We start from the raw sequence: 57671 nt of genomic DNA, 5'->3' as shown, positions 1-57671 counted from the left end.
AACGAAATATATTGTTGTCATTTTTCAACCTCCTTTCTTATTTTCCATCTATATTCAATAATAAGATTGGAAAATCCTGTATTACAAAAGAGCACTTTTCATAAGTGCCCCTTTGTTTACATAATAAAATTATTTCATTATAATTTATTTCTGAATTCCTCACTTATGACAATATCTCGAATAAAGTAATCCATATTACTTAGAAGTTTTTCAAATGCTTTTTCACTCAAATTGTTCATCATAAAGACAATCTCAATCTTATTCCCTTTTTTATCAGTACCATAGAAACTATTTGTTAATACAAATGCCGTAGAACCACCTTTCTGTCCAGCAAATTCGAATATACCCTCTCCTACGGTTCCTTTAAATATATTCTCAACCTCACCTTGCATTTGTGGTTTAAAATAATTTCTGCTATTTATCTTCTCCAATAAACTCATGTAATCCTTCGCATTTGCACCTATAAACCGATCTGACCAAATACGCTGAAAATCCATATCGGCTTTTAACGATATCTCGCGTTTTGTCCATTCTTTCTCGTCTTTCATCCATTCATGTATTTGCCATACATGCTTAACATATTCATCATTAGACATATTACGTAGCTTGTCCAATGCTTTATTTTGAGGAATATGCAGTTCTTTTTCAACATAGCCCCTCATATATAATGCCCCTGTATACGTTGGATAAAATTCATCGTGACTATTTAAGCCTAACTCTTTCAAACTTTCATTTATCCGCGCTGCTCCAAGCTTGTCCAATAAATATGATGCATTCGCATTCGAACTATAATGGATCATTCCTTTCACTACTTCTTCTAAAGAAGTTTGACCACCCTTCACTAACTCTTTACCTTTTACATCATCTAGCCATGCAGGGTGTGCACCACCATCAGTATTTTTCACATAGTATTTTTCTAATTCTTTCAATGAAATTTTCTCGTCTTTTCTTATTTTCCCTTCAGCTACTTGCTTAGCATATTCAATTGCTATAACGATTTTCGACATACTTGCTAGCGGTAATTTTTCTTTTTCATTTATTGATGTCAATGTTTCACCATTTCTTTTAACAATTAAAGAAGTTGTTTTATCATCCTTATGTTCTTTTATGTAATTTAGCACATAATTAGAGTCTTCTTTGGAATTGACATATTCCTTCACTGAAAAGAAAGCTATACAGCCTACTATAGTAATTCCAGCTATAATTCCAACAACTTTTAATCCCCTCATGATACTCCCCCTAAAATAAACATATTATATATTATACTAAATAAATTTCCCTTTTTAAGTAATAATTAGATTATTTATACAAAAACACTTCTTTTCTTAAACAACAAAAAAACATGCCTTCATTAGGAAAGCACGTTTTGTGATATTCTTCACATTGTTTAGTTAAAAAATAAATGTTTACTTACCATGATGTAACATTAAATCACTAAGTTCTTCTTCAATGTGATTTAATTTCGCAACGCCTTCTTTCCATTTATGAATATAACGTGAAACCCCAACGAAAAACAAAACAATAATTGTGGAAAGCATAATACCATATACGATTGCTACAGTACTCATAGTTACACTTCCTTATAATTAGTAATGTGGTTATTAGTTATATTTTTATTATAAACCTTTTTCTTTTAAAATACTTCGATTTCAACTTTTTGTAACAAAATTGATTTTTCTAACATTTCGTTCGTGAAAATGGCATATTTTTCACAAATTATACAAAACTTCACCATATGTACTATTACCATATGAGTTATATTATTAAATAGAATAAAGGGGATGATATACTATGACGACTTGGTTTATTGTAATGTTAGTTGTATTTGGAGCATTTAAAATTATCGTTTCTAGCCTTCCTAACACTGTTATTGAATCCATTATTAGCAAGTACGAAACACATCCACAACTTGAAGAAGAGAATGTGACTATTACAATTCACGGAAATAACGTAGAAGGCGAACAGAAATCAAAAATTATTCATGATTTTAACGAAGGTTTATTTTTGGATCGCTATTATGCACCACCACACAATGAGGGTACGCCTTTAATTATCAATGCAAAACGGGGTAAAAAAGATTTCACATTTTATATTTACAGTCATGAAGAGCATGTTGATGTTGTAAAACAATATAAAAAGAAGGTAGTTGCTTATAGTTTACGCTCTAAAAACCTTCAAAATAGTGATATGTTCGTGTCAGCTGACTTAGCTTAATACTCATATATTAGAAAAAGGAATCCAAGAAATATGGATTCCTTTTTTTCTCATTTACTGAAAAATAAGCTCTGTCTTCAAACTATCTTTCGGTAACAACCAGCCTTTTTTCTCTAAACTCGCCATTAATAATTCCCTTTGTTTTGTCGCAATACTTTCTTCATTTGTTTTAAATGACACTTCTATTACGAAGTCATCTTCTAATTTTCCGGTATTACTTAATGGCCAAATTTCAATATTTGCTTTTATGTTTTCAAACTCTCCTGTATATCGTTTCATTAATACAGGACCGTAAATACGGGAATTCTTTAACATTTCCTCTCCCCAATTTGTATACAACCATTTGTTCATTTTCCCTGGTAATTTTTCTATTAACATGTTTTGAGCAGCTTGTTCATTTGGTAAATCAAGTATCCCATATCCTTTAGCGCTGTAACTTTTCTTATTTGAAATGCTTAATGTTTTCTTCTCAAATCCCCAATCTATTTCCGCCTCATAACTATCCGTATTACTATCGAATCCTTCTTTTTTAGCTACTTCTAGTGCATCTTGAATTACACCATTTGGAATAGGATATCTTTTTTTATATGTTAATTCAAAATCTTTACTAAATTCTTTCTTTCGAATTCTAGCAAACCAACCTTCCTCGCTTAAACTTTTATTCGCAGTATCTAAAAATTGCACTTGTATTCTTTCATATTTTGTACCAGCCTGGAAATGTTCTAGCACCTCTTTCTTCATCTCTTTGTTATCACCTAATACTTGTTCTGGCTTCAATAATAACTTTACTTCAAAACTAGGTTTCATTGGACTAGCTGCAAACCCTTCCTTAACGTTATAAAGGAAACAACAAAAGAAAATGCTTACGAATACAAATACTTTTTTCATATACCTATCCCCTTTACATTTCAAATGACTTCTATACGTTCCATTGCAAGTGAATATACATTTTCATATCCTGCTGTACTTAGCTTTTGTTGTAATCGATCCGTATCCTCTTTCAAAGCGTGCACTAGCACCGTATGTTCTGGTAATAATGTATTTAACATCTCTTTAACGTCTCTTATACTTTGGTGAACTTTATACGGAACTCGCTTCACCCTACATGTACTCCTTACATGTTCTTTCATAACTCTTTCTGCAAAACTCCCTTTCGCAATATGCCCAGTAAAAATAATGGCATTCCGTTTTTCATTCCGAAGCTGTTCATAGTATAACTGTGCTCGTTTCGTTTGCATATTCGCATCGCTCATTACAACTATTCCGTAACTATTTTGCATACTAATGTCATTATCCATCACTATTATGCTTCTTTTTAAACTCTCCATAATCCGTTTAAGTTCTTCATTATTTTTTATCCAATCTTTATATATGAACATCTCTTCAAATCCAGCCAAAATTTCTTTATCTACTATAAGCGGAAATTCTTTATATCGTTCATATAAATACAATACTATATCTTGCGCCCTACCAAGTTGTGGCAGCGGTAATAATGCTATTCCTTTATTTTGCATAACTCGTTCAATTTCTGCACATAGATCGTCTAATCTTTCATTTTGCGAAACATCATCTGTGTGATAAGCGGCATCTACAATTGCAACTTTTATATTGTGGCCCAATTTCTCAGGTAAATTAGCTCGTAGTATATTAGACTCTGCTGAATAGTCGCCTGAATAAAATACGTATGTATTACACATATCAACTAAAAACCAAACAGCTCCTAATACATGCCCACTATACCCCCACTGAAACCGCAATGTAGGAGTAATTTGTATCCATTCATTTGGATTACTAATCTCATCAATACATACATAATTTAAATCTTTTATATGTTGGTCGCTATAAGGTAACTTCCACCCTTGCATCACATTATAGTTTCTCCATTTTTCATAATATAACGGCAGTTGCTCCTTCGTATAACGAGTCGTCCAAATTTTTTTCTTATATCCATACTTCGCCAATAAAGGTAAACCCATCGTATGATCTTCATGAATATGTGATAAAAATACCGCATCTAAAAATGGAACAACTTCTCCCTCTATTTTTGGATAACTATTCTCATATGATCGATTAATACCACAATCAAATAATATTTTCGTCTCTTTATTTTTTACAAAATAGCAGGAGCGACCGTACTCCCCTGCTCCTCCCCATACTTCCATTCTCATCATGCTACCCCTTTTCGTTTTTGCTCCATATGTTGCAGCAATAATAAGCACATTGTTGTAAGTCCAACAGAAACAACGGCCATCGCCATTCCTATAGATACTTCACCCTGTTCAAATTGAGCAAAAATAAACGTTGCTGACGTTTCTACTGATGGAGGTAATACGAGAAGTGATGCTACTAACTCTCTTATTGAAATTGTAAATGTCATCGCCCATCCGGCAAGAATGCCTGGGATAATAAGAGGCAATATTATTTTTCTAAAAATATAAATATAATTTCCCGAAAAAATACTTCCTGCCTGTACGAGAGAATCATCAATTTGTCCGAGTGATGATTTTACATATTGCACCGTGTAAGGTAAAAACAGAACAACATACGTTATGATAACCATAATTGGTGTATTATAAATTGACATAGGCATATATGGTGAATTCCAAAATAGAATAAGACCTACAACCATAACGATTCCTGGTACCATATTCGGTAACATACCGCACATATCAAGCCATTTTTCAGAGTTTTTTTTCCCCTTTCGAATCATAAGTGCCAAAAAGACTCCAATAATTACCGCAATAATCGCTGTTACGAGTGAAAAAAGAAAACTATTCCATAAAGCCTCTAATCCCGGAGATCCCATTGTAAACAATGCCTCATAATGGCTTGTTGTAAAGTTATTTACATGTAAACCGCCGCCTCTTAATTTTGACAAAGAAGCAATAAGTATAGAAAAGTATGGAATTCCAATTGATACGATTAATAAACCAATTACATACATCCATGCTACAACGCGCGTAAATATAGACAAAGTATATCTTTTAGATTTCACACCTTTTCCACTAACCATTGCATATGAATACTTTCGATTCAATACATTTTGCATATACCAAATGAGCATACAAGCACTAAGTAATAAAGAAGATAATGCTGTTGCACTACTAAAATCAATTGGCCAACTCGAAATAAATTTATGAATTTCTGATGTTAACACGTGGAATCCTATTCTACGTCCGAATGTAGCCGGTGTTCCAAATTCCGCAATCGTCTTTACGAAAATGAGTAAAGCACCCATTACATAACTTGATACTAATAACGGCAATATTATTTTTCTTAAGCGATAGAAAAAACTTCCGCCATGAACTGCTGCAGCTTCTTCTTTACTACTCCCAATCTGAAGTAACGTGTTTTTCAGCATGAAATAAAGGAATGGGAATAAATGCAGACTCATAATTAAGACCATACCTCCTAAACTAAAAAACGATGATGAAACTGTCTTTAGCATAGGAAAAAATTGTTCAAAATAGCCGTTAGGTTGCATGAACAAAATCCAGCCCATCGATCCAATATAAGGCGGTGTCATAAATGGAATCATAAAAACAATATCTAACTTACTATACTTTCCTACATCTGTTTTGCTCATAATAAATGCCAATGGAAATGCAAATATTGTAGCTCCTATTACAACGAGTACACCTAGAAGCATCGAATTTAGAAAAATCCCAGCTAATCCACCACTCTGCATCACTTCAAAAGGCTTTAAAAAATTCCAACTGCTATTTTCATATACACTAGAAAATAAAATAAGAAAAAGTGGAATGACGATTAACATCGCCACAAGTAATAACGCTACCGTCATTCCAACTTGTCTTACTGATACGAATCGATTTACCATGGAATCACCATCTTATTGAAATACTTTCTTAAATTGTTTTCCTATTTCATCTTGCTCTTTCTCAACTGTTTTCCAATCAATATTTAATACTGGAATCTCTTCTATATTTGGTCTATTTTCAGCTTTTATATCTGTTCTACCAGGCAATAAATACGCTTTAGAAACTTGTTTTTGTACATCATCGGATAATAAATAATCAATAAACTCTTTTGCACCTTCAACATTTTTACTATCCTTCATAATCCCCGCTGCACGCGGACTAATAACTGTTCCGCTTTTTGGATATACAATATCAACAGGTTCACCCTTTGCTTTTGCGCTATACGTCATATAATCAACACCCGCAATGACCATATCTTTCGCACCTGTTACAACTGGGTCTAACGCTTCCTGGTTTGCTCCTGCTACTGTAACTTCATTTTTCTTAAGCTGCTCAAATAAATTCCATCCATCTTGTCCATTCTTTTTCACGTATCCTGTTACAAAGTCTAAAGCTGAACCTGAAAGTGCTGGATCTGGAAGATTCACTTTCCCTTTCCATTCTCCTTTCGTTATATCGCTCCAATCTTCAGGCGCCGTCTTCACATTTTTTGTATTGTACACAATCCCTAATGCTGAAACACTATACCCGAAATAATGGCCTTTATCATCTGACCATTCAGAACGCAGCTTATCAGCTTGTTTCGCCTCTTTATAAGCTAACGTTTGACCCTCTTTCTTTAATCCTTCCATCGCTGGTAAGGAAGCGAGTACGACAACGTCAACGACTGGATTTTTCTTTTCAGCTTCCATTCTCGCTAAAATTTTACCAGTTGTCCCTTGAAACATTTCCACCTTTATACCAGTTTTCTTTTCAAAGTCTTTTTGAATTTTTTCTGCTAACCCTTTTGGCCCTGCACTATATACAACAATTTTCTTTTCATTCGTATTTTTACTTTTTGCATCTGCATTACCTGTCTTTGAACTACAACCTGTTACTACAGTAGAAAATAGTAAAGTACATACAAATAAAGACTTAAGCGAACTGAATTTCTTCATACGATTCTCCCCCTATATGATGAATACATTTTTTTGGTACATATAACGATACTGGTTTCCCGATGCTTAGCTTACTATTGTGATAGGCTGTCCAGATGCCTAAAGTCCCCATATTTACTTTCACTTCATAACGCTCTCCTACGTATGTAACGTGCTGAATTTCACCTGTATACATTTCGCACACATCATTTTTTGTCCAACTCACATGCTCTGGACGAATCATTTTTTCACCCTCTACAAGCCAATTCGCCTTACCAACAAATTTGGCAACAAATTCATGAGACGGTTTCACATAAATATCTTCCGGTGTTCCTTTTTGTAATACTTCTCCTTGTTTCATGACAATAATTTGGTCTGACATTGACATTGCTTCTGTTTGATCGTGAGTAACATACAGTGCAGTTAAACCAATGGAATGAACGATATCCATAAGCTCTATTCTCATTTCTTCTCGCAAAATTGCATCGAGTGCACTTAGCGGTTCATCAAACAAAATAAAATGAGGTTTTGTTACAATTGCTCTAGCGAATGCGACACGTTGTTGCTGTCCACCAGAAAGTTCGTGTGGATACCTTTTCTCCATACCTTGCAGGCGAACTCGCTTTATCGCATCCTCTACTTTTTCTCTTAAATGATTCGTTTGCTTTGTAGCCCTTAAACCAAATGCAACATTTTCAAAAACAGTCATGTGCGGCCATAAAGCAAAATCTTGAAATACCATACCGATATTCCGTTCATGAGGAGATGTCTTTATCTTTTTTGTAGCAGAATATATGCACTGGTCTCCAAAATATATTTCTCCCTTATCCGGTTCTTCAAGTCCTGCTATCATTCTAAGTAAAGTCGTTTTCCCACATCCCGAAGGTCCTAAAAGTGTAGTGAATTCCCCTTGTTTCATTACAATCTGCAACGGCTTTAACGCTTGTGTTTTTCCAAATGTTTTTTCTAATCCATTAATTTTAATATCCATCGTCTCACCTCTCTCCCCTCATTCTTAACCTGCTTTCATTCTATATGGAAGATTTATACTGAATGTTAATGTACTGTAAAGATTAAATTAAAAAACTTCTAATAAACTATTTATTTCTATAGATTTTTTCTATAGTTAAAATAAAAAAGGCGGCATCATAATGAATCTCTTAAAATTAGAAATTGTAGTACTTATTAAGAAATACAAAAAGCTTACAATCGTTGCAGAAAAACTTGGCGTTAAACAACCAACTATTACTTTTCATATAAAAAGCTTAGAAGAAGAACTCGGTGTGTCTTTATTCGAATTACGTTCTGGAAGGTATTTCTTAACAGAGGCTGGTGAGGCTTTGCACCATTATGCTTGTAAAATAGATGCACTTATGAAAGAAGCTAGACGTGTCACGCAAGAGTTTAAAGATTTTCATAAAGGTGCTATAACAATCGGTGCTAGTTATGTACCAGCGACTTATCTTTTGCCAGCAGTCGTTCATCAATTTCAATGTGAATTTCCCAATATAAAAATAACGCTACTAGTTAAAACAGCCCCTGAAATTCGAATGATGCTACAAAATCACGAAATCGATCTTGGGATAATTTCCGCTGCTCCATTTGATGAACCACTTTTAAAACAAACGAATATAATGCCCGATACACTTGTTCTTGCCTTTTCCAAAGAACATCATTTTTCAAAGAAAGACAATGTATCGTTACAAAATATAGAAAAGGAACGCATACTATTGCATCGTAACCCATCTACAACAAGAGATTTACTTACACAATGGACGTTAGCGCATAACATTACATTCCAATCAGAAATTGAATTAGACTCATTAGAAACGATGAAACAAATTTTAAAATATGGTAATGGAATTGCCTTGATTTCTAAACTTGCTATCGAACAAGAAATACAACGAAATGAGCTATGCTATATACCAATCCCTGAATTTGAATTTCAGCGTAATATTTATACGATTCATCATGAGGACAGATGGAATTCTAAAATCATTTCTTTTTTACTACAGAGCATCACTTCATTTGCAACAAAAAATTAAAAGGCTGTCGTTATGCACGACAGCCTTTTAAACTATAAATCTATTTATTTTTCTTTGCCTCAATTTTTGCTTGCGCCTCTTCAGCCTTATCTAATGCTTCTGATACTTTCTTCTCTTTTTCTTTCACTTCATCTATACTATCGACAGCTTTAATAATTTTATCAATTCCTTCTTCTTCTACCTTTCTACGCTTTGCCACTCTTTCATTTACTTTCTCTTCCACATCTTTTGCTTTTTGAAGCATATTCTCTGCATTTGATGTTACAGCTTTTTCAAGTGCATCGTCTTTTTTCATTTGTAACACTTCATTTGCAATGTCTTTCGCTTCTAAATACTTACCGTCTTTTAATGCTGTTGCTCCGTGATCCATTTTCTCAGCAACTTCTTTATATGATTTCGCTTCATTTCCTGATTTCTCTTTTTCTGCTTTTTCGAACCACATTGTTGCATCACTATACTTTTCATCTTTCAATGATTGCATACCTGTTTCAATATATGTATCATAATTGCTACATCCAGCCATTACGACTAATAGAAAAAGCATAACAAAACTTAATTTTTTCATGCTGTTGTCTCCTTTTCTTTGCAAGCTCACTTTACTTTAACATACATGAAAAAGAGTTTCAAAAACTAAAATACTAATTTAGTCATTTTTATAATGATAAGTCAAATTTTTATTATTTTCTTATTTTTAAGCGGACACATCTAGTTGTTTTTTCGCCATATGTTGCTTTACTCCAACTAATACAACTAACAATAAACCTCCGCCTATTGTCATCATAACAATGCTAGTTGGCAACATATCTAATAGTAGTCCATATACAATCATACCAAGTGGTGCGATTGCAGTCGCAATTGTTTCAAGTAGGCCAAACACACGCCCTAGGTAGCTCGGATCTGTCGTTTTTTGCATATGTACTTGCATTGGAATGTTTACAATCATAATTGCTATACCAGTTAACATCATAAAAGCAATATAGTAAATAAAACTTGCTACTTTTGGAATAATAACTAACAACGGAAAGACTGTACATAAACTTAAACCTGCAAACAAAAACAGTCCAGTATAAATTGAACGAAACGGATTATTCACTTCTTTACGCACCGATAAAGCAATCGCACCAATTAACATCCCGACTGCTAACATTCCCTCTACAGTACCAAGTTGCTTTGAAGATAAATGCAATGTATGTACGATAATGTATGGAAGTGCAACGGTTAGACCACACGCAAAAAAGTTTACCCACAATGCTATTTTCATTAAACCATATATTTCATGTTTTCGTTTTATATATGAAAAACCTTCTTTTATACTCGTCAAGAAATGCTCTTTACTCTCAGCCACTTCTTTTTTATATAAATCAAATACAATAAATAATTGCAAAATAACCGCTAAAAAGAATGTAATGCTATTCAACAAAAAGAACGACTGAATTGAAAAGAAACCAAATACAACTCCGCCAATAATCGGCCCTAAAATATTTGATAAAGAAGCCGCCGTTTGATTTAAAGCACTCGCTTTTTGAATACGTCCTTCATCTACTAAACTCGGAATAGACGAAGTTAATGCAACGGAATAAAAACTTGCACAAATTGATAATAATGCTGCTGAAATATAAATAAAAAGAAGTGATGGTCCAAATATAGTAGCAAGAATAAACATACTAAGCATCGTTAAACTACTTAATAAATCAGTACCAATGACAAGCCATTTTCGATTGACGCGATCTGCTACAGCACCAGCAATTGGACCACAGATCATCCTTGGAAGTGATCCGCAAACGAGCGTAGTTGCAAACCCCATCCCTGAACCAGTAGTCTTTAATACGTATAACCCCATTGCGAACGTATAAATACCTGCGCCTAATAAAGACGTCATTTTTCCAATCATCATTAAAATGATGTTTCTCGTTGCAATCTTCATTCTTGAATCATGTTGTCCTATACTTATATCTCCCATTTTTGACTCTCTCCCCTTAAAAGTTAAATTGTGTTAAACTTATTATATAATCAACTTTCCGATTTTCACAACATAAAGTTAAATATAAAGGAGCAATAATATGGCAACTCTCGGCGAAAAAATTAAAGCATTAAGAAAAGAAAAAAAGCTTACACAAACAGAGCTGGCAGGTTTGGAACTGACAAAAAGTATGCTTAGTCAAATTGAAAATGGAAAAGCTACACCTTCTATGAAAACATTACAATATATTGCGGAAAAACTTGAATGTGAAATGAGCTTTTTATTAGAAGAAGATGAAGGAGAAATTGTGGAACTCATTCAAAAAATGGAGCCATTAATAAAAGCAAATAAATGCGATGAAGTATACAAGACTTTACTACCTATCGTTCAAACAGAGCTACCTTCTACTTTAAATACAGCTCGCTTATACAAACAATTTGTAACTGCTGCGACGATTATGAAAGATTACAACATTGAATCTTACGTAGAAAAAGCTGTTTCTATTTTTGAAAAATATAAGTTATATCGCGACAGTACAGAAACAAAATTAAAATTATCTTTTGCGATATTCACGCGTAAAAAGTATGCTGAATGTTTACAACTTATATATTATATTAGAAATGATTATGAGGAAAAACATTTAGAAATGGATCTCATTATACATATCGAGTTATGTTTATATGAAGCCATCATCTTACTAGCATGTGGCGATTATGAAAAATGTGAAGAAACGATATTAGAAGCACTCGCATTTTCAAAAAAGCATCAAGTGTATTATAAAACAGATGAATTTTACCGGATTTTATCTTACCAAAAAGTCATTACAGCTGATAAAGAACAATATTTATATTACATAAAAAAATCTGAGCAATTTGCCATTTTTACAGAAGATATTCTATCCATCGCAATTATTGATATTTTAAAAGCTTACTATTACAACACAATTACTAATGAATATACAATCGCATTAAAACATCTAGAACAATTTCGAGAAAAACTAAAAGATGAGCCAATTTTTCAAGACGATGGACTGTACTATCTTGAAAAAGGAAAGGCTTTGTACGGATTAAAACGTTACGAAGAAGCTTTACAAGCATTGCAACGTGGTATTATACCGGATTATATGAACCATCCACTGGATCAAGCGTGGCTTACAACAGCAGGTGCATATCGTGCACTTTGTTACGTCAAACTAAATGATAAAACAAGAGCTCTTGAAGAAGCAACAAAAGCAAATGAAATGATACAATCTTATCCAGATTCTATTTTCTCTGCATTTATTAAAGAAACATTACAAATAATACAAAAACTTTAAGAATGTCTCTAAATGGTATATTATTCCTCTTTTTTAGCAAAGATAATAATGATGGGAGGAATATAAATGAATATACAACGTGCAATAGAGCTTTCTATGTCAGCAAAACAAGCCAATGTCAATTTTCAAGGCATGCCTGTTATGATTCAACACGTCGATGAAAGCAATGAAACCGCCCGCATATATGAAGTAAAAAACCCAGGACGCGAATTAACTGTTCCAGTTAATAGCTTAGAGGAAATATAAGAAATGCCACTTCTCTTTTGAAGTGGCATTTTTCTTCTTTCAGATTACTTATTATAAATTTCTTCTATCCTTTATTTTACATGAGCTGAAAAAATAAGAATTTTCTACTTCTTTTCTTTTTGTGACCTGCTAAAATACAAACTATGGATTAATTATTCGTACTATACATTAAGGGGGAAAAATAATGGCATCTAATTTAGAAAAAAACAAGCCTTATTATGCAGTTATATTCACTTCTAATTTATCAAATGATACAACTGACTATAATACCGTTGCCGAAGAAATAGAAAAACTCGCAAAGCAACAACCTGGATTTTTAGGTGTAGAAAGTGCACGAGGTAATTCTGGGCTCGGAATAACAATTTCTTATTGGGAATCACTTGATGCAATTGAAAATTGGAAAAAGAACACCTTACATAAAGAAGCGAAAAAAAGAGGTCGTGAGCACTGGTATGAAAACTTCCACCTGCGTATTTGCCTTGTTGAGAAAGAATTTAAGTTTCATAGAGGCGATTTATAACTATGAAGAAAAAAGTAGCTCTCGTTATTGTTCATGAAATATATGGTGTGAACGACCATATGCATCACGCTACCCAGCACTTTACTTCATCTCATATAGACGTATTCTGTCCTAATCTTCTACAATTACAACATGCATTTCATTATAGTGATGAAGAAAAAGCATATGAACATTTTGTAAATCATATTGGATTTGATTATGGAAAAAAGCAAATTGAAGAATTCATTTCTCATCTTTCTAGTAGTTATACACATATTGGACTTATCGGCTTTAGTGTTGGAGCTACCATCTCCTGGCTATGTAGTAACAATCCGAAAATTGATTTTATTATCGGATGTTACGGTTCTCGTATACGTGACTATATTCATATAAAACCAACATGTGCTACCTTACTTATTTTCCCTGAAAAAGAATCTAGTTTTTCAGTATCCTCTTTAATTCACACATTGCAGCAACAAAAGAATCCTTTATTAGAAATAAAACAACTACACGGTGAACATGGATTTCTAAATCAGTACACTGAAAAATATAACGAGCACTCTACAAAAGAAGCATACAATTTAATAGATTCATTTCTTGTAAAGTGAAACTTCAATCAGTGGGGTGGGTTAATACTCCACTGATTATTCCCCCTCACCAATCGGGCTGTTAATGCGTGATAAAAACAATCTTATAAAGGAGATTTTTCAACCGCCTCTACTTACAATCTATTATCGTTTGCATTTTATTTTTTACTAATTGGATCTTATATGTAACAACTTTTTATTCGCTACTCCCCGCGAAAGTTAGTGAGTTCCTATTCCTACCCATTTGGTTTTTCCTTTGTATTTTAGGTTTTATAACTTTCTGGCGCGAATGGGGAATAATCGTGTATTCTCAATATGTATCGGTTTTCTTTCCTTGACTAGTTTTTTATTTGGGTTATTGTTGTTAGTTCTTTCGGGGATGTAATAGAAGAAGGAAGAAAAGCCAACTTTCAACTTTTCTTCCTTCTATGTTTACCTTTAGTTTTCACTGTCACTGATTCACAAGGTGTATAATATATTTGAGGTGTCGCCTTATCAACAAACATCATAAACGTAATAAAGCCGATAATAAAGAAAATAAATAACGTTAACAAAATTGCTCCTATCGTTAAAAGTATCATAACACCACCCCTATATTTTTCATGTTATTACACTTTTCGCTATGATATGAGCGTAATCCTTTTTAGAAAAGGAAACGTAACAAAATAATCACAATCACTCCCGTTAATACTGTACCTAATAAACTACGAGTATATATCGCTACAAGAAATGTTGGAATTGCTGCAATAAGATAATCCCACTGCATCGTTTCATGCATAAATAAAACTTGTGCTAAAAGCGCTGCTAATATCGCAATTGGTATGTAATTTAACCATTTTAAACCCCAGTCAGGAATTTGTAGTTTGCTAAATACAAGTAGAGGTAAAATACGTGGCACGAGTGTAACAGCTCCTGCTGCTAATAAAAGTAATAATACATCTAATCTCATTTCCATTTTTCAATCAACACTCCAATCGTCGCAGCTAGTAAGGTTGCGATAATAACCGCTATACTATTTGGCATAAATAGGTGTGAAACGTATGCGATAATAATCGCTACAATTGCAACACTTAAATGAATTGCTAGTTTCGGTTTACTACTTATGAGCTGAAGAACAAATAATCCGATAAACATCGCTGGTAATGCATAATCCATGCCGTATGTATGTGGATCTGGTATCCACTCACCAAATAGCCCGCCAATGATAGTAGCAAGAATCCAATTTAAATACGCTGTTACATTAAGCCCTATCATCCATCTTTCACCTAAATATCCTTTTTGCGCAGCATGCTGCACTGCAACGCCGAAAGTTTCATCTGTAATTTGCGAACCGATGATTAAGTTTTTAAATAGAGGAATTTTCGTAAAGTACGGTGCAAGTGCAGCACTCATAAGAAGGTGGCGCAAGTTAACAAAAAATACAGTAAAAATAATTGCGGAAGCAGGAGCACCCGCTGCATACATACCAGCTAATATAAATTGGGCAGAACCTGCATAAATTAAAGTGGACATAAACGCAATTTCAATGATGGAGAAACCAGCTGTTTTTGCAATTACACCAGCTGCTATACCGATGCTCAAGTAACCAAATACAGTTGGTAAACAATCTTTTACTCCTTGCTGAAATGTATCGTCACTCTGCAAAGCTACATGTGCCTGAGCTTTACTCATCTCTATCATCCTCCATTCCTTCTAAAGTTCGTTTTCCTGTTACGACATGAACTAAATCTATATTTTCACGCCATAACGTATCTAACTTATCAGCTCCAAATTCCTTTGTGATTTCTTCAACCATAATATCGTGCCGCACATACTCTGTAGCAACGAGAACTAGCGCTGGGTCATACGTTGTAACGGCCCATGAAGTGCTATCATTTGAGAAGTTCGCAATTAATACTTCCTCTCCATCACGAGCAATAACAGTTAAATGACCACCCATTCTCTTTTCAACAACGTGGGGCGTCATATAATTATGATGAAACGTCGCTCCTATTTTTGTTTCTGGAGCTCCAAATAAGATTGAAAATATATGTACGCCTTCCTCTTCCTTTTGATGAATGTATGGTTCAATTTCATGCACTTGTTCTTCCCATACAGAAACCCATAACTCTTCCTTAGCTCTACTAATTATATTGCATATTTCTTTCCAAACACGATCATTTGAACGAATATGCGAAATTACATCTATTTGTCGCTCTTGTTCTAAACAATTTAATTTCTCATCTAAAAATTCAAAGGACTTTTCAAAGTCTTTTCGCATTCGATTCATTAATTCGGTAGCTGGTACTGGTACATATTTAACTGGTTCAGAAGGTACAATATGCACTGCTCCTTTATCCATTAACTTACCGAGTACCTCGTAAATCATAGAACGAGGTACTCCTGTTTGTTTACTCACTTCATAGCCCGTTACTGGGGAATGTTTTAGTAGTCCAATATACGCTTTACATTCATACTGAGAAAATCCTAACTTTTGTAATTCCTTTATAATTTCATCCATCGGTAACCCCTCACAATCTAAATCGCCCTTACTTCAAAACGACGATTTTGCTTCCCTTTACTTTTTACTTTATCAATAACAAGTGTTCCTATTTCACTCGTATTTTTCACATGTGTGCCTCCACAAGCTTGTTCGTCTAAATTTTCAATTGTAACAATGCGGATTTCTTGGATAGTAGTTGGCAGGAGATTTATTGCTGTTTTAATCATTCCTACAGCATTTTCTGCTTCTTCGCGGCTCATATAACGAGTGGAAATTTCTTTATTTTGCTTAATAAGTTTATTCACTTCCTCAACAATTTCTTCTACTTCCACGCTCGATAACTCTTGTAACTCATTAAAATCGATACGTGCTTTATCAGGATAAATTTGATTTCCAGTGCATAGAGCTCCATACTTTTCATAAACAACAGCTCCGATAAGATGCAGTAAAGAGTGATGACGCATTAAATTATGACGCCTTTCCCAATTTATCTCTAATTTAACTGGACCTAACTTTACTTGTGCTTCATCTTTTATATAGTGAACTATTTCTCCTTGCTCCTTCTTTACTTTTTCAACTTCAAATACAGACCCATCTTGTACAATGACACCCGTATCACATTCCTGTCCTCCACCAGTTGGATAAAAAATTGTTTCTTTTACAAATACTTTATTCCCTTCTACTCTTATCACTTCTGTTTCGCAACTCGTTTTGTATGCATCTTCTAAATATAATGCCGTTGCCATACTCTCACCTCTTTAGTAGTTATAGTTATACCTACTAATATAAAAAAGACGCTTCATAAAGTCAATTGATAATTCTGAAATTTAAAATTAATAAAAGACTCCTTTATTAGGAGTCCACTATCTCAATATTTCATTCGCTTCTTTTTCATAAATTTTATCAAATGACGTCATAACACGCTGTGATGCTTGAATCATCTTTTGATCTGTCATAAGATCTGCCATCTCTTTCGTCATATCTACATTTGAATTTTCTAGCATATGATTTTTTACTATTCCTGTTCCGTTCGGTAAATTAGCAATGTTTCCTTCTGCTAGTGTAAAGCTTTTGTTTTCACGTTGCACGAGACGTGCATTCGTTTCTGCATCTACTGTTTTTGTTTGCAAACGAGCAATATTATTTTGTGTTACTTCATCATATAATGTACCGTCTGCTTGGACAGCAACCTTTGCTCCTTCCGGAATACGAATACGCTCATTATTCTCTCCCATTACGAAAGCACCTGAAGATGTTTGTAAATATCGATCACTATTTAATGTGAAACTACCATCTCTCGTTAAAAACGTTTCATCATTTTTAGAAGTAACAAAAAATGATGTTGTGCCGGCCGCGCCGTCATCTAAAAAGAAATCTGTAGCGCTATTTGTCATTTGTATATTTCCTTGTACTAAATTCACATGCGTTGCAGCTGGTACTACAGCATAATCGACCGAACCGATATTTGTTACCGCCCCATCTCCGCGGCGATATGTGTCTTGTACATCAAATACTTTAGACGTCATATTTTCTGCTTTAAATCCTGTCGTTTGAGCATTTGCAACGTTATTCGAATGAACATTAATACGCTGCATGTAATTCATCATGCCCATAGAACCTATATAAAGACCGTTCATATTCGTTTGAATAAGGCAAGCGCCTTATTCTTCACCTCTTTTCTACGATGTTTGTAACATTTGTTTTGCTAAATGTTCAGCTGTAGCGATATGTATATTTTTCTTTATGTCTTGTCCGTCTGTCATTAATACAATAGGAGCTGATGATACTGCTGGAATTTTCAACAATTCGCCACTACTTGCTGTTTCATCAAATTTCGTAAACACAATACCATCTATATGAATATCTTTAAAGTTTGTAATAATTTCAATCATATCTTTACTTTTCATCGAAGCTGATAACGTTAAACAAATATAATCTGGTTCTACCTGTCCCATCGTTTCAATCATTTCTTCCACTGTTTCTGACGTACGATAATTTTTTCCGGCTGTATCAATTAAAATATAATCGACACGCGCTTCTTCTTTAAAATACGTAAGCGCTCTTGTCATTGCAGCTTCATCACGCACAGCAATTACTTCAGATCCAATTGTCTTTACGTTATCTTGCAATTGCTGCACTGTCCCTATGCGCGAATGATCGGTCGTTATAAAACCAACTGTTTTGTTCTTACCGTGAAATTGCCATGCCATTTTCGCAAGTGTCGTCGTTTTACCAACGCCAGTTGGACCTATTAATGCAATTGTTTGTACTTCTTTTTCAAAGACGTTTTCCGTATTAAAATGAGATTTCATATCTTCCAATATGTACCTGATAACTTCTTCTTCCGTAATCATCGTTGCATTTTCAAACTTTATTTTTAACTTTTCAGCATATGCATGAATGAAATATTGTTCCACATCGTTTTGTTCTAGCATCCGAATTACTTTTTGAATAATAAACGGTACAGATTCTTGATTTTCTTTCTTTGGAGCTACTTCTTCTTTCTTTACTGGAACGACTTGTTTCACAACTTTTTTCTTTTTCGTTACTTTCGTTACTTCCGTTTCTTTCATCGGTTTTACAACGACGATTCCTTTTTCAAACAGCTTTAATAGTTTCTCTTTTTTTCTTGCCCATTCTTCACTATTTCCTGTTTGCATCGCCGCGTATGACATAGAAGTCGTTACGTTTTCTAAATTGTGCAGTACTGATTGAATTCCATTCGCCTTCACAATTTGTTCTGAAGGATCATTCACAACATCCATTAACTGTTCATGAAATTGAGCTGTACCTTCATTCACTTCTTCCTGTTTTTCTTCTGGAAAAGCAACTAACATTTCATAATCCTTTTTCCAAAAAAACGGTATATTTCGTTTTACACTTTCATCGACAACGTAATAATAATCTGTACCATATTGGTCAAATAACTTTCGATACAATTCATTTTTCGAAGCTGCTTTTATTCGCATTAACGCTTCTTTTTTTTCTGTACTTTCCATTACTTCACCCCCTACTATTCAATATAGGCAATTTGATCCACAACAATTTCTGGTGCTAATTCGCTAATACAAAGTACTTGTGCTTCCACTTGATAACGTTCTAGTAGTCTTACAATCGCAAATCTAAAATCTTTTCTACGTGTTAATAACACTGGTTCTCTTCCCATTAAACGTGCTTGCTTAAAGACGCGCTGCACTTGCTCAACGACACGTGTTTCTAAATCTAAATCCCAATTTAATAAGTAACCTTGATATGAATTATTCACAACATCCGCATCTAACTCGATTGAATCAGAGAAGAGCGCTGCATATATTTTTCCGTCCGGATTTTTCGCATTTTCACAAATAACTTTTGAAATACATTCACGAACAAATGATGTCACACCATCAACGTGGTTTTGATAAATTTCTTTGCCGTCAATAATACCTTCAATAATTGTTGGTAAATCACGAATAGAAATACCTTCTTTTAGAAGTTGTTTAATAACATTTTGAACGAGTGATAAATCAATTTCTTTCTTCTTAATCTCTTCTAATAGAACGCCATTATCATTTTCAAGCGAGTTAATTAAGTCTTTTACATGTTGGCGCTGAATTAATTCATGAAGATTACGTCTAACTACAACATCTAAATGTGTAATTAATATGCTAAGTGGCTCTAACACTTGATAGCCTTTCATTTGTGCATCTTGCACCATATGCTCTAAAATCCAATATCCATCTTCACCGAAAATTGGATCTTTCGCTGGCTCTGCATCTAAATCAGCCATTACGTTTGGTGTTTTCAGTGCTAATAAATAACCTGATTTTAAAACACCTTCAGCCGCCTTCGCACCTTTAATTCGAATAATGTAACGTCCGCGTGGTCTAAAACTCGTATTATCTTTAAAGTTAATTCCAGGAACGTTAATACCAAGGTCAGTAATAATTGACTTCCTCATAAGAACAACTTTATCACGCGCTGTTTCCCCGTTAATTTTCTGCTTTACAAGTGCTGCTAAATCTAAACCGAGTTCTACTATAATTGGATATTTATCCGTAAATACTCCAAATGAATCTTCCACTTGTTGCAGTTGCTCATCTTCGCCTTGAATCATTTCTATTTCTTTTTGAAGCTCGTCTTCTTTTTCTTTCTTTATTCGATTTTTATTACGAATTCCTAAGAAGATAATTGTTCCGCCAACGAGTGCGAATGGTAGAAATGGTAGCGGAGTAAAAATACCCATTGCGATAAATAAACCACCGAGCGCATATACAACGACTTCATGCGCTAATAACTCTTTAAAGATACCTTCTGTTACTGTATCCGGTGAACCGTCAAATACACGAGTTACGATAATACCAGTTGAAATCGCAAGCATAAGCGATCCAATTTGGTTTACGATTCCGTCACCGACAGTTAACTGTGTATAATGAAGAGCCGCATCTGCAAAGCTCATCCCTTGCTGCATCATTCCGACAATTAAACCGAAAATAATGTTTACGAATAAAATGACAATCCCGAAAATAACGTCCCCTTTAATGAACTTTCCGGCACCATCCATCGCCCCGTAAAACTCTGTTTCCATATTTAATTTTTTTCGTTTTGCTTGTGCATCTTTTTCTGAAATAATACGCTGGTTTAAATCAGCATCGATAGACATTTGTTTCCCTGGTAAAGAATCAAGTGTAAAACGAGCTGCTACTTCAGCTGTACGAGACGCACCATTTGCAACGATAAACTGGAATATGATTAATACTGTAAAAATAACGATACCAATTAATAAGTTTCCGCCAATTACGAACTGGCCGAACTCTTCAATAACATGACCTGCATTTCCATCTGTCAAAATCGCTCGCGTCGTCGAAACGTTAATCGATACGCGGAAAATCCCGATTAATAACAGCATCGTTGGAAATGACTTTAATTCATCCCACTCGTTAATACTTGTCGCTCGCATATAAATAAGCACTGACATACTTAGTAGAAAAACGATAATAATATCAAGTATAAATGGTGGAAGTGGAATTAGGAGCGCCACTACGAATGACGCTGCTAAAAAGATAGAAAAATAGGTTCTTGCAGAATCTATCTTAAACAAAGAGATCTCCTCCAAACGCGCTATTATACTTCAAGTTCATTCGTCTGAATTAAATAGCGCATAACTTCAATTACAGCTACGTATAAATCTTCTGGAATCGTCTCATCTTCCTCGACTTGATAATATAAAGAACGAGCAAGCGGACGGTTTTCCACCATTGGTATTTCTTGTTCACGGGCAAGCGTTCGTATATATAATGCGAGCTCATCTTCCCCTTTTGCAACGACAATTGGTGCTGCATCAACGTGTTTATTGTAACGAAGTACGACCGAAATATGAGTCGGGTTGTTTACAATAAATGTTGCGCCATCCATCTTCTTCGCAATTGTTCCTTGCAAGATTGCATGCATAAAGTTTTTTCGTTTCCCTTTTACTTGCGGGTCCCCTTCATTATCTTTATGCTCTTGTTTCACTTCTTCTTTTTTCATCTTAATATCTTGCTCGTACTCCCATTTTTGATAAATGAAATCAATAATAGAAAGAACGATTAAAATAATTAAAATTGCTAAGAAAATAAATTTAATTTCCCTAATAATTTCAGTAAGTGATGCAGTCCAGTTAAATCCAATCATACTGACAATTTTCTCTAAATTCTTTTTAAAGAGAACGTAAGCGACGTAACCGATTAATCCCATATAAAATAGTGATTTCAAAATATCTACTAAACTTTTACGACTAAACAGTCTCGTAAAATAGTTTTTCGGATTAATACGTGACGCTTTCGGTTTAATGACTTTAGAAGAAAATAGGAAGCCGACTTGAATCATATAATTGAATAAATGAAAAGCGTATACGAGTATTAATATCGGAGCCGATACTTTCAGTAATAAAATCCCCATTAAATAAAAATACTCGGTTGAATCTGTATTTTTTCCAATTTGATCAAACAGCACCGCTACGGAATTTGCAATCTCATACCCTAGCCAATCTCCGAAGAAATAAACGACAACTGCTAATACGAGAATGGAAAATAAATTATTTAAATCTTTACTCCGGGCAATATTCCCTTCTTCACGCGATTTTTTACGCTTCTGCGGGGTGGCCTTTTCTGTTTTATTATCCTTTGCCATGCGCGTCCCCCTACTTCGTTAAGAAAAAGTTAAATAGTTTCGTATACTCTTCAAGTAATACATCCGTCATATTTTTAAACACATAGCCGAGCATCGGTACACTCATCGCAATAAACAAAATACCGCACGTAATTTTAATTACGTATGCATTCATAAAAACGTTTAATTGCGGAGCGTTTTTTGCAATTAAAATTAGAACAAAGTTAATGATGAATAAACTTCCCATAAGCGGAAGAGCAATTTCAACCGCTGATGTGATCGCAAATAATAGCGTTGCGAGTAGACTATCTAAGAAACTAGTCGTCAACAATTTTGAAATCGCCTCTGTATATTGAAACGACTTTAAAATCGTGGCAACGAAATAATTAATGCCGCCAAGTGAAATAAAAATAATGAGAAAAAATATATCAAAAATGGTTGATAGTAAAGTAGACTGTGAGCCCGCATTTACATCAAACAAACTTGCTTGTGATAAACCGATATCAAAGTCTAAAATATGCCCGGCCATTTTCGGAATGTTCCACAGCATTTCTACAATTTTTGAAAGTGATAATCCAATTACAATTTGCGTTCCTGCATAAGCTGCAACGTCCCAAACTGTCTTGATGTGAGAGACATCCACTTGATCAGCCACTGTAATTGAAAGAGCAAGTCCAACTATAACCTTCGCCATTGCTGGAATGGATCGTCCTGAGAAAAACGGTAAAAAATATAAAAATGAAGTAATGCGGCAAAACGCAAAAAACGTTGCCGCCCATAATTCCATATTCATTTCAGTTCACCTATCTTAGTACGAACGCAATAGCGATGGGATTTTATCAAATAAATCTAAAATAAGTGTCGTTAACTCTTGGAACATCCACGGACCTAAAATGATAATAACGAGGACAATACTCGCCATTTTCGGTAAAAACGTCAGCGTTTGCTCTTGAATTTGCATCATCGCCATAATGACAGCGATGATAATAACGACAATCATACTTACGCCGGCAACCGGCATTAAAATCATAACCCCTTTATAAAAAAAGGTTTGAAAAATATCTATAATTGGTGACGTATTCATTTATATGACTCCTATCACATAGCATCAAACGCTTCAGGCGACCGTTTTAAACATAATGTCGACGATTTTTGTATATCCACCTAAATATACGAAAACGAGTATTTTAAACGGTAAACTTAAAATCATCGGCGGTACCATCATCATCCCGAGGTACATTAAAAGTGTACTAATAATCAAATCTATAAATACAAACGCTAAATAAATGAACATCCCTGTTAGTAAACCTTTTTGAATTTGCGTTAACGTAAAGGATGGTACGAGCGTAAATAGTGAAAGATCTTTCAAATCTTTCGGCAACTCTTCTCCGCGTACTTTCAGCATCATTTTCAAATCATGCTTATACGTATGCTTTGACATATATTCTTTCATAATAGGAGCTGTCGTTTCCGCAGCTTGGCTTACTGTTATTTTCTCTTTCGTCATCGGATCCCACACATCGCTCTTCAGTTGCCCGAGTACAGGCTGCATCGTAAAGAGTGATAAAAATAATGCAAGTCCAACAAGCACTTGGTTTGGTGGTAAATTCATTACCCCAAGTCCTTGACGTGTAATCCCTAGAACGATCATAAAATAAGTAAAATGTGTAAATAATAGAACGATAGAAGAAGATAATGATAAAAGGGTAACGAGCGCAAATAGTTGTACACTTGAATTACTCGTAAACTCTTTCCCATTTTCGAAATTAATAAAACCGTTCGGGGCTGCATACGCTGGATTTACAAAAATAATTGAAAAAACGATAGAAAATAAGAAAATAACGGCTAATAATGATAACTGTTTCTTTATTCTCATGATGGATCCTCTACTTTTTTCGTTTCACTCTTCACCGCGTCTTCTAGTGCTTGTTGAAACTGATTTCCTGTTCCGGTTAATTGCACAGACTGCACACCGTTATTACTAATAACAGTGAACACTTGCTTTCCGTCCACTTCAAATAAAAAGGCACTCGTTTGATGATTTAAATAAACGCCGTCTTTTACTTGTATATGGCCATTTTCACCCTGCTTAAAAAACTGCTGTTTGCGCGTCTTTTTCGTCATATAATATGCACCGTAGCCGAGCGCACCAAACAGTAAAACGACTTGAAATAAGGTCGTCATATACGACATATGACTCCTCCTCTACTCTTTATCTTGCATTTGACTTTGCGCTTTCATAAGCGCCGCTTGTTTTTTATCAGCTTCAATTTCAGAAATGATAATACCGAATTTCTCGTCCATTACGATTGCTTCACCGATGCCGACTTTCATATTACTTAAATACACATCTACTTTATGTCCTAAGTTTTTCTCTACTTCAAGAACATCGCCAACTTTTAACTGCTTTACATCACCAAGCGTAATAGATGACTTTCCAAGCTTTACACCAAGTTCAATCGAAATATCTGAAACAGTATCGATATGTGCTTTGCCTGCTTCATTTCGCTTTCCTGCAAAATCTTCTAATCCCATTAATGACACGGGAGATACTTCATGCTTCATATGGATCCTCCTACTCTACAAAACTTTTAAATAGGAGCGCCTTACGCGTTCCATCTTTTCCAATAAAACAATTAAATTTATGCTTTCCATCTACATAACCAAGTAATTCATCCGAAACTTTCGTATGAAGCGGAATAATATCGCCTTCTTCAATTTGTTCAATCTCACTCATTGTCATTTTCTGCTCACCAATTGCAACGTGAACAGGTTTGTACACTTGATTTACTTTCATTTCCACTTCAGACGTATACTTTTTACGCTTGTCTGAAGAATGTTCGACAATATTTTCAGACGTTAACTTATCCATAATTTCTTCAACAGATAAGAATGGAATTCCGATACGCACCGTCGTATTCCAAAAATCTGTTTTCATATTTACGTTAAGTAATGAAATGATATCGCTCGCTGTCGTAATCTTTAATGCATTCGGATCTGTTTCCGTCGTTACAAATTTCGGTTCAATCGCAACAACACTTTCAAATGATTGCTCTAAATTTTTACAAAGAAGCAAGAATATATTATCAAGCGTTAAAAACTCAAACGCTGTTAACGGTCTGCGCATCGTAAAGTTACGCTTACTATCTCCGCCAAGCCAACATTCATGAATATAAATAACGAATGCTAAATCAATCTCAATAACAATTTCTCCAAGCTCTGGTAAACCGAGATCAATTACGCAATATAAATAATAATCTTTCGGCATTTTCTCCACATATTCACTCGTAAATGGAACTTGCTCAACTGTTGAAGGTTCTAGTTCAATTGGAATACGCATACGCGCTGATAACGTCTGTGACGTCTGCTTTCCAAACGTAGAAGCAATCGCTTGCAAACTACGTAAATGCTCAACACCGAACTTCTCTGGTCTATTAAAATCATACTCTTGAAATTTCTCTTGCTTTCCTGCTTCTTGTGCGAAAGCTGGCATTTCCTCGCCTTCATTTACCGCCTTCAGCAGGGCATCAATTTGCTCTTGGCTTAATTTTTCGCCACTCATGACAATCCCCTTCCCTACCTTTTCAATTCAACGATTTCAACGTACATCTTTCCATTCTTCGTCAAAATCTTTCCGGTTCCAATCTCTTCATTCTCAAGCATAAGACGCACCGTATTTTTCGTTGAATTTTCAAGACGATACAATGTACCTTTCGTAATATGAAGCAGATCTTCAATTTTCTTTTTCGTATTTCCGATTTCAAAATAAATTGTTAACGGAATATCATCTTGTAATTTCAAATCTAGCCAACTCCCATATCATGTTCACGAAAATTTCATGTTCTCTCTATATATGAAACTTCTTATTTTGAAACGTCGATATTTAATATTTTTTTAATATATCCTTGCGTTTCTTTAAATGGCGGTACGCCTCCGTACTTTCTCACATTACCAGGACCAGCATTATAAGAAGCAAGCGCCAGTACTAAGTCGCCGTTATTTTTCTTTAAATAACCGCTTAACTCTTTCACGCCACCTTCAATACTTTCAGCTGGTGAAAAGGGATTCTTCACGCCCATCTCCTTCACATTCGCTGGCATAAGCTGCATAAGACCCATCGCACCGGCATGTGACACCGTTTTCGGATTAAAATTAGACTCTACTTCAATCATTTTTTGAATTAACGTTTTTGGAATTCCATATGTACGACTTACTCGATCAATAATATCCTCATACTTCCCTTCATTGGAAGAACGTATTTTTTGAATATTATACTTCTTCGTTAATTCCCACGTATCAGCGGCCTCATTTTTCGTTTCTGGGAAACGTCGTTCAAACTCTTTTTGCGCAACTTGCACTTCATCTGCTTTCTTCGTTTCAGCCTTTTCTTCAAGCTTACTCGCTTCCTCTACTTTATTAATAGTTTCTGCCGGTTTATTAACAACCGCTTCTATTTTCGTAGATTGTACCGGCTTACTCATATCCTCTACTTTTGCCGGCTGCGTAGTAGCCTTCGTCTCCTTCGCAGGTTCACTCTGCAACTTCTCTTGAAAACGACTACTAACAAATGCTTGTGGACTACTTAGCTTTTGCTGAATTTGCCCTTTCTTATATGCAAGCACTTCTTTTACTATATTTCCAACTATCATAATATCACCTTTTCGGTAAACAAAGATAATCTAATATTAGAGTTTTTTTTTAAAGTTTGCAATAATCCTTTTAATAATTATGTAATAAAAAAATGAATATATTGTTAAACTGTTATTTTTTTATATTTATTAATTCGAATTTTTAGTTGACACCCGTTGTGGCAAGGATTACAATAAATCTCGAAATTGATTTTTTCGCATATTACCGTTTTTCAATTTGCAGAAAAGTCAATATAAAAAAATGGGGGTTTCTTAACATGAGAATTAATACAAACATTAACAGCATGCGTACTCAAGAGTACATGCGCCAAAACCAAGCTAAAATGAGCAACGCTATGGACCGTTTATCAAGCGGTAAACGTATCAACAACGCTTCTGACGATGCAGCAGGTCTTGCAATCGCAACTCGTATGCGTGCACGTGAAAACGGTTTAGGAGTAGCTGCTAACAACACACAAGACGGTATGTCTTTAATTCGTACAGCTGACTCAGCTTTACAATCTGTATCTAATATCTTACTTCGTATGCGTGATCTTGCGAACCAATCTGCGAATGGTACAAACACTGATGAAAACAAAGCTGCAATGGAAAAAGAATTTGGTCAATTAAAAGATCAGATTAAATATATTACTGACAACACACAATTCAATGATAAAAACTTATTGGATGCAGCTTCTGGGACTACAAAATCTATTGCAATCCAAACACTTGATTCAGACCAAGCTTCAACACAAATCGAAATCAAAATTGCTGGAAGTAGTCTTGCAGCTCTAGGATTAGACAAAGTACAAATCGGTCAAGAAACAGTAGCTCAAAAAGATTTAGATGTACTAACAAAAGCGATGGGTAGACTTGCAGCACCAGATGCTGATGCAACTACTAGAGATTTAGATGTTCAAGTAGCTAAAGATGCTTTTGACAAAGTTAAAGGTTTTATTGCAGACCCTGCTCAAGCGAAAGCAGTAGAAAGAGCTTTTGAAGATTATACTGCAGCTGAAGCTGGCAAAGAAGAAGATACAGCTAAAGCTATTGATGCTGCATATAAAAAAGTTACAGGACTAACTGCAGGTACTACTGGTACAGTAGACGCACATAATGCCGTTAATAAAATTGATGCAGCCCTAAAAACTGTTGCTGACAACCGTGCAACTCTAGGTGCTACATTAAACCGTCTTGACTTTAACGTAAACAACCTTAAGAGCCAATCTGCTAGTATGGCTTCAGCTGCTTCTCAAATCGAAGACGCTGACATGGCGAAAGAAATGTCTGAAATGACTAAGTTCAAAATCTTGAACGAAGCTGGTATTAGCATGCTTTCTCAAGCTAACCAAACTCCACAAATGGTTTCTAAATTATTACAATAATCCATTTGAGTTAGTTTCCTGAATAAACCTCTCTGCTTGCGGAGAGGTTTATTTTTTCTATATAGATAGATTATTTATAAAACTTTCTTTTTTATGTGGAAGAGAGTATCTGCGGTACATAGAAGCGGTTAGTGCTTATCTTGATCCCCTCTTATGCTAAAACACAAATAGCAAATAAGCATAAGCCTTTTTATCTTTTCATAATCGTTTATTAGCTTTAAAACACTAACTATATCAATCTATAAGGAGTGTCTATTATGCGTATTGGTACGAATGTTTTAAATATGAATGCTAGGCAGTCGTTGTATGAGAATGAGAAGCATATGAATGTGGCGATGGAGCATTTGGTGACTGGTAAGAAGTTAAACCATGCTTCTGATAATCCCGCTAATGTTGCAATTGTGACTCGAATGCATGCGAGAGCAAGTGGTATGCGCGTGGCGATTCGTAATAATGAAGATGCGATATCGATGCTTCGCACGGCAGAAGCTGCCCTTCAAACTGTGACGAATATTTTACAGCGTATGCGTGATTTAGCCGTTCAATCCTCAAACGGTACAAATTCAAATAAAAACCGTGATTCACTCAGTAAAGAGTTTCAGTCTTTAACAGAACAAATTGGCTATATTGGCGAGACGACTGAGTTTAATGATTTATCTGTATTTGACGGTCAAAACCGCCTTATTACATTAGACGATATCGGTCATACAGTAAATATGACGAAACATATTCCCCCTTCCCCTACACAACATGACATCAAGATTTCAACAGAACAAGAAGCAAGAGCAGCGATTCTTAAAATTGAAGATGCTTTGCAAAGTGTGTCACTTCATCGTGCCGACCTTGGTGCTATGATAAATCGTTTACAATTTAATATTGAAAATTTAAATAGCCAAAGTATGGCGTTAACAGATGCTGCATCTCGAATTGAAGATGCAGACATGGCGCAGGAGATGAGTGATTTTTTAAAGTTCAAATTATTGACTGAAGCTGCACTTAGTATGGTTTCACAAGCAAACCAAATTCCGCAAATGGTCTCTAAACTACTACGATCATAAAAATCAATCTTCCATCTTTGGAACGATTCCATACAAAACAAAAGGGAAATACATATAAACTATGTATCTCCCTTTTATTTTGTACCCAAATTTTATTACTGTGTTACGGTCATAACTTGTCCGCTACGATCAACCATTAGTTTTATTTTTCCGTCTTGTGCATTATATAGCCCGAGTTTATGTAATTCCATTTTACAATCTTGTACGAAAGTTGGTAATTTACGAATTTGATCAATATCAGAACTTGTAATGAAATGAATTAAAAGCTGTGTCATACCTTTAATATCTTGTACAAGCTCTTCTTTCTCTCCTTTTAGCCTTTCATTTTCTAGTTGTAACGACTGCATTTCACCTTCTAGACTACGTGTATTCTTTGCTTCTCTAGAACGCCCTGCTGCCATGCTAGAAAGCTTATAAATACCTTCCATAAACTGATGTAGTTCTTCTTCTTTCCTTTCACTACATTGATTAATTGTTTCAAAGTTATCAACGATACCAGATATAACTGTTACAAGATTTTTTTCATCCTCTTTATGCTGGATTTCTTCTTTTAATTCGTACTCGTTTTCTTGTTTTCTTGCAACGATTGTCTCTTTTACTGGTATATATTTTCGCTTTCGTCCTGGTTTTTGTTTTTCAATATTTTCAAACGGTATTTCACGTTTTTTCAATTTATAATACGTATTTTGCAATTGACTTTCTGTTTTTGGAAAAAGATTTAGTTCATTTTTACTTACGTATTTTGAAATATTTAAAATGTTTAAACCGTGACGTTGACAAAATTGATACACTTCATACAGTAGCTCTAGTTCAGATTTTAGCCATGTAATTGCTGATTTTTCATATGCTCGCATCCCGCCATTTTTTTCTATATCTATTTGAAATAATACCATTCTATTATGTAAATCAACTAACTCTTCATACTTTACTTGGAATTCTTTTTCTATTTTTTTAAATTCCACCTCTAGTTGCATATCGTTCATTTTATTATTTGACATGTTTTGCAAAAGACCTAATACATTAATTGCTGTGTGGTGATACATAATCTGTGCCACTCCCCCTCATCCTTTCACAATTCTCATCTGACTCCCATGTCTTTTAAGAAAATAGCAATTTTTACATATCCATATTATAACAGTTCAAAATTATCTGTCAAATAATAAACATACAAAAATGTATAGAAAGTATAAAAATTTGGAAAATGTTTTTTTATTAATATGCAAAATTGCATATTAATTACATTTAATTATATTATATGGTATTTTGAATGTTTTTCCACCGAAAAAATTTGCGTTACCACGAAATATTACTAAAATAACAATCGAAAATACGTTTGCTTATATTTTTAAATCAAAAATCTCTAAATAAAGATTATTCACACATACAGCGACAAACACCCAAGGAACCTTTCATTTTTCTACCAATTTAAAGTATATAATACTAAAAAGGAACTAGCCAATGCTACATATGGCTAATCCCTTCCTCTCTCTAACAGAATAGAGTTATAAACCCAGTCTTCAAATCCTCAATCGAAGTGTCACTTCTTCTTACCTAAAACTACTTCATACCTCTGAACTCACATCGCATGAGACTCTATTAAGCACTGAAAACTTCCTTACATAAGTAGTTCCTCTATTCCTACTAAATAGAAAAATGTTATACACCAGCTCTTCTACTTACCTATAACCACTCCATATGTCTGGTCTCAACATCGCATAGGGCTCTATTAAGCACTGACCCACTCAACATTTGGCTAGAGCTTCTATTCCAGCTAAATAGAAACTTTTAAAGTACTAACTTATCAACTAAACCAATTAGCTCTTGAATATCTGGCTTACTTACTTGAGCATTTGCTCCTACAGCTTCACCTTTATGGAATAATTCATTTGTAATTAATGAAGAGAAAATAATGACTGGTAAACGATTCATTACTTCACTATCCTTAACCACTTTCGTTAAATGATGTCCATCCATTTTTGGCATTTCAATATCCGTAATTAGCAAGTGAATATGCTCAAACATTTTTTCACCTTGCTCTTTCGCTAATTTTTCAATTTGCGCTAACGCTTCTGCACCATTGCTGAAGAAGTTCATTTTCGTATATCCAGCTGATGATAATGTTTCTTCTAATATTTGGCGAAGCATTGCTGAATCTTCTGCAATATAAATTACTTTTTCAGCTCGATCTGTTTTTTGTTCTAACCCTGCAATTGATTTATTGTCATAACCAGTGCCGCTAATTTCACATACAATTTTTTCATAATCTAATAGTAAGATGATTTTGCCATCTAGTTTTACAATACCAGATGTCGTTTCTTCTAGTCCCATAGATAATGAAGCTGGTTCATCAATTTGTTCCCACGAAATACGTTGAATACGATGTACTTCATCCACGCGGAAAATAACTTTCATTTGGTTTAATTCTGAGATGATAAATTTCGTTTGATCAAGTGGCTTTGTTGACTTTAAATTAAGAGCCATTGCCAAGTTAATAACAGGTAAAATTTCACCACGTACTTGAACAACACCTTCAACTGCATGATGAGATTCTGGCACAGTTGTAACAGGGAATGGATTAATGATTTCACGTACTTTCATAACATTAATACTAAATAGGTTTTCACCAACAGTATACGTAACAATCTCTAATTCATTTGTTCCGCTTTCTAATAAAATACTTTGTGCTTGTGACATAAAGGTGTCGCTCCCCTTCCATTAATTCCGTATATCTAATTATTAAGCTTTATAAAAGAGAAAAAGTCAACTACCTATATAAAAAATATAGATAGTCGAACGATTCATTTTATAAAAAAACAATTAATCTTGTATAAACGAAGCAAGTGCCTCTAATAAAACTTCTTGTGCACCTACAATTTCCGTCGGCATTGCTTCCCATTTTTTCGAAAGCTCTGTCTCTACTCTTATTCTCAGTTCAGAATTCATTTCTGCTAGCACATATTCTTTCGTTGCTATATCAACATCAAGTAGCGCGAGTGCATATAATTCCGGGTCATTTATTCTTTCGAATAATCGTTTTAATACTACCGGTGCTATATGTTTTAATTTTTCAATATGAATTTCCTTATCCGAAAATAGTAACTCATATTGAATAAACGTAACATTTTCTTTAATCACTTTAAAATAACAATTATTTTTTTTATCATTCACAAAATAACCGTTTGGATCTGCGATAATACTCTCTACTTTACGAATTAAATCTGGCAAACTATTCGCCGCCATTACAGTTCGCTGCTCAACCTCACTCGGCGAAATGAATGTAACGCGATACTTATTTTGCGCCATCCTCCTCACCTCTCCTTTTATAGAAATTCAGTCTAATTGTATATACAACTACCTTAAATTAACTTAAAACTATTTTATATTACCACTTCTTACACTACCACACTACTCTAGTAACGCTACATATCTCTGGTCTTACACATCGGTCGGGACTCTATTAGGCACTAACCGCTCCAAAACATCGCCAGGTCCTCTCTCAAAACCTAAAAAGTGCTTTTAAGAACCTTTCAATAACTCTATGTTATTAAACCAAAACGCTATCTGCTGATCCGTAATATTTGGCAACATAACAAAAAACTCACGACACTTCATCTCATCCTTAAACAGTTGATACTTCCAAACGGTATCGCTACCAACACTTATGAAATAAAACTCATGGATACGGCCAATGATTGCTTGTTTTTCGCCAAATGAATACGGTGGCACTTGCTTAATTTCAAATTGATCTGGTAAATATACATGCTCTTCTCGTTCTATTTTTAATACTTGCTCGGCAAGTTCACGTTTATTTTCGAAAAAAGGCAATTGTAAAATTCGCTCTTGTCTTGTCATACGAATAAAAAACCCTTTCTACTCCATTACATTTTTTCCATGCGATATATTATCGAATTAAGTTTACAACTTCATTTAATACTTCATCTGAAACTTTAATTACTTTCGCATTTCCTTGGAATCCGCGTTGGTATAACATTAAGTCTACGAATTCTACAGATAAATCTACGTTAGCACCTTCTTGTGCACCCCCGCGTACTTTACCTGCACCGTTTTGACCAGATGTACCAAGAGCTAAAATACCTGTTGTATTCGTTGCTGTATAGTTACCATTACCTGTTTTCATTAGTCCGCCTTCGTTCGGGAACATCGCAACAGCTAATTGGCCTGCAGATTTCATACTTCCATCAGAATATTTTACCATCACATATCCACCGTCAGCAATTAAGCAATCTTTAACCGTCGCTGCTGCTCTACCATCTACGTCTGTTACTGATAATGTTTTATCTGTTGGATGATTTGTTAAATGGCTTAAGTCTAATTTTATAGAACCGCCATCAAATGGAATATTGGCTCCTTGCTCTTTCGGATTTGGATTTCCAACAGCATCAAATGTCATATTACCACCTGCACCTGGAACATCTTTAAACTCTGTTTCTTTTTTCGAGTCATTGCGCATTTGTACTTTATATGTATAGTTATGTTCACTCGTTTGTTTAAACTCTACACGCATTGTCCATGTATTCCCCGCATTATCATATACAGGTAAATCTTGTGTAATTTGTTTTTCACCAGTTGAAATATTCCCTTTAATTGTCCCTTTCGATGTTCGAATACCACCAATTGCTGTTCCCATTGGAATTTGCAACGGTCCTGGAATTCCAGATAAATCAACTTCACCAGTTGCCTCATTTGCAGGGTAGGCAAATACGTATTGACCTTCAGTATTCGTAATATAGTAATCTGAAGATATCCCAAACGTACCTTTACGAGTAAATTCCATATTTCCGCCTTTTGAATCACCTACAACGAAGAAACCATTACCTTCCATTGCTGCTTGTGTTTTGCCACCTGTTAACGTAATTGTACCATCACTATAATCCGTAACCGTACCACTCATTTTCACACCGTTACCAATACTTTTCGGATTCGTTCCTGCGTATTTACCGTCACCTTTTGCACCAATCGAATTGTTATATAGTAAATCATCAAACATTGCTTTTTGTTTTTTATAACCTACTGTTTGTGCATTGGCAATATTATTTGAAGTTACACTTAATGCATTTTGTGTTGCATTCATCCCTGTAATACTTGTATATAACGCTTTAATCATAACGTATGGACACTCCTTATGAATTTGTAGTTTTTACTTCTTCAGTTACTTTTTGATCGTCTTTCTTTGCGTCTTCTGGGTTCGTTTCCCCAATCGGTTTATCAGACACTCTCTCAACGAAACGAAGAGAGACAACTTTATTATTAATAACGAGCTGTACATCGTTATTTTCCGCAAGACGAACCGTTTCTACTTGACCGGTTACTTTGTTTCCGTCACCGTCAACACCTCTTACGTATTTCCCTAAAAACTTCATTCCACCATCAAGTGCTGTTGAATACATCGTTGATTGCAGCTTATCTACTGCTTTCGTCATATTCTGTACTTGTTCCATAAGAGATAACTGCGCTGTCTGATTCATCATTTGATTCATATCCATCGCATTAAATGGATCTTGATGTTGGAAACTTGATAAAAACAATTTTAAGAAATCATCTTTCCCCATTACCCCAGGAGTCTTTTGTGCTCCTGCTGAAACTCCATTACTTTGTTGCACTGGCGATTGTACACCATTAACAGGTACATTACTTTTTTGCGCTCCTGTTTGTAACGGAATATGATTTGTACTCGTTGTATTTAATCCAACTGTTGGCACGCTTTATTCCTCCAATAATCCCGCAAATTCTGTTGATTGTTGTTTTTCATGATTTGTATTTGCTAATTTCTGTTTTTGCCTTTGCTCTTGTTCTCGCTGTTCTTTACGATTTTCATCTTTATCTGAATAGCTAATTTGAATATTGATTTCTTTTTCTTTTAACTTTAATCTCAATTCATCAAAAATGATTTCAACACGTTTTTTCGCATCGTGTTTTTCCATTTCTACGTGAACGTCAATTTGATCTCCGTGTTTTTTCATAAACACTGTTAATGTACCAAGTTTTTCTGGATTTAACTGGAATAAAACACGTTCTTGTTTCACTACAAATTTTTGCAACGCTTCTACTTGCGCTTCCATTTTCTTTCCTAAGTCAGGTAATGAAACTTTCTCAGCACCACTATTTGATTTCCCTACTTGTTCGGTACTCGTCGTTTTATTTAATAATTCTGCACCTGCAGAGCTCGAATCGTTTAATGCATCAACCTCAGGCAACTCTACCTTTGTATCATCGCTCTCAAGTTTCGGAAGATCTACGTCTTTAAACTCTTCTTGTTCCTTTGCAATATTACAAGTTTCTGTTTCTACAACCTTCAATGCTTGCATCGTTTGCTCTGGCATCTTCATTTTGTCTAATACCATTTGCATTGTATCTTCTAAACATATGGCATTTTTGATATTCATATTTGAAAGAAGTTCTTGTAATTGTTGTAATTCAGCTGCAGGTAATTCATTAAGTTTAATATTGCCATATTCTTTATATAGCTCTTGTATTTTTTGTATGTATTGATATAACAATTCCGGCTGCACATGTAATTGCTCAATTGCAACCATTTGCTCAGATACAGCTAATAACAACTGTTCTGTCTCTTTTTTTTCTTCTTTCTTTACAATAGGTTCTTCTTCCGTTACCGATTTTTTAGAAAGAATATAATCTTTTCTCTCTTCTTTTGGTGCTTCTTCTCGTTTCATTTTCTCCGTTTGCGGCTGTTTTTTATTTTCCATTCTCATCGTACGATCGAATGAAGAATCTTCATTTTTTGATTGTACTTCTAGCCCTTTTTCTTTTTGCGGAGGTAAACTTTGTTGCACCGGTAATACAGACTGTATCACTACATTCACCTCATCCATTCATACACATTTTCAAATCCAGAAGCATTTTTTCTTCCAGCTTTTCTTGTGCTTTCGCAAGCTTTTTGCAATCTTCTTGATACATCTCATCAATGACACGTTCTTTTTCTTTTACTTGCTCTAAAAGGCTTTCATTTTTTTGAATAAAACCTTCCGTTTTTTTAATTTTTCGATTCCATTCTTCTATTCTTTCAGGTGAAAACGTATGTGAAGAAAGCATGCCAGCCATAATACGTTGCCCAGTTTGTACGACTTTACTACGCGATTTCACAACATATAAATCATATTCTTTTTTTTGTTCTATTTTTCTTTTTTCAGCTGTTAATTCATACACTTCTTTTAAAATATGTTCTTTTTCTTGGTTTATTTGCAATTTTATTGTGTCGTACTGCTGTTTATCCACCTGTTTTCATAGCCCCTTTCTATTATAACGTTCTCTTTTTCTATTATATAGTTTTTTTCCAAAAAAATCTGTGAAATATTAAAAAACAAAAAAATAAGACCTCTTATGCAGAGGCCTTATACTATATGCTGTATCGCTTCAACGATATCATCAAATTGGAAACTATCCGATCGACCTTGCTTTAAAAATGTATTTATGCCTTCTACTTTATTTTTACATTCAAAAATATAAGCATTTTCTTCATTTTGTTGAATCGTTCCTAGCTTAAAATACAATTCATTTTCTTTATAAATTGATAAAATCTTTCTCATTTCATTTGCAAGTTGCCAATGATGTGGCGAAACAATTTCTTCCATAATCCTACTTACTGAATCTAATACTGAAATTGCAGGATAATGACTAAGCGTTGCAAGCTCACGCTTTAATACGATATGTCCATCTAAAATACCACGTGCTAAATCTGGTACAGGACCATTTAAATCGTCCCCATCAACAAGTACCGTATAAATACCTGTTATAGATCCCTTTTGTGTTTTCCCAGACCGCTCTAACAACTTCTTCATATAACTTTCCATTAACAGTGTTTTACCACCAATCGGTAACTCTTTAACAGCAATATCAACACTTCTTCGTGCATCGGCAAAACGAGTAACAGAGTCCATCATAAGTAATACGTTATTGCCTTGATCACGGAAGTATTCAGCAATAGACGTTGCGAGTTTCGCTGCACGAAGTTGCATAAGGTGACTTTCATCTGACGTCGCTACAACAACGACGCTTTTTCGCATCCCTTCCTCGCCTAACTCTTTTCGAATAAAGTCTTTTACTTCCCGGCCACGTTCTCCTACTAAACTAATAACGTTTATATCAGCTTTTGCATTTTTTGCTATCATTCCAAGTAAAGTTGATTTACCAACACCTGACCCAGCAAAAATACCAATCTTTTGACCGATACCAATTGTTAGCATAGAATCAATTGATTTTATTCCTGTTTCAAATACATCGGTAATCTCTTCACGTTCAAATGCATGTATAGGCGGTGCATCTAGTTTTATTTTCTGTAATGGAATGTTTTCAGCTTCTTCATTTAACACTTCACCATTTGCACTTAACACTTTTCCGAGCAAGTGATTACCACGTGGTACAACAACATCTTCTGAAACTAATGTCACTGAATCTCCATAACATACTTTTTCTGTCTGTTCAAATGGAAGTAGCATATTATTTTCTTTTTCAATGGCAATCACTTCACATAAGACGTTATGTTCTCCAACAAAGCAAACATCTCCAATCTTCGCTTTCGGCCCTTTTGCTACGAAAAACTGTTCTTGTACACTATGAACTTTTCCTACTTTCGTATACAGCGGTGTTTCAATGAATTTATTCCATTTTTCGTTCTCATTCATTAACAGGCGGCTCATACATTTTGCTCCTCAAATAACTTCTCTTCTTTCCATTTTTGACGAAGTTTCGCAAATATAGGTGCAAATTTAAATTCAAAGAACTCTTTCTCTTCTTCCAGAACAAATTCACCAAACTGCAGGGAGAAATCATATTTCCATTCTACTAATTGTAGTAACCAATATTCTTTCGTATTCTCCTTCTCTTCTTGAATACGTTCAAACGTTTCTGGATGTACGGTAATGATTAATTTTTCAAACGAAGTTGGCAATGTTTGCACGATGCCAGTTAAAATAGGTAACACATCAAGCAATCGTGAATCTACCGCTTGATTCACGATTTTTTCTGCTAAATGAAATGATTGATCCCATAATAACTCTGTCCATTCATACGCTGTTTCTTGTTGTTCTTTTTGAAACTGCACACGCGCTGCTTCCATCTGTTCCATTTGCTCATGAATATGCATTTGAAATTGTTCTTTATCTTGTAATAACTGCTGACGCTCTCGTTCTAGCATTTGCTGCTCTTGCCTTAGCTGATTCATTTCCATATGTAATGATTCTTGCTGGGCGCGAATCTCTGCATGATCAGCTTGTAATTCTTCCTCTTCTATTTGAACTGAAGCTGGTTTTGGAAATTGTAATTCATACGTTTCTTCAGAAAAAGAAACAGAATTCTTCGGAATTCTGTTTTTAAATAAGGACATCCTCTTCACCTCTTTGAACGATAATTCTTCCTTCTTTCTCTAGCTTTTTCACTGTACCAGTGATCGTTTGCTGCGCTTTTTCAGCATCCGTCATCTTAAGTGGTCCTAAGCCATCTAATTCTTCTAGAATCATCTCTTTACGGTTTGAAGACATACATGTAAATAATTTCTCTTTAATTTCTTCTTTTGCAATTTTAAGTGCTTTCGCAAGAACACCGTTATCTGTAATTTCTTCTAATACACGGCGAAGCGCAAGATCTTCAAGACCAAGTAAGTCTTCAAAGACAAACATATTTTCTTTAATTTTCTCAGATAACTCATAATCGACTTCATCCAGCTTTTGAAAGACTGTTTTTTCAACACCTCGTGAAACGTTATTTAAAATGTTTACGATTGTTTTCAAGCCATCAGTTTTATTAATTGCACTAAATGCCATATTATTTAATTTCGTTTTTAACAACTCACCAATTTGATTAATTAATTCACCATCAACTTGTTCTAGTTTCGCTATACCCATTACCGTTTCAACGCGCTTATGATCTGGCAATCTCTCAATTAATTGAGACGCAAGTTGCGGTTTAATATAAGAAGCGATAATTGCAATTGTTTGTGGTGACTCATCATTAAGCACTGTAAGAAGTGGCTCTAAATCTGTAAGTGAATTTAAGAACTCAAACGGATTATCTTTGTTATACCAAAGATCTTCCAATAATTTTTCCAGTTCGTCTTCTGGCATGTTTTTAAATATGCGACGAATGTATTCTTTATCTGGAGTGACTAAGTTCAATTCTTTTACATTTAGTTCATATAAGAACTCTCCTAGTACATTTTCTAACGTTTCTGGTTTGTATACACGAAACTTTGCGATTTCACGAAGTAATACTTCTTTTTCCTCAGCTGTCATATATTCAATGACTTTTGCTGCCACCCCTTCTTCTAATGTACGAATAAGGATGGCAGCTTTTTCTTTGGAGGAGATTTCATCTAACATCGTTGTTCCTCCCTTACTGTCCGTTTAACCATTTTTTAATTACTTTTGCAGTACCTTCTACATGTTCTTTCGTAGCATCCTGCACTTGTTCATCTAACGTAGGTTCTTTCGGTTCTTCTGGTTCAGGTTTTGGCTCTGGCACTATTTTTTCTTCAGGAATTTCCAAGATACTTTCATTACTTGCAGCAATTTCCTCTTCTGCTAAGTATTCTTCATATTCCTCTTCTTCTTTCTTTCTCTTACGTCTTGCTAATAAGAACCATACTAGACCACCGATTGCTAATAAGCCAGCTGTAATTCCACCGAATAACCACCAGTTCATACCACTTTTTTCTGGCTCTTTCTCTTTTTCGGCTTTCGGCTGATCGAACTGAACAGTTACAACGTTAACTTGACCATTTATAAAGTTACCGTTCGGATCAGCTTGAAGTCCTGCCGCTGTTCCAATCGCTTCTTTAAAAGTTGTCATATCAATTCTACGTTTTACTAACGTATCATTATCTACCCATACAACAACATTTGTTTTCGTTAATTCTGGGTGTTTCTTAATGGTTTCAACTGTTTTATCTATTTCATAGTTTTCGATTTTGTTACCATTTTTATTATCATAGACAACTTTACCATTTTGATTATTGTTCGTACCGTAATTTGGCACTTCACCGTTAGCTGTAATACCAGCACCTTGCTTCGTATCTGCCCCTTCTTGCGCAGTAGAGCTTTCCTCTTGCTCTTGTTTACTACGAAGTACACCTTTATCACCATACTTTTCTGACTGACGTGTAACTTCATCGTAGTTTACAGATACTTTCGTATTCACTTTATATTCATTCGGTTTAAACATCGTCATTAACGTTGCATCAATATCTTGCTTTAATTTACCTTCAAGTTGGTGCTGCATCTCTACTTCTTTCTCGTAAGAAGAGGAACTACTAGAATGTGCTTCATCTGTACCTTTTGAGATAACACCTTTTTTACTATCAATAACACTTACTTCTTCTGCCTTCACACCAGGAACTGCTGCACTAATCATTTGCTGTATACCTGCAACTTGATCAGCTGTTAACAATTGGCCACGTTTCACTCCAACCGTAATCGCCGCTGTTCCTTTTGCTTTTTCTTCATCAAAAATTGTCTCTTTTTCAGGCAATGTAATTTGAACATTTGCCGTTTCAACTGTCACAAAGTTTCTTACAATATCTTGCTCCAATTGCTTCTTCGTACCGACAATTTGCTTCATTTTTTTATCTTGCTCACTTGAACCGAGAGAGCTTTCTAATAAAATTTCTTCACCGCTTTTCGAATTAAACGGTAAGCCCATCCCATTCATTTCTTTTCGAACCCATGGAGCATCATTCTTTTGCACACGAATCGAACCATCGGCCGCTAATTGATAATCGACACCTAACTTCGATAATTCTGCTGTAATCTCTTGTTTATCTGCATCATTTAAATTTTGATATACAACAACATATTTATCTGGCAAGGTGAAGTATAAAAGTGCTCCTGTTACAATCGCTAAAAGCGCAGCACCGATTACTAACTTATGCCACGTTTTTAACGATTGGATAACATTTTTCATCTTTTCCATTTAAACACACCCGTCCACTTTCCTAAATTTGCATATTAATTAGTGACTTATAATTTTCAATAAGATTATCACGTACGAGAGCAGCTGTTTTCATTTGAGACTCAGCTTTCTTTTGCTGAATTAAAACGTCATGTGTTTCTCCTACCCCTTTAGTTAGTAAATCATATACTGCTGTTTGCGCATTGTTTTGCGTTTGATTCATATCTTCCAATAAATCAATAAACTTTTTCCCCTCAACTACAGATGTTTGAGAAGTTTTCGGTGCACCAATTGACTGAATTGCTCCAAATGGTTGTGTATGTAACATTGGTTGAATTTTCATATTACTATCTTCCCCCTTATCCTCGGCCGATTTCTAAATCTTTATCAAGCATTTTTTTATTCGCATTTAATACACTCGTATTCGCTTCATACATTTTTTGAGCAACCATTACATTCGTCATTTCAGCAGTTACATCAATATTGGGATAACGTACATATCCTTCTTCATTTGCGTGCGGATGCGTCGGATCATACACTAAATTTTCCGTTTTGTCTGCTTCAATACTTTTTATTTTTACTCCGTTAGTAGGAGCCCCATCTAGCATACTTGCAAAACTATTGTTTGATTCTAGCACCACACTACGACGCTCATATAAATCTGCCCCCGGAGCCGCCGTCGTATTTGCATTTACAATATTGTTAGAAGTAACTTCCATCCATTTTCTCGCTGTCGTTAGTCCTGAGCCACTTGCATTAATTGCCTGAAACATCCGTTGTCTCTCCTTCTACTTTTAACGTCCGCGTGCCGCTTGGTTAATTGCATATTGTGTATTAATTGCGTTAATTGAAATACCGTATAACTGATTTGCTTTCATTAAATCTAGCATTTCTGTCGTTACATCCACACTATTTCCGTCTTTATTCGTTTGCATTGATTTTGTTTGAATCTTTGCATATGTATTTTTCGTATTTACTGTCGGCAAGTGCATTTCATTCGTTTGATATAAATCTGGATTACTCTTTAAATCAGCCGCATTATTTTTATATAACGCACTACTTTTATTCATCTGCTCAGCAAATGTTACATCTTGTGCTTTATAGCCAGGTGTATTCGCATTTGCAATATTACTAGAAACCGTATTTCGTTTCGTCACTAAATAATTCATATAATAGCTTACATCATTCACTAAATCTGGCATATTCCACACCCTTCCTTTTCTAACGTAATGATCCACTGATAGAAGTTTCACTTCATTATTTATTTTCTTATATGCATTTATTAAAATATTTACTATTATGTACCCTTACATATTTTATTCCATTTTTCCATTATTGTCTTTAGAAAAATACAAAAATATAAAAAAGAATGCAAAAAACTGTATACACACAGTAATCTATAGAACATTTCAATATATAAACTAAAGTCCATTTTTCTATTATTTAGATTACAATTATTATTTCATCACAGTCATAAAATGAAACCTCAATCAGCGGGTTCTTTATGTAAACGAAGGAATAGACCCCCTTTTAAAAGGGGAACCTGTTTCCAGACGTTATTATTAATATTTACCGTAAAATGAATTAGCCTTCATTCGCCCATCATTTGTCATAATCATTTCTTCCAAAATCTTTTGCTTATCCCGAATATGCTGTGCTGCCTTAATAATGAACGGGCTTACTTCTGCTGCAACTTGTGCACGCGTTTCTTCATCCAATGTCATCATCCAGCGATTTAACATCTCACTCTTCTCAGCAAACTCTCTGTCTGACACTTGCAATTCACCGATTTCATTAAAACAGCTGACAAACGTCCGATAAATATCATTGTTCATTTTCAAGTGCTCCGCGGTAACCGTCTATTAAATCTTGTAACACTTTCACAATTGCATCAATATCTTTCGCTTCACGCGTTACTTTCATCGTTTGAATTTGAATGCTAATCCAATCATATAAACCATAGAGACTATCATATAAATCTTTCGTAATCTCAGGATTTAATTGAAGCTTTAGTTCTTCAAAAATACGTTCTAATTTTTCAAGAAGTGCGTCCCCTTCTTGAAGTTTAAAAGTATGTAAAAGTTCTTCTAAATTACGAAACTCTACAATACATCTTTCATAAATAAAAATTGTATTTTTAATCGGATTACTCGTCATAATATCATTTTGCATATAACGTTGCCATGCTTGCATACGATCACTTCCTCAACTTTCATTAATCATCACTTTTTTGTTTTGTCATTGCTTTAATTGTTTTTAGTTGGCTATCAAGCGCCGCTAATGTACTCTCTAGCTTTTGATACTTCTTCACAATTTCATCTTGTTTTTGCAAGTTTTGCGTTTCAATATCTTTAATCTTTTTATCTAAATCACTTACACGTGAATCAATATTTTTTACACGTTCTCCAACTACACCTTTATCACCGAATATTTTATCAAGTGGTTCTTCCATCATTTTTCCTAAACCGTTAGAACTAAAGAAAAATTGCTTCGCTGCATCGGGTTTTTCTTTTAGCGCTTGTGTTAATTTTTCATCATTAACTTCCATCGTTCCATCTTGCTTTAATTGAATACCAAATGTGAATAAATAATTACCATCTTGAGAAAATGTTGCAACATTGTTCATCGCTTGACGTACGGTTTGCATAATTACCTGCCCTTGGAAAACTCCATCTTTCCCAGCAAAAAGGTCAACTGTAGAAACTGCTTTATTATACTCTGCTACCATCTTTTTAATAATATTGGCTGTGTCTGTTAAATTGGAATCACTTACCGTAAATTTTAATTCTACACCTTTTGTTTTTGGATCTGTTGTTGTACCCGCATCTGGTGTCCCTTCTACTTTCGGCTCAGTTACTTTTAACAATTCAATTTTCACGCCCGGAAGAGCCTCAATTGTATTAGTAAAACTTTCAGCTTCAATACCATTAATACTATATTTAGCATTTTGTGCTTCATTGATTGTATTAAGCGCTAGGCCATCCGCATTAGCTAAACCAATATCTTGAAATAGTGTAGATGTGTTCCCCTCAAACTTAATCTGTCCATCTGTTCCCTCTTTTTTCGAGGTCATGAAAATCTTATTTCCAAGTGTATAAGCTGATACACCATAATCTCCATCATTAATCTTATTAATTAAATCTTTATATGTCATATCAGTTGTTACTTTTAATTCTTTACCGCCTAGCTTTAATGTTTCATCTTTAGGAAGCTTCGCATTTATATCTTTAATGTCATTTGAAGCTATTTGATGACGCTGCGCAAGCTGTGTAATAGTCATATTAAAAGTTCCTGCAATCGCCCCACCATCAGCTTTCACATTAATGTAGCCGTCTTGTGTTGTCGTTACTTTTTTCTCATTCCCTTTAAAAGCTGCTAAATCTTTAAACACTTGAGTAAAAGGAGTAAATTGTGTCTTTAAACTTGCATATACTTGTTTATCTTGCGTAAGTTTTTGCTTCTCAGTAGTATACGGTGTTTTCCTCATATCTAACGCTTGCATCTCTAATTCTACTAGGTTAGAAGTATCGATCATATTATTTCCGAGGTTCCAAATTTGTTGTCTACCACCAATACCTGTCATCGTTGTTCCTGCCATTTTTCTCACTCCTTATAGATTACATGTAGTCTAAAATACTTGTTTTACTCATCGTACTAACCGCTTTAAGCGTCGCTTCATACGTTGCATTTATATATGCCAAGTCAGAAATCGCGACCGCTAAATCGACATCCTCAATTTCTTTACGGTTTTCTTGAAGCGCTAAGTTTTGCTCGCTTAAAATTGTTTTAAACGTCTCCATTGTGTTCATTGTTGAACCAACTTCAGTCGTACGGTTAATGATGCCATCTAAGTTTTTCTTATTTTCTCCTAATAACGGTTGTAACGCTTTTTGGTCACCTTTTTGCATCGCTTCGCTCATCTGTTTTAACGTTTTTATTACCGGGGATAACAATGCTTCTCCGTTACGGAATGCTTTTAATTCATAACCATCATTTAGTTGCCAGTTCACATCCCTTTTTCCGCCCTGGTACGTACCATCTTCTGTAAATGGTGACTTTTCTGCACTATCACCACCAAAAATATAACGACCTTGCTCTTTCGTATTCGCTAAATATACAACTTGTTTTAAAATTTGATCTATCTCTGCACCGATGGCTTTCAATTCTTTTTCACTATTTGTTTCATTTAACGCTTGTACTGTTAATTGATCTGCCCTCGTCAAAGATTTCAAAACACCTTGTAAAGTATTTTCAGTTTGTGTTAATACATTTTTCGAATCCGCTATATCCTTTTGCATTTGTTCAATATTTGCCAATGAATGTTGAATCGCAAATGATTTACTTGCTGCAAGTGGGTCTTCACTCATAAGAAGATTTTTCTTCCCTGAAGTTACTTGGTTTCTATGGTATTGTTGTTGCACATTTAAATCCATTAACTGATTCTTCGCCCAGTTTGCATTTTGAAATGTAGATACTCTCATTTCTATCTCCTCCTTATATATTTCCAATCAATTATTATCACTTATCGAATAATCGAAAATAGACTATCAAACACTTCATTCATCGTAGTAATAGCTTTAGAGTTTGCGACGAAATATTTTTGGAAGGCCATTAAATTTACCATTTCCTCTTCCATATTTACACCTTCAACGCTCATTTTTTCTTGCTGAATACCTTCTAATAAGTCGCCATGAATTTTTTGATAACCATTTACTGCACTTTTATCAGATGCAACACGAACTATAAATTGGTCTAATGCTTGTTTATAAGAAAGACCTTCTTTATAATCTCCATCTGTAACTGCTGCTAGTTTATTTGCTGTTTCAGCAGACATTTTCATTTTCGAAACATCTTTTTGGAATTCTGGATTTAACTTCATATCTTTCGCATAATCTCCAACGAAGAAATCTTTTCCCATCACTGTATTCACTTGATTTTTCACTGAACTCATTAAGTCTTCGAGATTTTTTTTATAATCAACAATCTTTGCTTTCGTATCAATCGCTGATTTTATCGCTCCGCTAGTTACAGAGATTTCTGAACCGTAAATCTCAACTGACATTGGGTCTTTTTCTTTATTTAATTGAAGTGGATATGTATCTTGTCCATTTACTGTTAAAATACCATTCATTCTAACACTCGCGATATTAGGATTCATAGATTCATAAGATACTTCGATGTTTGCATACTTAGACATCTCTGTAACGATGCGATCTCGTTCGTCTAAAAGTTGATTCGGCACTTGTGTACCCGCTTGTCCAATTTTATGATTCGCTTCTACTAAACTAGCAGCAAGACGATTAAATTCATTAACATGCGCTTCAATATCTTCTGCTGTCTGTGCTTCCACTGTATCTAAGTTTTTCGCAAGACGATTCACTTGACTTGTGAACTTCCCAGTTTCAGAAATTAATGTATCGTAGTAGTTTGGTTGCTCTGGATTTTTTGCTACTTCACGAAGGGCATTAAAGAAACCGTCCATTAAACTAGATAATGAATTCTTCCCTGTCGTTCCAACCATAGACTCTACACGTGATAAAGTTGAATTCATGTAGTTATAGTAAGAGAGCTGAGATAATTGATCATTAAACTGCTTCGTCTTTACCTCATCAGTAATACGGTCAACACCTAGCGTTTGTACACCGTAACCAATTCTCTGTTCTGGCGTATGACCATTGCTTGCTCCAACAGATCCGTAATTCACCATTTGACGAACATAACCCGGTGTATGAATGTTAGACAAGTTTTGTTTCGTTGTTTGTAACCCCATTTGAGCCGCTAACATGCCCGATAGCGGTGTATTATAATCAGATAATCTCATAAAGTTTCACTTCTCCTTTACAATAGTTCGTTCATAAAGATTTGCGAATTATTGTTTCGCTCTAAGTTATATTCAGAAACAGAATCCACAATACTTTCTGTAGTTTTTAATAGTACGTTTAAGTAATATTGATTTTTCAAAAGAAGCATTTTTACATTCTCTTCTAATTCAGTTACGTTTTTTTGTAATTCTTCCATTTTTTCGATTTCTTCTTGAGAAAAATACGAAAATAACGCACTTACACGAAATGATTCAACCCCTTGTTCTTTACAGAACTGAACAACCATTTCTTCTAATGAGCTTGATAACCCTTTTAAACCATCAATGTACTGCAATTGCTCTACTTGCAATTTTTGAACTGCATTTACATTTTTATTTTTTAAATTCTCATATATTTGCTCTCCAAGCGCTTGAATATTTTCATACGCTTTTTGAATAATAACGAGTTTTTCATATAATTGTATGTACATATAGCTTCCTTCCTTTTACAAGACTAAATTCACAATTAAACCATGGATTTCTCCAATTTGATTTAACATTTCTAAATGTCCTGTTTTCGTATTAATTAAATTCATAACATCTTCTAATTCATTCAATCCCATTTCTGCCTGTTTCACAATCGTCATTTTCTGTGAATATCCGTAACGCGGGTGACGAGACATGACATCTTTATACTGCAATACATTATCCACGTAAAAATTCAAAAATGATTTTACTGTATTTTTGTATTCCATTACATTATCAAGCGTTAATTCCATTTCAATTTTCTCTTTAATTTCTCCAATATTATCGACAAACGCTTCCATTTGTTCTAGTAATTTATCTTTTTTCGGATCTGCATGCAAATTATCCGAAAATGCAAGTCCTGTTCTGACATTTGCTTCTTTCGGCATTTGAGTAGCAGGCGGTATATGCGATAAAATTGGATTATGCGAGATAGAACGTAGCATATATATCACCTATTTATTTTTTTATTTCTTCCTAAACTTAATCGTAAAATCCAGTTATTTATAATTATACTCTGAACAGTAATATTTTGCAGTTATTTTTTATAAAAGATATGTTACAATTTAGCATGAGGTGGCACAATTCTATGAATATTTTCCTTTGTGGTTCAAATCAATTAACAGCATTAGATCAAGAAGAAATCAAAAAATTTTTAGCTGACTATGCTCACAAACATAAAATTTACATATTATGTTATAAATCTATTGAAAATGAGGTTCTTCGTTTTTTCGTTGAGAATGAAAGACTCGCTCAAAATTTATGCCTTTACACGCTGCAACCATTGCAAGCAATAACAGATGAATTTCAAGAAGTCGTTGATTACTTAAAAAAACACGGAGCCGAATATATTGCTTTTGATCATCCTTCTGACTCCATTTACCGATCAGATTATATGTTTTTTGTTAAACAAATTATTGAAGACACTGATTTAGTTCTCTGTTTTTATAATGGTGACAAACATACATCTGTCATCCCTGTCGATGTTGCAAAAGAAGCAGGTATTGATGCTGTCATTTATGATTTACCAGGATTACATGAAAAGCAAATGAAAAAAAGCTTTGAACAAAAAATTCGTATGATGTAAAGGGGGAGGCACAATACCATTATTGTGCCCATTGTAAATATGATAATTGAACAAGATTATGATCATTTTATCGCGAGTTTTAAACAACAATTCAATATGGACATCGCTTCATATAAACAAGATAGAATGCGCCGTAGAATCGATGCTTTCATTTCGAGAAAAGGCTTCGAAAACTACACTAATTTTTTAAACAAATTACGCGCTGATCAAAATTTATTTTTAAATTTTATTGACTATATTACAATTAACGTTTCAGAGTTTTTTAGAAATAAAGAACGATGGCAAACTTTAGAGTCGAAAGCACTACCAAAATTACTCGAACAAAATAGCGGAAAATTAAAGGTATGGAGTGCCGCTTGCGCTGCTGGTGAAGAACCATATACACTCTCTTTAATTTTATCAAAGCATCTAGCTCCATTTCGTTTTGAAATTCAAGCAACAGATCTTGATTTTCATATTTTAGAAACCGCAAAACGCGCTCAATATACAGAACGTTCGTTAAAGGAATTACCTACTGATTTGAAAGAACGTCATTTCACAAAAGAGAATGATCTATATTCATTGCATCAAAACATTAAACAAAACGTCTCGTTTAAACAACATGACCTTTTAATGCAGTCATTCGATACAAATTATGATTTGATTATTTGTCGTAATGTAATGATATATTTCACAGAAGAAGCAAGAGTAAAACTTTACGAAAAATTTAGTCGTTCTTTACGAAAAGGCGGTGTACTATTTGTTGGTAGTACGGAACAAATTTTAACACCCGAACGTTACAATCTTCAGCGATTTGATACATTCTTCTACGAAAAAATATAAAAGAGGTCGTCACAATGGAGTGACGACCTTTTTACATAACTCGAATTAAAATAATACCGACAATCCATATGAAGAGAAAAAGAAACGTCATAGACCATTTATGTTCTTGCATCGTTTGTTTCAATGCCTGTGATAATTGTGTCATGTTCATTTCCGCAAGCGCTCTCCATACACTTACATCCCGATCTTTAGCAATGCGGTCTGTAACGCTAATTAAAATCGTTTCGTTAGACAATTTCGTTATATAAGCAGTAATAACCGTTACCATCAAATTTATATTTCCTTCTGAAGAATCACTTTCCACTCTAGAGATAAGTGCACTTACATCTAGTAAAGGAATATGTACTTTTCTACCAAATGATAGTTGTACTTCAGCGAAATCATATGTTCCATCTAACAAAGAAAGTTCTTTTATATGCGCTTGCTTAATAAGTCCTTGCAGGCTTCTAATTACTTGTTCAAATACTTTTTCTGATTGCTTTCCTTCTTCAGATAACGTATGTAACTTTTTAAAAAGTTGTAACACTGTATCCATCTCTTTAGAAAGCATTTCCTTCATAATCTTTCCATCACTTAAACTTGCAAGTAAAATACCTATCTCATTATTTTTCGAAATAATTTTAGACTGTCCAGTAAACACTAAATTGCTACGCTTTCGTTCTTTCTGGATTTCATGTTCCGAAATAGCTGCAGGCTGTTTTAATGGTTGTAGCGTCTTATCTTCAATTGTCGTACGTTTAATCTCCATTTAAGCGCCTCCACTACTATGAAATAATTAGCCCCATTCTTTATTACTCTTTAAAACTAAAAACAGTACGAACAAACCTGACATGATAGTAAATACATCCGAAGCTTGTACTCCCTGTTCACCTTTTTCTTCTTCCTTGTCTTTCGTTTCTTCTTTTTGTTCTTTCTTTTTAGAGACAACCTGTTTGTTATTTTTCTCTTTTTGGTCCTTCGCCTTATGTACTTCCTTGTTGTCTTCGAACGGCTCTTTTATAACGTAAGTAAATTCCTCTTTCTCTTTCAACGGTTCTTTTATAAACTTATTTACTTTCTCATCTTGCTTCGGAATTTGAACAACTGGCAATTTTTCTTCTGGAAGCGGGTTTTTGATTTTCAAATCTTTTTGCTTCTCATTTTCTTTCTTATCTTCTAATTCATTTTCTAGTTTATTATCTAATTTCTCTTCTTTCTCTTTCTCTTCTTTCTTTTTATCATCTTCGTTTTTTGGCGCCAAAACAGAAATGGTATATTCACTTTCTTCAACAAGTTTATTACCTGCTGCATCTATTATCTCTACAAGTAATTCGTATGGCCCAGCCGGCAATGCTTCTGTTATTTCAAATACTTTTTGCCAATCCATATCATGCTTGTTGTAGTCTAATAAAAACGAAAGCTCTTTATTTTCTTTCCCTTTTAATGTAACGCGCACTTCTTTTACAACCGATTCTATATCTGACGCTTTTACTCGTATATGTATAGAATCTCCCTGTTTTCGTTCAACTAAGTTCTCTTTTACTTCATCAATAGTAACTTTCTGTAACTTTGGCAATTCTTTATCTATAGTTGGCGTTTCATTTTTAATACGAATGAGCGGGACTTTCACTTCATTTTTTACGATCTCTTCTTTCTCATTCTCTTTGTAACTTTGAACGAGCTGAAGATTCCAATCACCTTGCAAATCAAAATCCCCTGCTTTATAGTTAGCAACCCAGCTCTTCGTTTCTTCATCATACTCAAAAGATAGTATTCTTTCTTGCGCATATTGCTCGCCATTTTTTTGTAACTGCAATATACCTTTCATGCTTTGAATGTTTTTCCCATTTGGTTCTACAGCAATTCGCACTTCTTCGCCAACTTTAAGCTCCGGCTTATTTACTGTAATAATTCCCTGTTCTGTTTCTATCTTTCTTTCATTCAATTGTTTATTTACTACTTCTTGTTGTTCTACTTCTTGTTCTGCTTCTTTTTGTTTCTCTTCATCTTGTTTCGTTTCCACTTGCTCTGAAGATTTTTGAGATTCCTTATTTTCTTCTTGTACATTCACTTCATTTATTTTTTGATCTGGCTCAATTTGTTCCTCAGCCTGACTTTGCAAGGGGAAGAACAAGCACACATGTATGCATAGCCAACTCATTAGAAAAAACTTTACGTTTTTCATCTACTAGTTCAAACTCCTATTTCAATGCCTTATAGTGATTTCGTCACTTTTACTCCGAAAAATCCATCTACATTTACAAGTTCACCATACGCCACTAATACATCATTTACATAAATACGAATCGGTTCATCAATATCCTCATCTAGTACAACTGCTTCATTTTCTTGTAAACTTAATATATCTTGAATCGTTTTCACTGTACTTCCAAATACAAATTTCACGTTCATTTCTACATTTTGTAGAATGGACGTGTCCATATATACTGGTTCCATTTGTTTTACTTCTTTAAATTCAATAGGTTGCACAACTGGTTCTACAATTTTTTCTTCTTCAATTTCTTCTGTGGCAATCTCTTCTTCTTCCACCATCGGATACAGAAGTCGCCTTACCATTTCTTTCGCTTCGGAAATTGGCAAAATTTGATACATCTTCGATTGAAGCAAATCGCCAATTTCAAGATTGAACGTAATTTGAACGAGTTCGTCCACTTCCATTGCCTCTCCCAAATATTCCATTTCTTCTTTTAACGTTACAAATTTAACATTTGGCGGCGTCATGTCCATTTTTTCTTGAAACATTTCTGACATCGCCGTAGCAGCATGACCCATCATTTGGTTCATAATTTCTTTAATACCGCTCAGTTCTAATTCAGTAAGCTCTTTTTCTGGGTCAACTTCCCCTGTTCCCATCATCATTAAATCTACCATTATTAAGGCAACATCTTTCGTAAATACGAATACATTCTCATTCTTTAGCCCTTCAACAAAGTCGACATTTAAAATAACAAATGGTACTGGTACTCCATCATAATGACGAACATTGATTGCTTCCACATTTGGTGTACTAATTGTAACTGGCTGATTTAAAAGCGTTGATAATACTGTTGAAGCGGAACCAATTGAAATATTTGCAATTTCACCAAGAACATCTTTCTCTTCTTGTGTTAAATGCTCTTTTTCAACTTGTTCTTCTACAATCTCAGTTTCCACTACTTCTGCTGGTTCGTCTGTTTCTTCTACTCCACCAGATAATTGCATTAATTTATTTACCATTTGTTTCGCATGCTCAACTGAAACAATTTGCACAAGTTTAGAGTTTACAAGATTATCTATCTTTAAATCAAACGATACTTTAACAATCGTATGATTCCCATCGATTTCAGAGATTTTCTCCATTTCTTCTGATAACTTTACAACTTTAATCGTCGGCGGAGACATATCTACTGTATCTTGGAAGAATTCCGACATAGATGTAGCTGCGAATCCCATCATTTGATTCATCGCTTCTTGTACAGCACTGAGCTCTAATTCACCAAGTTCTTTTCCGTCCTCCACTTCACCTGTTCCCATCATCATTAAATCAGCAATGGACAATGCAACATCTTGCTTAAGGACAAGAAGGTTTTCCATATCTAATCCTTTTGTAAAATGAATGTTTAATACAACATGTGGAACTTCGACATCTCTTGAATCATATAAATCTACCAACTCTATACGAGGAGCAGTAATGCTTACTTGCCTATTTAAAACTGTTGATAATACAGTCGAAGCTGAACCAAATGATATATTTGCAATTTCGCCAAGAATATCGCATTCTTGGGGCGTTAAATGCTCATTTTCTTTTTCTAGCACAATCGTGCTCGTATCCCCTTTTGTGTGTTGCTCAGGCATTTTTCCTGCCTCCTCATTTCTGTTTTTCTATCTAATAATATAAACTCTTATTTTATTTTAGCAAACTCATTAGTATAAAACGTTACTATGTATCCCATTATTAGATTCGTAACGATTAGCCAAAAAGCTCCCCAATTGTATACAAGTGGGGAGCTTTCCTTCATTCCTATTATAAACCTTCTGGGTTTAAAATGAGGACCACTCGTCCATCACCGAGAATCGTCGCACCAGAGAAATAGTTAGAACTCTCTGCAAAGAAGTCACCTAATGACTTTAAGACTATTTCTCTTTGACCGATAATTGTGTTTACAATAAGTCCATAGCTGCGATGTGTATTACGAACAATTAACACAGGAACCATTTGACCATCATATGACGCAAACGCCTCATCTACTGTTTTTTCACCAAATACAGTACTTAAATGTTTCACTTCAATAATTTGATTACGATAATTTAACACATCTTTTCCTTGTAAGGATTGGATGTCTTCTCTCTTAATTCGAATTGCTTCAACGATATTTCCAAGAGGTAAAGCATAACGCTTATCATTTGTTTGAACAAGCATAGATTGAATAATAGACAACGTTAATGGAAGTTCAATTCTAAATGTACTTCCCTTTCCTTCCTCAGAATCAATAATTAAATGTCCACCTAAACTATGAATCGTATGTTTTACAACATCTAATCCGACACCGCGTCCAGAAAGATCTGATACAACTTCAGCTGTACTAAATCCTGGTTGGAAAATAAGATCAAACACTTCACGATCTGTTAACCTATTTGCATCCGCTTCAGTTACAACGCCATTTTTAATCGCTTTTTCTAATACTTTCCCTTTATTAATACCGTTTCCATCATCCGTAATTTGAATAACGACATGATTTCCACTATGAAAGGCTTCTAATTTAATCGTACCTGTCTCATTTTTACCTGCATCACGTCGTTTTTCAACAGTTTCAATACCGTGATCGATTGCATTTCGAATTAAATGAACGAGCGGATCACCGATTTCATCAATAACAATTTTATCTACTTCAGTATCTTCACCTGTAATTTGTAAATCGATTTTTTTCCCTAAATCTTTCGCTAACATACGTACCATACGCGGGAAACGATTGAACACAGTTTCAATCGGCACCATACGCATATTTAATAGTACATTTTGAATATCTTTTGAAATATCGCCTAATCGATTTAAATGTTCAATTAGCTCCTTGTTTTGAATCGTTTGAGCCAATTCATCAATGCGCCCACGTTCAATTACACTTTCTTCAAACATATTCATTAATCTTTCGATTTTCTCTAATTGAACACGAATTGAACGATTCTCCACTTTAGCATTTTTCGTTTTTGTAGTACTTTTAGCTGGCATAGCACTTGAAGGTTGATGCGTTGCCTCTATTGGTGATTCTACCTGCGTAGCCACAGCTGGTTGTAGCTTTTCTTCTACTTGCACAACTTCTTGTGTAACGACTTTTTTAGAAGCTACTTCCTTCGATATAGGTTCTCCTTGCTTTACTTCCACTTTCTCAATTTCAGAAACATGAAGTACTACTTGTTTCAATTCTTCTATACTACAATCCGTATCCATAAATACTGTAAATTCAAATCCGAAAGCATCTGCTTCAATTTCTTCAATACTCGGAGCTGTTTTTTGTATATTCCCTACATTTTGCAATGCTTCAATACACATAATGGCACGTACTGCTTTTAAAATTGCTTGCTGTTCAACTGTTATATGCACTTCATGCGAAACTGCATCATCGGTGTCTATATGATTTTGCTCTATATGTTCCGTAGGAGTTTCTACATTACCGTTCAATAATGCTTCTAATTTCTGTTTAGTTGAGGCTACATCAATATTGCCCATTCCACCTTGTTGCACATCTGCAACCATCTTCTCCAAATTATCAATGCACTCAAAAATCACATCAATAATATCCGCATTTACAACTATATTTCCATGACGAATTTCATCTAACACATTTTCCATCTTATGCGTTAAATCAGCCATTTCCGTAAATTCCATGCTCGCAGACATACCTTTGAATGTATGGGCGGATCGGAATATTTCTCCTACAACATCCATATCAGCAGGATTTTGTTCTAACACTAGCACATTTTCATTTAGCGACTGTAAATGTTCTTCTGACTCTTCGAAAAATATATTTAATAGATCTGTTTGCATTTTTATCCCCTACCTGTCTAACAAACATTTCATTTATGTATAACAATTTAGTATTTTACAATGAGAAAAAAGGGGGCCACACGTCGATCCGCTATCACTGTTTTGATTCCTTGTGGCACCCCTTCTATATTAACTATTTGCTACTTTTGTTAAAGCTTCAATTACACGATCCGCTTGGAATGGCTTTACAATAAAGTCTTTTGCCCCGCCCTTAATTGCATCTAATACCATACCTTGTTGTCCCATTGCAGAACAAATAACAACCTTTGCACTTGAATCAATTTTAATAATTTCTTTTAATGCTTCAAGCCCGTCCATTTCTGGCATAGTAATATCTAATGTTACAATATCAGGTTGAAGTTCTTTATACTTTTGAATTGCTTCTACCCCATTCTCTGCTTCGCCAATAACTTCAAATTCAGCATTACTTTTTAATAAGTTTTTAATCATCGTTCGCATAAACATCGCATCGTCTACTACTAAAATTTTATGTGCCATTCTTTTTAATTCTCTCCTTCTATGTATAAATATATCTTAATATTTCACCTTATCATTCTCACTCATTATACAAAATAAAATGATAAAATTTAATATTTTTTTAAAAGAATTTTCGTGTTTTTATTATTTTATTATTAAAATAATAATATACTACTCTTTTATATAAATAACAACGCGACGGTTTTTTTCCCAGTTTTGCGGTGAATCATTTGGTACAATTGGCTTTGTGTCTGCATATCCTACCGCAGCTAGCCTTTTATCGTCCACATTATACACTTCAATTAAATGGTGAATCATATTTGCCGCTCGTGCTGAAGATAACTCCCAATTAGAAGGGAATTTCTCGTTATGAATAGGTCTACTATCTGTATGTCCCTCTACAACAATTGGGTTAGGTACGGATTGAAAAAATCCAACTAATTGACTTATTATCCCTTTCGCTTCGGGCTTAACGTTCGCATCGCCTGTATCAAATATTAAATTATCTACTATAACGACGCTTACCCCTGTATCCTCTCGATATACATTCACTTGACTAATACCATTATTATCTACATATGCTTTTAACTTTTTATATAATTCATCCATTCTCTTTTTTGAAATCATTTTTTCATCATTTTTTTCATGTGAAATATCCGGTATTGTATTTTCCATTACTTTTGCATCTACTTGCCCCGTATCACTAAACTTTTCAAGCATCTTTGACAATTTTACTGCATCTTGCTTTGATGTAGCAACTAGTAATACAAAGAAAGTTAATAATAACATCGTTAAATCTGTAAAAGTCGTCATCCAACGAGGCGATCCCTTTTGCGGTCCTTTACTCATCATACCACTCCTTGAAATATTAGGCTGCTCCTTTTACCTTTTTTACCTTTGTTTCGTATACGTATGTATCCAGTTTCAACTTTAATTTAGAAGGGATTTGTCCACGATACAATTCTGAAATTGCTTCTATTACAAACTTCTTCTCTGTATATAACTCTTCAATACCACGATATACTTTTTCCGCAAGAGGGATTGCAATCATATTCGCAAGTACAGACCCATATAATGTCGTTAACATCGCAACTGCCATTCCTGTACCAATTTGCGATGTATCTTGTAAGTTTTGGAGCATAATGATAAGACCGATTAACGTACCAATCATTCCCCAAGCTGGAGCAAAATCACCAATTTTATCTAATAATGCTGCTCCTTTTCTTAACTCATACACTTCCGTGTCAATATCTTTCAATAACACTTCTTTTAATTCATCTTCATCGTAACCGCTTAACATTAATCGAATTCCTTTTTGAATAAAAGGATTGTCTACTTGCTCTCCATCTACCTCTAAAGAAAGCAAGCCGTGCTTTTTAGACTTTTTCGAAAAATCGACAAACAAATCCGTTAACTGTTCTAAATCTTCTTCTCTTCTATGTAAAACAGTAAAAATGCTTTTCGTATATTTTTTTATTTCTCCAAATCGATATGCCACAACAATTGTCGCTGTTGTTCCCCCATTGCTATCAAGCTAACAAAACAAAAAACCCCCTAAAATGAAAAAATACGCTATTCTTTTTGTAGAATCATAGGAAAGGATGGCGTTTTTGTAT

66 protein-coding genes and 2 pseudogenes (1 of these 68 running past the window's edge) are annotated in these 57671 nt (G+C 34.5%); 11 read left to right on the top strand and 57 right to left on the bottom strand.

Going from position 1 to position 57671, the window contains the following annotated elements; translation table 11 throughout:
- From MR169_RS14035 to MR169_RS14020, 4 genes are all read right to left on the bottom strand, one after another.
- Positions 1-21, bottom strand: partial view of a histidine phosphatase family protein gene (locus MR169_RS14035; RefSeq protein ID WP_000208266.1) — the 5' portion only. It extends 555 nt beyond the left edge of the window; the window shows 21 of its 576 coding nt (coding positions 1-21); the start codon lies at positions 19-21; its stop codon lies beyond the left edge, outside the window.
- Positions 22-137: 116 nt separating this feature from the next.
- Positions 138-1229, bottom strand: a complete 1092-nt coding sequence (locus MR169_RS14030) for a serine hydrolase (RefSeq protein WP_242319565.1) — start codon at positions 1227-1229, stop codon at positions 138-140.
- A gap of 177 nt (positions 1230-1406) precedes the next feature.
- Positions 1407-1568, bottom strand: a complete 162-nt coding sequence (locus tag MR169_RS14025) for a peptidase (RefSeq protein WP_242319564.1) — start codon at positions 1566-1568, stop codon at positions 1407-1409.
- Between the two features lie 65 nt (positions 1569-1633).
- Positions 1634-1750: a hypothetical protein gene (locus tag MR169_RS14020; RefSeq protein WP_001987133.1), complete on the bottom strand. Its 117-nt coding sequence runs from the start codon at positions 1748-1750 to the stop codon at positions 1634-1636.
- A 41-nt stretch (positions 1751-1791) separates the two neighbouring features.
- Between MR169_RS14020 and MR169_RS14015 the strand changes: the two genes are divergently transcribed.
- Positions 1792-2214, top strand: coding sequence for a YfmQ family protein (locus MR169_RS14015; protein WP_000214603.1), 423 nt, complete (start codon positions 1792-1794; stop codon positions 2212-2214).
- Positions 2215-2268: 54 nt separating this feature from the next.
- On the opposite strand, the gene MR169_RS14010 is transcribed toward MR169_RS14015, so the two are convergent.
- Genes MR169_RS14010 through MR169_RS13990 form a run of 5 tightly spaced genes read right to left on the bottom strand, consistent with a single transcriptional unit; the run spans position 2269 to position 8060 of the window.
- Positions 2269-3102, bottom strand: coding sequence for a hypothetical protein (locus tag MR169_RS14010; protein ID WP_242319563.1), 834 nt, complete (start codon positions 3100-3102; stop codon positions 2269-2271).
- A gap of 20 nt (positions 3103-3122) precedes the next feature.
- Positions 3123-4385: an MBL fold metallo-hydrolase gene (locus tag MR169_RS14005; RefSeq protein ID WP_141541451.1), complete on the bottom strand. Its 1263-nt coding sequence runs from the start codon at positions 4383-4385 to the stop codon at positions 3123-3125.
- Positions 4382-6052, bottom strand: coding sequence for an ABC transporter permease (locus MR169_RS14000; RefSeq protein WP_098871633.1), 1671 nt, complete (start codon positions 6050-6052; stop codon positions 4382-4384). The genes MR169_RS14005 and MR169_RS14000 overlap by 4 nt, the downstream gene beginning before the upstream one ends.
- A gap of 12 nt (positions 6053-6064) precedes the next feature.
- Positions 6065-7090, bottom strand: coding sequence for an ABC transporter substrate-binding protein (locus tag MR169_RS13995; RefSeq protein ID WP_242319562.1), 1026 nt, complete (start codon positions 7088-7090; stop codon positions 6065-6067).
- Positions 7068-8060 carry an ABC transporter ATP-binding protein gene (locus tag MR169_RS13990; protein ID WP_242319561.1) on the bottom strand — a complete coding sequence of 331 codons (993 nt, stop codon included), beginning with the start codon at positions 8058-8060 and terminating at the stop codon, positions 7068-7070. The genes MR169_RS13995 and MR169_RS13990 overlap by 23 nt, the downstream gene beginning before the upstream one ends.
- Before the next feature lie 160 nt (positions 8061-8220).
- Here MR169_RS13990 and MR169_RS13985 point away from each other — a divergent pair, with 160 nt between their 5' ends.
- Positions 8221-9114 carry a LysR family transcriptional regulator gene (locus tag MR169_RS13985; protein ID WP_001050594.1) on the top strand — a complete coding sequence of 298 codons (894 nt, stop codon included), beginning with the start codon at positions 8221-8223 and terminating at the stop codon, positions 9112-9114.
- Between the two features lie 40 nt (positions 9115-9154).
- Here MR169_RS13985 and MR169_RS13980 read toward each other — a convergent pair whose 3' ends face one another.
- Together MR169_RS13980 and MR169_RS13975 are read right to left on the bottom strand one after the other, a co-directional pair.
- Positions 9155-9679, bottom strand: a complete 525-nt coding sequence (locus MR169_RS13980; protein ID WP_044796742.1) for a DUF4398 domain-containing protein — start codon at positions 9677-9679, stop codon at positions 9155-9157.
- A 126-nt stretch (positions 9680-9805) separates the two neighbouring features.
- Positions 9806-11074, bottom strand: coding sequence for an MFS transporter (locus MR169_RS13975; protein ID WP_000502481.1), 1269 nt, complete (start codon positions 11072-11074; stop codon positions 9806-9808).
- Positions 11075-11174: 100 nt separating this feature from the next.
- Between MR169_RS13975 and MR169_RS13970 the strand changes: the two genes are divergently transcribed.
- From MR169_RS13970 to MR169_RS13950, 5 genes and pseudogenes are all read left to right on the top strand, one after another.
- A complete protein-coding gene (locus MR169_RS13970) occupies positions 11175-12389 on the top strand; it encodes a helix-turn-helix domain-containing protein (RefSeq protein ID WP_016117527.1) in 1215 nt (404 codons plus the stop codon).
- A 66-nt stretch (positions 12390-12455) separates the two neighbouring features.
- Positions 12456-12635 (top strand): H-type small acid-soluble spore protein, encoded by a 180-nt coding sequence (locus MR169_RS13965; protein ID WP_242319560.1) that lies wholly within the window; start codon positions 12456-12458, stop codon positions 12633-12635.
- Positions 12636-12819: 184 nt separating this feature from the next.
- Positions 12820-13155, top strand: a complete 336-nt coding sequence (locus tag MR169_RS13960) for an antibiotic biosynthesis monooxygenase family protein (RefSeq protein ID WP_242319559.1) — start codon at positions 12820-12822, stop codon at positions 13153-13155.
- Between the two features lie 2 nt (positions 13156-13157).
- A complete protein-coding gene (locus MR169_RS13955; protein ID WP_242319558.1) occupies positions 13158-13742 on the top strand; it encodes a dienelactone hydrolase family protein in 585 nt (194 codons plus the stop codon).
- 95 nt (positions 13743-13837) lie between these two features.
- Positions 13838-14106 (top strand): annotated as a pseudogene (locus tag MR169_RS13950) (hypothetical protein); the annotation flags it as partial.
- 25 nt (positions 14107-14131) lie between these two features.
- On the opposite strand, the gene MR169_RS13945 reads toward MR169_RS13950, so the two are convergent.
- The 17 genes from MR169_RS13945 to MR169_RS13865 all read right to left on the bottom strand — a co-directional run bounded on the left by MR169_RS13945 (position 14132) and on the right by MR169_RS13865 (position 26981).
- Complete coding sequence (locus tag MR169_RS13945) at positions 14132-14302, bottom strand: DUF3951 domain-containing protein (protein ID WP_000602236.1); 171 nt, start codon at positions 14300-14302, stop codon at positions 14132-14134.
- Between the two features lie 62 nt (positions 14303-14364).
- Positions 14365-14676: an AzlD domain-containing protein gene (locus MR169_RS13940; RefSeq protein ID WP_000425943.1), complete on the bottom strand. Its 312-nt coding sequence runs from the start codon at positions 14674-14676 to the stop codon at positions 14365-14367.
- Complete coding sequence (locus MR169_RS13935) at positions 14667-15392, bottom strand: AzlC family ABC transporter permease (RefSeq protein ID WP_000030481.1); 726 nt, start codon at positions 15390-15392, stop codon at positions 14667-14669. The genes MR169_RS13940 and MR169_RS13935 overlap by 10 nt, the downstream gene beginning before the upstream one ends.
- Positions 15385-16221: a TrmB family transcriptional regulator gene (locus tag MR169_RS13930; RefSeq protein ID WP_242319557.1), complete on the bottom strand. Its 837-nt coding sequence runs from the start codon at positions 16219-16221 to the stop codon at positions 15385-15387. Before MR169_RS13930 ends, MR169_RS13935 begins: the two co-directional genes overlap by 8 nt.
- Positions 16222-16238: 17 nt before the next feature.
- Positions 16239-16949: an alanyl-tRNA editing protein gene (locus MR169_RS13925; RefSeq protein ID WP_000179557.1), complete on the bottom strand. Its 711-nt coding sequence runs from the start codon at positions 16947-16949 to the stop codon at positions 16239-16241.
- A 117-nt stretch (positions 16950-17066) separates the two neighbouring features.
- Entirely contained in the window at positions 17067-17840 is a 774-nt protein-coding gene (locus MR169_RS13920; protein ID WP_001013934.1) for a flagellar basal-body rod protein FlgG, read from the bottom strand.
- Between the two features lie 42 nt (positions 17841-17882).
- Positions 17883-19202, bottom strand: a complete 1320-nt coding sequence (gene flhF / locus MR169_RS13915) for a flagellar biosynthesis GTPase FlhF (RefSeq protein WP_242319556.1) — start codon at positions 19200-19202, stop codon at positions 17883-17885.
- A 14-nt stretch (positions 19203-19216) separates the two neighbouring features.
- Positions 19217-21283, bottom strand: coding sequence for a flagellar biosynthesis protein FlhA (flhA, locus tag MR169_RS13910; protein WP_000472534.1), 2067 nt, complete (start codon positions 21281-21283; stop codon positions 19217-19219).
- Between the two features lie 23 nt (positions 21284-21306).
- The gene (flhB, locus tag MR169_RS13905; protein ID WP_001030111.1) at positions 21307-22353 is read right to left on the bottom strand and encodes a flagellar type III secretion system protein FlhB; all 1047 of its coding nucleotides are present in this window, start codon (positions 22351-22353) and stop codon (positions 21307-21309) included.
- A gap of 10 nt (positions 22354-22363) precedes the next feature.
- Positions 22364-23125, bottom strand: coding sequence for a flagellar biosynthetic protein FliR (locus tag MR169_RS13900; protein ID WP_097994946.1), 762 nt, complete (start codon positions 23123-23125; stop codon positions 22364-22366).
- 15 nt (positions 23126-23140) lie between these two features.
- The gene (locus tag MR169_RS13895; RefSeq protein ID WP_001098085.1) at positions 23141-23416 is read right to left on the bottom strand and encodes a flagellar biosynthetic protein FliQ; all 276 of its coding nucleotides are present in this window, start codon (positions 23414-23416) and stop codon (positions 23141-23143) included.
- 33 nt (positions 23417-23449) lie between these two features.
- Positions 23450-24208 (bottom strand): flagellar type III secretion system pore protein FliP, encoded by a 759-nt coding sequence (locus tag MR169_RS13890; protein WP_242319555.1) that lies wholly within the window; start codon positions 24206-24208, stop codon positions 23450-23452.
- Positions 24205-24525 (bottom strand): hypothetical protein, encoded by a 321-nt coding sequence (locus tag MR169_RS13885; protein ID WP_000121176.1) that lies wholly within the window; start codon positions 24523-24525, stop codon positions 24205-24207. Before MR169_RS13885 ends, MR169_RS13890 begins: the two co-directional genes overlap by 4 nt.
- 12 nt (positions 24526-24537) lie before the next feature.
- Positions 24538-24897: a flagellar motor switch protein FliN gene (gene fliN, locus MR169_RS13880; protein WP_000680010.1), complete on the bottom strand. Its 360-nt coding sequence runs from the start codon at positions 24895-24897 to the stop codon at positions 24538-24540.
- A gap of 10 nt (positions 24898-24907) precedes the next feature.
- On the bottom strand, positions 24908-25894 hold the full coding sequence (gene fliM, locus MR169_RS13875; protein WP_000012356.1) for a flagellar motor switch protein FliM: 987 nt from the start codon (positions 25892-25894) through the stop codon (positions 24908-24910).
- Between the two features lie 14 nt (positions 25895-25908).
- Positions 25909-26133 (bottom strand): flagellar motor switch protein FliN, encoded by a 225-nt coding sequence (locus MR169_RS13870; protein ID WP_000775712.1) that lies wholly within the window; start codon positions 26131-26133, stop codon positions 25909-25911.
- Between the two features lie 62 nt (positions 26134-26195).
- Positions 26196-26981, bottom strand: coding sequence for a lytic transglycosylase domain-containing protein (locus MR169_RS13865; protein ID WP_242319554.1), 786 nt, complete (start codon positions 26979-26981; stop codon positions 26196-26198).
- A gap of 257 nt (positions 26982-27238) precedes the next feature.
- Between MR169_RS13865 and MR169_RS13860 the strand changes: the two genes are divergently transcribed.
- Entirely contained in the window at positions 27239-28345 is a 1107-nt protein-coding gene (locus MR169_RS13860) for a flagellin N-terminal helical domain-containing protein (RefSeq protein ID WP_242319553.1), read from the top strand.
- A 257-nt stretch (positions 28346-28602) separates the two neighbouring features.
- Positions 28603-29403, top strand: coding sequence for a flagellin N-terminal helical domain-containing protein (locus MR169_RS13855; protein WP_242319552.1), 801 nt, complete (start codon positions 28603-28605; stop codon positions 29401-29403).
- 95 nt (positions 29404-29498) lie between these two features.
- Here the strand turns inward: MR169_RS13855 and MR169_RS13850 are convergent, their stop codons facing one another.
- The 22 genes from MR169_RS13850 to MR169_RS13745 all read right to left on the bottom strand — a co-directional run bounded on the left by MR169_RS13850 (position 29499) and on the right by MR169_RS13745 (position 48093).
- On the bottom strand, positions 29499-30446 hold the full coding sequence (locus tag MR169_RS13850) for a DNA-binding domain-containing protein (RefSeq protein WP_242319577.1): 948 nt from the start codon (positions 30444-30446) through the stop codon (positions 29499-29501).
- A 742-nt stretch (positions 30447-31188) separates the two neighbouring features.
- Complete coding sequence (locus tag MR169_RS13845; RefSeq protein ID WP_000075943.1) at positions 31189-32097, bottom strand: chemotaxis protein; 909 nt, start codon at positions 32095-32097, stop codon at positions 31189-31191.
- A gap of 123 nt (positions 32098-32220) precedes the next feature.
- Positions 32221-32706: a LysR family transcriptional regulator gene (locus MR169_RS13840; RefSeq protein ID WP_206904395.1), complete on the bottom strand. Its 486-nt coding sequence runs from the start codon at positions 32704-32706 to the stop codon at positions 32221-32223.
- A gap of 213 nt (positions 32707-32919) precedes the next feature.
- Entirely contained in the window at positions 32920-33255 is a 336-nt protein-coding gene (locus MR169_RS13835) for a DUF3964 family protein (RefSeq protein WP_000198169.1), read from the bottom strand.
- Positions 33256-33304: 49 nt separating this feature from the next.
- Positions 33305-34528, bottom strand: coding sequence for a flagellar hook protein FlgE (locus MR169_RS13830; protein ID WP_242319551.1), 1224 nt, complete (start codon positions 34526-34528; stop codon positions 33305-33307).
- A gap of 16 nt (positions 34529-34544) precedes the next feature.
- Positions 34545-35123 carry a flagellar hook assembly protein FlgD gene (locus MR169_RS13825; RefSeq protein WP_001143485.1) on the bottom strand — a complete coding sequence of 193 codons (579 nt, stop codon included), beginning with the start codon at positions 35121-35123 and terminating at the stop codon, positions 34545-34547.
- Between the two features lie 3 nt (positions 35124-35126).
- Complete coding sequence (locus MR169_RS13820) at positions 35127-36236, bottom strand: flagellar hook-length control protein FliK (RefSeq protein WP_141525911.1); 1110 nt, start codon at positions 36234-36236, stop codon at positions 35127-35129.
- Between the two features lie 10 nt (positions 36237-36246).
- On the bottom strand, positions 36247-36657 hold the full coding sequence (locus MR169_RS13815; RefSeq protein WP_000360855.1) for a hypothetical protein: 411 nt from the start codon (positions 36655-36657) through the stop codon (positions 36247-36249).
- Positions 36658-36773: 116 nt separating this feature from the next.
- On the bottom strand, positions 36774-38078 hold the full coding sequence (gene fliI, locus MR169_RS13810) for a flagellar protein export ATPase FliI (RefSeq protein ID WP_000088695.1): 1305 nt from the start codon (positions 38076-38078) through the stop codon (positions 36774-36776).
- Positions 38075-38764 carry a FliH/SctL family protein gene (locus MR169_RS13805; protein WP_242319550.1) on the bottom strand — a complete coding sequence of 230 codons (690 nt, stop codon included), beginning with the start codon at positions 38762-38764 and terminating at the stop codon, positions 38075-38077. The genes fliI and MR169_RS13805 overlap by 4 nt, the downstream gene beginning before the upstream one ends.
- Positions 38751-39755 carry a flagellar motor switch protein FliG gene (gene fliG, locus MR169_RS13800; RefSeq protein WP_065224024.1) on the bottom strand — a complete coding sequence of 335 codons (1005 nt, stop codon included), beginning with the start codon at positions 39753-39755 and terminating at the stop codon, positions 38751-38753. Before fliG ends, MR169_RS13805 begins: the two co-directional genes overlap by 14 nt.
- A gap of 13 nt (positions 39756-39768) precedes the next feature.
- Complete coding sequence (locus MR169_RS13795) at positions 39769-41343, bottom strand: flagellar M-ring protein FliF C-terminal domain-containing protein (protein ID WP_242319549.1); 1575 nt, start codon at positions 41341-41343, stop codon at positions 39769-39771.
- Positions 41344-41365: 22 nt separating this feature from the next.
- On the bottom strand, positions 41366-41665 hold the full coding sequence (fliE, locus tag MR169_RS13790; protein ID WP_000701672.1) for a flagellar hook-basal body complex protein FliE: 300 nt from the start codon (positions 41663-41665) through the stop codon (positions 41366-41368).
- A 16-nt stretch (positions 41666-41681) separates the two neighbouring features.
- Complete coding sequence (gene flgC, locus MR169_RS13785; RefSeq protein ID WP_000484680.1) at positions 41682-42095, bottom strand: flagellar basal body rod protein FlgC; 414 nt, start codon at positions 42093-42095, stop codon at positions 41682-41684.
- 21 nt (positions 42096-42116) lie between these two features.
- A complete protein-coding gene (gene flgB, locus MR169_RS13780) occupies positions 42117-42575 on the bottom strand; it encodes a flagellar basal body rod protein FlgB (RefSeq protein ID WP_481746817.1) in 459 nt (152 codons plus the stop codon).
- A 309-nt stretch (positions 42576-42884) separates the two neighbouring features.
- Entirely contained in the window at positions 42885-43157 is a 273-nt protein-coding gene (locus MR169_RS13775; RefSeq protein ID WP_001058088.1) for a hypothetical protein, read from the bottom strand.
- Entirely contained in the window at positions 43147-43515 is a 369-nt protein-coding gene (locus MR169_RS13770) for a flagellar export chaperone FliS (RefSeq protein ID WP_001149516.1), read from the bottom strand. The genes MR169_RS13775 and MR169_RS13770 overlap by 11 nt, the downstream gene beginning before the upstream one ends.
- 22 nt (positions 43516-43537) lie before the next feature.
- Complete coding sequence (locus MR169_RS13765) at positions 43538-44920, bottom strand: flagellar hook-associated protein 2 (RefSeq protein ID WP_242319547.1); 1383 nt, start codon at positions 44918-44920, stop codon at positions 43538-43540.
- Between the two features lie 19 nt (positions 44921-44939).
- Entirely contained in the window at positions 44940-45803 is an 864-nt protein-coding gene (locus MR169_RS13760; protein ID WP_242319546.1) for a flagellar hook-associated protein 3, read from the bottom strand.
- Between the two features lie 41 nt (positions 45804-45844).
- Positions 45845-47143 carry a flagellar hook-associated protein FlgK gene (gene flgK, locus MR169_RS13755; protein WP_242319545.1) on the bottom strand — a complete coding sequence of 433 codons (1299 nt, stop codon included), beginning with the start codon at positions 47141-47143 and terminating at the stop codon, positions 45845-45847.
- Positions 47144-47160: 17 nt separating this feature from the next.
- On the bottom strand, positions 47161-47613 hold the full coding sequence (locus MR169_RS13750; protein ID WP_000275885.1) for a hypothetical protein: 453 nt from the start codon (positions 47611-47613) through the stop codon (positions 47161-47163).
- A 15-nt stretch (positions 47614-47628) separates the two neighbouring features.
- Positions 47629-48093, bottom strand: coding sequence for a YaaR family protein (locus tag MR169_RS13745; protein WP_000946323.1), 465 nt, complete (start codon positions 48091-48093; stop codon positions 47629-47631).
- 143 nt (positions 48094-48236) lie between these two features.
- Here MR169_RS13745 and MR169_RS13740 point away from each other — a divergent pair, with 143 nt between their 5' ends.
- Entirely contained in the window at positions 48237-48734 is a 498-nt protein-coding gene (locus tag MR169_RS13740) for a flagellar motor switch protein FliG (RefSeq protein WP_242319544.1), read from the top strand.
- 39 nt (positions 48735-48773) lie between these two features.
- Complete coding sequence (locus MR169_RS13735; RefSeq protein WP_000582873.1) at positions 48774-49556, top strand: CheR family methyltransferase; 783 nt, start codon at positions 48774-48776, stop codon at positions 49554-49556.
- 31 nt (positions 49557-49587) lie between these two features.
- On the opposite strand, the gene MR169_RS13730 is transcribed toward MR169_RS13735, so the two are convergent.
- The 7 genes and pseudogenes from MR169_RS13730 to MR169_RS13700 form a co-directional block, all read right to left on the bottom strand.
- Positions 49588-50304, bottom strand: a complete 717-nt coding sequence (locus MR169_RS13730) for a hypothetical protein (protein WP_242319543.1) — start codon at positions 50302-50304, stop codon at positions 49588-49590.
- A 27-nt stretch (positions 50305-50331) separates the two neighbouring features.
- Complete coding sequence (locus MR169_RS13725) at positions 50332-51720, bottom strand: transglycosylase (protein WP_242319542.1); 1389 nt, start codon at positions 51718-51720, stop codon at positions 50332-50334.
- Positions 51721-51749: 29 nt separating this feature from the next.
- Positions 51750-53390 carry a flagellar motor switch protein gene (locus tag MR169_RS13720; protein WP_242319541.1) on the bottom strand — a complete coding sequence of 547 codons (1641 nt, stop codon included), beginning with the start codon at positions 53388-53390 and terminating at the stop codon, positions 51750-51752.
- A gap of 169 nt (positions 53391-53559) precedes the next feature.
- On the bottom strand, positions 53560-55578 hold the full coding sequence (locus MR169_RS13715) for a chemotaxis protein CheW (RefSeq protein ID WP_242319540.1): 2019 nt from the start codon (positions 55576-55578) through the stop codon (positions 53560-53562).
- 129 nt (positions 55579-55707) lie between these two features.
- On the bottom strand, positions 55708-56076 hold the full coding sequence (locus MR169_RS13710; RefSeq protein WP_000940568.1) for a response regulator: 369 nt from the start codon (positions 56074-56076) through the stop codon (positions 55708-55710).
- 150 nt (positions 56077-56226) lie between these two features.
- The gene (locus MR169_RS13705; RefSeq protein WP_000033627.1) at positions 56227-56904 is read right to left on the bottom strand and encodes an OmpA family protein; all 678 of its coding nucleotides are present in this window, start codon (positions 56902-56904) and stop codon (positions 56227-56229) included.
- Between the two features lie 19 nt (positions 56905-56923).
- Positions 56924-57577: pseudogene (locus MR169_RS13700) on the bottom strand (MotA/TolQ/ExbB proton channel family protein); the annotation flags it as partial.
- Positions 57578-57671: the final 94 nt, after the last annotated feature.

The organism is Bacillus cereus group sp. BfR-BA-01349 (genome assembly GCF_022663795.1).
Classification (GTDB): Bacteria; Bacillota; Bacilli; order Bacillales; family Bacillaceae_G; genus Bacillus_A; species Bacillus_A cereus.
The sequence above is the reverse complement of the archived record's forward strand: the minus strand, read 5'-3'. Positions and strand labels throughout refer to the sequence as shown.

What these genes read in the sequence shown, in the direction of transcription:
- MR169_RS14030 (WP_242319565.1), bottom strand. Translation starts at nt 1,229, where the DNA reads ATGAGGGGATTAAAAGTTGTTGGAATTATAGCTGGAATTACTATAGTA.
- MR169_RS13935 (WP_000030481.1), bottom strand. Translation starts at nt 15,392, where the DNA reads ATGAGTAAAGCTCAGGCACATGTAGCTTTGCAGAGTGACGATACATTT.
- flhF (WP_242319556.1), bottom strand. Translation starts at nt 19,202, where the DNA reads ATGGAAAGTACAGAAAAAAAAGAAGCGTTAATGCGAATAAAAGCAGCT.
- MR169_RS13865 (WP_242319554.1), bottom strand. Translation starts at nt 26,981, where the DNA reads ATGATAGTTGGAAATATAGTAAAAGAAGTGCTTGCATATAAGAAAGGG.
- MR169_RS13960 (WP_242319559.1), top strand. Translation starts at nt 12,820, where the DNA reads ATGGCATCTAATTTAGAAAAAAACAAGCCTTATTATGCAGTTATATTC.
- MR169_RS13920 (WP_001013934.1), bottom strand. Translation starts at nt 17,840, where the DNA reads ATGAACGGTCTTTATATAGGTTCTATGGGCATGATGAATTACATGCAG.
- MR169_RS13980 (WP_044796742.1), bottom strand. Translation starts at nt 9,679, where the DNA reads ATGAAAAAATTAAGTTTTGTTATGCTTTTTCTATTAGTCGTAATGGCT.
- MR169_RS14010 (WP_242319563.1), bottom strand. Translation starts at nt 3,102, where the DNA reads ATGAAAAAAGTATTTGTATTCGTAAGCATTTTCTTTTGTTGTTTCCTT.
- MR169_RS13995 (WP_242319562.1), bottom strand. Translation starts at nt 7,090, where the DNA reads ATGAAGAAATTCAGTTCGCTTAAGTCTTTATTTGTATGTACTTTACTA.
- MR169_RS13845 (WP_000075943.1), bottom strand. Translation starts at nt 32,097, where the DNA reads ATGTCACAAGCACAAAGTATTTTATTAGAAAGCGGAACAAATGAATTA.
- MR169_RS13715 (WP_242319540.1), bottom strand. Translation starts at nt 55,578, where the DNA reads ATGCAAACAGATCTATTAAATATATTTTTCGAAGAGTCAGAAGAACAT.
- fliM (WP_000012356.1), bottom strand. Translation starts at nt 25,894, where the DNA reads ATGAGTGGCGAAAAATTAAGCCAAGAGCAAATTGATGCCCTGCTGAAG.
- MR169_RS13760 (WP_242319546.1), bottom strand. Translation starts at nt 45,803, where the DNA reads ATGAGAGTATCTACATTTCAAAATGCAAACTGGGCGAAGAATCAGTTA.
- MR169_RS13855 (WP_242319552.1), top strand. Translation starts at nt 28,603, where the DNA reads ATGCGTATTGGTACGAATGTTTTAAATATGAATGCTAGGCAGTCGTTG.
- MR169_RS13840 (WP_206904395.1), bottom strand. Translation starts at nt 32,706, where the DNA reads ATGGCGCAAAATAAGTATCGCGTTACATTCATTTCGCCGAGTGAGGTT.
- MR169_RS13745 (WP_000946323.1), bottom strand. Translation starts at nt 48,093, where the DNA reads ATGCTACGTTCTATCTCGCATAATCCAATTTTATCGCATATACCGCCT.
- MR169_RS13860 (WP_242319553.1), top strand. Translation starts at nt 27,239, where the DNA reads ATGAGAATTAATACAAACATTAACAGCATGCGTACTCAAGAGTACATG.
- flhB (WP_001030111.1), bottom strand. Translation starts at nt 22,353, where the DNA reads ATGGCAAAGGATAATAAAACAGAAAAGGCCACCCCGCAGAAGCGTAAA.
- MR169_RS13990 (WP_242319561.1), bottom strand. Translation starts at nt 8,060, where the DNA reads ATGGATATTAAAATTAATGGATTAGAAAAAACATTTGGAAAAACACAA.
- MR169_RS13720 (WP_242319541.1), bottom strand. Translation starts at nt 53,390, where the DNA reads ATGCCTGAGCAACACACAAAAGGGGATACGAGCACGATTGTGCTAGAA.
- fliE (WP_000701672.1), bottom strand. Translation starts at nt 41,665, where the DNA reads ATGAAAATTCAACCAATGTTACATACACAACCATTTGGAGCAATTCAG.
- MR169_RS13945 (WP_000602236.1), bottom strand. Translation starts at nt 14,302, where the DNA reads ATGATACTTTTAACGATAGGAGCAATTTTGTTAACGTTATTTATTTTC.
- MR169_RS14015 (WP_000214603.1), top strand. Translation starts at nt 1,792, where the DNA reads ATGACGACTTGGTTTATTGTAATGTTAGTTGTATTTGGAGCATTTAAA.
- MR169_RS13770 (WP_001149516.1), bottom strand. Translation starts at nt 43,515, where the DNA reads ATGCAAGCATGGCAACGTTATATGCAAAATGATATTATGACGAGTAAT.
- MR169_RS13805 (WP_242319550.1), bottom strand. Translation starts at nt 38,764, where the DNA reads ATGTCCTTATTTAAAAACAGAATTCCGAAGAATTCTGTTTCTTTTTCT.
- MR169_RS13750 (WP_000275885.1), bottom strand. Translation starts at nt 47,613, where the DNA reads ATGTACATACAATTATATGAAAAACTCGTTATTATTCAAAAAGCGTAT.
- flgC (WP_000484680.1), bottom strand. Translation starts at nt 42,095, where the DNA reads ATGTTTCAGGCAATTAATGCAAGTGGCTCAGGACTAACGACAGCGAGA.
- MR169_RS13830 (WP_242319551.1), bottom strand. Translation starts at nt 34,528, where the DNA reads ATGATTAAAGCGTTATATACAAGTATTACAGGGATGAATGCAACACAA.
- MR169_RS13795 (WP_242319549.1), bottom strand. Translation starts at nt 41,343, where the DNA reads ATGGAAAAGATGAAAAATGTTATCCAATCGTTAAAAACGTGGCATAAG.
- flgK (WP_242319545.1), bottom strand. Translation starts at nt 47,143, where the DNA reads ATGAGATTATCTGATTATAATACACCGCTATCGGGCATGTTAGCGGCT.
- MR169_RS13975 (WP_000502481.1), bottom strand. Translation starts at nt 11,074, where the DNA reads ATGGGAGATATAAGTATAGGACAACATGATTCAAGAATGAAGATTGCA.
- MR169_RS13925 (WP_000179557.1), bottom strand. Translation starts at nt 16,949, where the DNA reads ATGGCAACGGCATTATATTTAGAAGATGCATACAAAACGAGTTGCGAA.
- MR169_RS13940 (WP_000425943.1), bottom strand. Translation starts at nt 14,676, where the DNA reads ATGGAAATGAGATTAGATGTATTATTACTTTTATTAGCAGCAGGAGCT.
- MR169_RS13710 (WP_000940568.1), bottom strand. Translation starts at nt 56,076, where the DNA reads ATGGCACATAAAATTTTAGTAGTAGACGATGCGATGTTTATGCGAACG.
- MR169_RS14020 (WP_001987133.1), bottom strand. Translation starts at nt 1,750, where the DNA reads ATGGTAATAGTACATATGGTGAAGTTTTGTATAATTTGTGAAAAATAT.
- MR169_RS13850 (WP_242319577.1), bottom strand. Translation starts at nt 30,446, where the DNA reads ATGTATCACCACACAGCAATTAATGTATTAGGTCTTTTGCAAAACATG.
- MR169_RS13930 (WP_242319557.1), bottom strand. Translation starts at nt 16,221, where the DNA reads ATGGATGAAATTATAAAGGAATTACAAAAGTTAGGATTTTCTCAGTAT.
- MR169_RS13835 (WP_000198169.1), bottom strand. Translation starts at nt 33,255, where the DNA reads ATGACAAGACAAGAGCGAATTTTACAATTGCCTTTTTTCGAAAATAAA.
- MR169_RS13965 (WP_242319560.1), top strand. Translation starts at nt 12,456, where the DNA reads ATGAATATACAACGTGCAATAGAGCTTTCTATGTCAGCAAAACAAGCC.
- fliG (WP_065224024.1), bottom strand. Translation starts at nt 39,755, where the DNA reads ATGTTAGATGAAATCTCCTCCAAAGAAAAAGCTGCCATCCTTATTCGT.
- MR169_RS13735 (WP_000582873.1), top strand. Translation starts at nt 48,774, where the DNA reads ATGATAATTGAACAAGATTATGATCATTTTATCGCGAGTTTTAAACAA.
- MR169_RS13970 (WP_016117527.1), top strand. Translation starts at nt 11,175, where the DNA reads ATGGCAACTCTCGGCGAAAAAATTAAAGCATTAAGAAAAGAAAAAAAG.
- MR169_RS13890 (WP_242319555.1), bottom strand. Translation starts at nt 24,208, where the DNA reads ATGAGAATAAAGAAACAGTTATCATTATTAGCCGTTATTTTCTTATTT.
- MR169_RS13730 (WP_242319543.1), bottom strand. Translation starts at nt 50,304, where the DNA reads ATGGAGATTAAACGTACGACAATTGAAGATAAGACGCTACAACCATTA.
- fliI (WP_000088695.1), bottom strand. Translation starts at nt 38,078, where the DNA reads ATGAGCCGCCTGTTAATGAATGAGAACGAAAAATGGAATAAATTCATT.
- MR169_RS13885 (WP_000121176.1), bottom strand. Translation starts at nt 24,525, where the DNA reads ATGTCGTATATGACGACCTTATTTCAAGTCGTTTTACTGTTTGGTGCG.
- MR169_RS13775 (WP_001058088.1), bottom strand. Translation starts at nt 43,157, where the DNA reads ATGAACAATGATATTTATCGGACGTTTGTCAGCTGTTTTAATGAAATC.
- MR169_RS13765 (WP_242319547.1), bottom strand. Translation starts at nt 44,920, where the DNA reads ATGGCAGGAACAACGATGACAGGTATTGGTGGTAGACAACAAATTTGG.
- MR169_RS14005 (WP_141541451.1), bottom strand. Translation starts at nt 4,385, where the DNA reads ATGATGAGAATGGAAGTATGGGGAGGAGCAGGGGAGTACGGTCGCTCC.
- fliN (WP_000680010.1), bottom strand. Translation starts at nt 24,897, where the DNA reads ATGAAGCATGAAGTATCTCCCGTGTCATTAATGGGATTAGAAGATTTT.
- MR169_RS13740 (WP_242319544.1), top strand. Translation starts at nt 48,237, where the DNA reads ATGAATATTTTCCTTTGTGGTTCAAATCAATTAACAGCATTAGATCAA.
- MR169_RS14025 (WP_242319564.1), bottom strand. Translation starts at nt 1,568, where the DNA reads ATGAGTACTGTAGCAATCGTATATGGTATTATGCTTTCCACAATTATT.
- MR169_RS13985 (WP_001050594.1), top strand. Translation starts at nt 8,221, where the DNA reads ATGAATCTCTTAAAATTAGAAATTGTAGTACTTATTAAGAAATACAAA.
- MR169_RS14000 (WP_098871633.1), bottom strand. Translation starts at nt 6,052, where the DNA reads ATGGTAAATCGATTCGTATCAGTAAGACAAGTTGGAATGACGGTAGCG.
- MR169_RS13895 (WP_001098085.1), bottom strand. Translation starts at nt 23,416, where the DNA reads ATGAATACGTCACCAATTATAGATATTTTTCAAACCTTTTTTTATAAA.
- MR169_RS13705 (WP_000033627.1), bottom strand. Translation starts at nt 56,904, where the DNA reads ATGAGTAAAGGACCGCAAAAGGGATCGCCTCGTTGGATGACGACTTTT.
- MR169_RS13725 (WP_242319542.1), bottom strand. Translation starts at nt 51,720, where the DNA reads ATGAAAAACGTAAAGTTTTTTCTAATGAGTTGGCTATGCATACATGTG.
- MR169_RS13900 (WP_097994946.1), bottom strand. Translation starts at nt 23,125, where the DNA reads ATGAATATGGAATTATGGGCGGCAACGTTTTTTGCGTTTTGCCGCATT.
- MR169_RS13955 (WP_242319558.1), top strand. Translation starts at nt 13,158, where the DNA reads ATGAAGAAAAAAGTAGCTCTCGTTATTGTTCATGAAATATATGGTGTG.